The sequence below is a fragment of the Streptomyces sp. NBC_01497 genome, assembly GCF_036250695.1.
Lineage (GTDB): Bacteria > Actinomycetota > Actinomycetes > Streptomycetales > Streptomycetaceae > Streptomyces.
Genome location: NZ_CP109427.1, coordinates 519,044 through 576,714 on the forward strand (window position 1 = coordinate 519,044; position 57,671 = coordinate 576,714).

At 70.9% G+C, this 57,671-nt stretch carries 40 protein-coding genes (2 of these 40 running past the window's edge); 14 read left to right on the forward strand and 26 right to left on the reverse strand.

Going from position 1 to position 57,671, the window contains the following annotated elements; translation table 11 throughout:
• The 4 genes in view from OG310_RS02320 to OG310_RS02335 are tightly spaced (at most 28 nt apart) and all read right to left on the reverse strand, a layout consistent with a single transcriptional unit that may run on beyond the window.
• Positions 1-3,023, reverse strand: partial view of an alpha-mannosidase gene (locus tag OG310_RS02320; protein ID WP_329454178.1) — the 5' portion only. 220 nt of this gene lie to the left of the window's left edge; 3,023 of the gene's 3,243 nt are visible here — the first part of the coding sequence; its start codon is at positions 3,021-3,023; the stop codon falls past the left edge of the window.
• Positions 3,024-3,051: 28 nt separating this feature from the next.
• Positions 3,052-3,864, reverse strand: a complete 813-nt coding sequence (locus tag OG310_RS02325; RefSeq protein ID WP_329454179.1) for a carbohydrate ABC transporter permease — start codon at positions 3,862-3,864, stop codon at positions 3,052-3,054.
• Positions 3,861-4,817: a carbohydrate ABC transporter permease gene (locus OG310_RS02330; protein WP_329454180.1), complete on the reverse strand. Its 957-nt coding sequence runs from the start codon at positions 4,815-4,817 to the stop codon at positions 3,861-3,863. The genes OG310_RS02325 and OG310_RS02330 overlap by 4 nt, the downstream gene beginning before the upstream one ends.
• Complete coding sequence (locus tag OG310_RS02335; RefSeq protein WP_329454181.1) at positions 4,805-5,998, reverse strand: ABC transporter substrate-binding protein; 1,194 nt, start codon at positions 5,996-5,998, stop codon at positions 4,805-4,807. The genes OG310_RS02330 and OG310_RS02335 overlap by 13 nt, the downstream gene beginning before the upstream one ends.
• 829 nt (positions 5,999-6,827) lie before the next feature.
• Between OG310_RS02335 and OG310_RS02340 the strand changes: the two genes are divergently transcribed.
• Both OG310_RS02340 and OG310_RS02345 read left to right on the forward strand, forming a co-directional pair.
• Entirely contained in the window at positions 6,828-7,850 is a 1,023-nt protein-coding gene (locus OG310_RS02340; protein WP_329454182.1) for a LacI family DNA-binding transcriptional regulator, read from the forward strand.
• Between the two features lie 132 nt (positions 7,851-7,982).
• Entirely contained in the window at positions 7,983-8,915 is a 933-nt protein-coding gene (locus OG310_RS02345; protein ID WP_329454183.1) for an LLM class flavin-dependent oxidoreductase, read from the forward strand.
• Positions 8,916-9,168: 253 nt separating this feature from the next.
• On the opposite strand, the gene OG310_RS02350 is transcribed toward OG310_RS02345, so the two are convergent.
• The 3 genes from OG310_RS02350 to OG310_RS02360 all read right to left on the reverse strand — a co-directional run bounded on the left by OG310_RS02350 (position 9,169) and on the right by OG310_RS02360 (position 14,136).
• Entirely contained in the window at positions 9,169-9,525 is a 357-nt protein-coding gene (locus tag OG310_RS02350) for a DUF805 domain-containing protein (protein ID WP_329454184.1), read from the reverse strand.
• Positions 9,526-10,221: 696 nt separating this feature from the next.
• A complete protein-coding gene (locus tag OG310_RS02355; protein WP_329454185.1) occupies positions 10,222-13,392 on the reverse strand; it encodes a family 78 glycoside hydrolase catalytic domain in 3,171 nt (1,056 codons plus the stop codon).
• Between the two features lie 345 nt (positions 13,393-13,737).
• Entirely contained in the window at positions 13,738-14,136 is a 399-nt protein-coding gene (locus OG310_RS02360) for a VOC family protein (RefSeq protein ID WP_329454186.1), read from the reverse strand.
• Positions 14,137-14,227: 91 nt separating this feature from the next.
• On the opposite strand from OG310_RS02360, the gene OG310_RS02365 reads away from it, so the two are divergent.
• Entirely contained in the window at positions 14,228-15,244 is a 1,017-nt protein-coding gene (locus OG310_RS02365; protein WP_329454187.1) for a helix-turn-helix transcriptional regulator, read from the forward strand.
• A 292-nt stretch (positions 15,245-15,536) separates the two neighbouring features.
• Here OG310_RS02365 and OG310_RS02370 read toward each other — a convergent pair whose 3' ends face one another.
• The 4 genes from OG310_RS02370 to OG310_RS02385 all read right to left on the reverse strand — a co-directional run bounded on the left by OG310_RS02370 (position 15,537) and on the right by OG310_RS02385 (position 19,000).
• On the reverse strand, positions 15,537-15,863 hold the full coding sequence (locus OG310_RS02370) for a plasmid stabilization protein (RefSeq protein ID WP_329454188.1): 327 nt from the start codon (positions 15,861-15,863) through the stop codon (positions 15,537-15,539).
• Positions 15,864-16,080: 217 nt separating this feature from the next.
• A complete protein-coding gene (locus tag OG310_RS02375) occupies positions 16,081-17,052 on the reverse strand; it encodes a TIGR03557 family F420-dependent LLM class oxidoreductase (protein WP_329454189.1) in 972 nt (323 codons plus the stop codon).
• A gap of 388 nt (positions 17,053-17,440) precedes the next feature.
• Complete coding sequence (locus OG310_RS02380) at positions 17,441-17,878, reverse strand: DUF2267 domain-containing protein (RefSeq protein WP_329454190.1); 438 nt, start codon at positions 17,876-17,878, stop codon at positions 17,441-17,443.
• Positions 17,879-18,457: 579 nt separating this feature from the next.
• Entirely contained in the window at positions 18,458-19,000 is a 543-nt protein-coding gene (locus OG310_RS02385) for a cysteine hydrolase family protein (RefSeq protein WP_329454191.1), read from the reverse strand.
• A 389-nt stretch (positions 19,001-19,389) separates the two neighbouring features.
• Here OG310_RS02385 and OG310_RS02390 point away from each other — a divergent pair, with 389 nt between their 5' ends.
• Both OG310_RS02390 and dps read left to right on the forward strand, forming a co-directional pair.
• On the forward strand, positions 19,390-19,518 hold the full coding sequence (locus OG310_RS02390) for an LPFR motif small protein (protein WP_329454192.1): 129 nt from the start codon (positions 19,390-19,392) through the stop codon (positions 19,516-19,518).
• 310 nt (positions 19,519-19,828) lie between these two features.
• A complete protein-coding gene (gene dps, locus OG310_RS02395) occupies positions 19,829-20,383 on the forward strand; it encodes a DNA starvation/stationary phase protection protein Dps (protein ID WP_329459993.1) in 555 nt (184 codons plus the stop codon).
• Between the two features lie 125 nt (positions 20,384-20,508).
• Here dps and OG310_RS02400 read toward each other — a convergent pair whose 3' ends face one another.
• Positions 20,509-21,453, reverse strand: coding sequence for a hypothetical protein (locus OG310_RS02400; RefSeq protein ID WP_329454193.1), 945 nt, complete (start codon positions 21,451-21,453; stop codon positions 20,509-20,511).
• Positions 21,454-21,527: 74 nt separating this feature from the next.
• Positions 21,528-21,974, reverse strand: a complete 447-nt coding sequence (locus OG310_RS02405) for a peptidase inhibitor family I36 protein (protein WP_329454194.1) — start codon at positions 21,972-21,974, stop codon at positions 21,528-21,530.
• Positions 21,975-22,388: 414 nt separating this feature from the next.
• Here OG310_RS02405 and OG310_RS02410 point away from each other — a divergent pair, with 414 nt between their 5' ends.
• Together OG310_RS02410 and OG310_RS02415 are read left to right on the forward strand one after the other, a co-directional pair.
• Positions 22,389-22,946, forward strand: coding sequence for a GNAT family N-acetyltransferase (locus tag OG310_RS02410; protein ID WP_329454195.1), 558 nt, complete (start codon positions 22,389-22,391; stop codon positions 22,944-22,946).
• 185 nt (positions 22,947-23,131) lie between these two features.
• The gene (locus OG310_RS02415; protein ID WP_329454196.1) at positions 23,132-24,001 is read left to right on the forward strand and encodes a PaaX family transcriptional regulator; all 870 of its coding nucleotides are present in this window, start codon (positions 23,132-23,134) and stop codon (positions 23,999-24,001) included.
• Between the two features lie 133 nt (positions 24,002-24,134).
• On the opposite strand, the gene OG310_RS02420 is transcribed toward OG310_RS02415, so the two are convergent.
• The 4 genes from OG310_RS02420 to OG310_RS02435 all read right to left on the reverse strand — a co-directional run bounded on the left by OG310_RS02420 (position 24,135) and on the right by OG310_RS02435 (position 26,715).
• Positions 24,135-24,311: a hypothetical protein gene (locus OG310_RS02420; protein WP_329454197.1), complete on the reverse strand. Its 177-nt coding sequence runs from the start codon at positions 24,309-24,311 to the stop codon at positions 24,135-24,137.
• Positions 24,312-24,519: 208 nt separating this feature from the next.
• Complete coding sequence (locus OG310_RS02425) at positions 24,520-25,353, reverse strand: aldo/keto reductase (protein ID WP_329454198.1); 834 nt, start codon at positions 25,351-25,353, stop codon at positions 24,520-24,522.
• A gap of 655 nt (positions 25,354-26,008) precedes the next feature.
• Positions 26,009-26,230, reverse strand: coding sequence for a helix-turn-helix domain-containing protein (locus tag OG310_RS02430; RefSeq protein WP_329454199.1), 222 nt, complete (start codon positions 26,228-26,230; stop codon positions 26,009-26,011).
• Positions 26,230-26,715 (reverse strand): DUF2975 domain-containing protein, encoded by a 486-nt coding sequence (locus OG310_RS02435; RefSeq protein WP_329454200.1) that lies wholly within the window; start codon positions 26,713-26,715, stop codon positions 26,230-26,232. Before OG310_RS02435 ends, OG310_RS02430 begins: the two co-directional genes overlap by 1 nt.
• A gap of 903 nt (positions 26,716-27,618) precedes the next feature.
• Between OG310_RS02435 and OG310_RS02440 the strand changes: the two genes are divergently transcribed.
• From OG310_RS02440 to OG310_RS02465, 6 genes are all read left to right on the forward strand, one after another.
• The gene (locus OG310_RS02440; protein WP_329459994.1) at positions 27,619-28,446 is read left to right on the forward strand and encodes a sterol desaturase family protein; all 828 of its coding nucleotides are present in this window, start codon (positions 27,619-27,621) and stop codon (positions 28,444-28,446) included.
• A gap of 76 nt (positions 28,447-28,522) precedes the next feature.
• On the forward strand, positions 28,523-37,978 hold the full coding sequence (locus tag OG310_RS02445) for a non-ribosomal peptide synthetase/type I polyketide synthase (protein WP_329454201.1): 9,456 nt from the start codon (positions 28,523-28,525) through the stop codon (positions 37,976-37,978).
• Positions 37,968-39,647, forward strand: a complete 1,680-nt coding sequence (locus OG310_RS02450) for a phytoene desaturase family protein (RefSeq protein WP_329454202.1) — start codon at positions 37,968-37,970, stop codon at positions 39,645-39,647. The genes OG310_RS02445 and OG310_RS02450 overlap by 11 nt, the downstream gene beginning before the upstream one ends.
• Before the next feature lie 50 nt (positions 39,648-39,697).
• Positions 39,698-41,395: a phytoene desaturase family protein gene (locus tag OG310_RS02455; protein WP_329459995.1), complete on the forward strand. Its 1,698-nt coding sequence runs from the start codon at positions 39,698-39,700 to the stop codon at positions 41,393-41,395.
• The gene (locus OG310_RS02460) at positions 41,392-42,447 is read left to right on the forward strand and encodes an MDR family NADP-dependent oxidoreductase (protein ID WP_329454203.1); all 1,056 of its coding nucleotides are present in this window, start codon (positions 41,392-41,394) and stop codon (positions 42,445-42,447) included. The genes OG310_RS02455 and OG310_RS02460 overlap by 4 nt, the downstream gene beginning before the upstream one ends.
• Positions 42,448-42,775: 328 nt before the next feature.
• A complete protein-coding gene (locus OG310_RS02465) occupies positions 42,776-43,999 on the forward strand; it encodes a cytochrome P450 (RefSeq protein ID WP_329454204.1) in 1,224 nt (407 codons plus the stop codon).
• Between the two features lie 87 nt (positions 44,000-44,086).
• On the opposite strand, the gene OG310_RS02470 is transcribed toward OG310_RS02465, so the two are convergent.
• From OG310_RS02470 to OG310_RS02500, 7 genes are all read right to left on the reverse strand, one after another.
• Positions 44,087-44,998, reverse strand: coding sequence for a S1 family peptidase (locus tag OG310_RS02470; protein ID WP_329454205.1), 912 nt, complete (start codon positions 44,996-44,998; stop codon positions 44,087-44,089).
• A 371-nt stretch (positions 44,999-45,369) separates the two neighbouring features.
• A complete protein-coding gene (locus tag OG310_RS02475; protein ID WP_329454206.1) occupies positions 45,370-48,171 on the reverse strand; it encodes a discoidin domain-containing protein in 2,802 nt (933 codons plus the stop codon).
• A 344-nt stretch (positions 48,172-48,515) separates the two neighbouring features.
• On the reverse strand, positions 48,516-49,421 hold the full coding sequence (locus tag OG310_RS02480; protein ID WP_329459996.1) for a carbohydrate ABC transporter permease: 906 nt from the start codon (positions 49,419-49,421) through the stop codon (positions 48,516-48,518).
• Between the two features lie 2 nt (positions 49,422-49,423).
• Entirely contained in the window at positions 49,424-50,356 is a 933-nt protein-coding gene (locus OG310_RS02485; RefSeq protein WP_329454207.1) for a carbohydrate ABC transporter permease, read from the reverse strand.
• Entirely contained in the window at positions 50,353-51,756 is a 1,404-nt protein-coding gene (locus OG310_RS02490; protein ID WP_329454208.1) for an ABC transporter substrate-binding protein, read from the reverse strand. The genes OG310_RS02485 and OG310_RS02490 overlap by 4 nt, the downstream gene beginning before the upstream one ends.
• Before the next feature lie 88 nt (positions 51,757-51,844).
• Positions 51,845-52,942 (reverse strand): enolase C-terminal domain-like protein, encoded by a 1,098-nt coding sequence (locus OG310_RS02495; RefSeq protein WP_329454209.1) that lies wholly within the window; start codon positions 52,940-52,942, stop codon positions 51,845-51,847.
• A gap of 395 nt (positions 52,943-53,337) precedes the next feature.
• On the reverse strand, positions 53,338-54,180 hold the full coding sequence (locus OG310_RS02500; RefSeq protein WP_329454210.1) for a FadR/GntR family transcriptional regulator: 843 nt from the start codon (positions 54,178-54,180) through the stop codon (positions 53,338-53,340).
• A 661-nt stretch (positions 54,181-54,841) separates the two neighbouring features.
• Here OG310_RS02500 and OG310_RS02505 point away from each other — a divergent pair.
• Complete coding sequence (locus tag OG310_RS02505) at positions 54,842-55,684, forward strand: TIGR03621 family F420-dependent LLM class oxidoreductase (RefSeq protein WP_329454211.1); 843 nt, start codon at positions 54,842-54,844, stop codon at positions 55,682-55,684.
• Positions 55,685-55,818: 134 nt separating this feature from the next.
• Here OG310_RS02505 and OG310_RS02510 read toward each other — a convergent pair whose 3' ends face one another.
• Positions 55,819-56,022 (reverse strand): hypothetical protein, encoded by a 204-nt coding sequence (locus tag OG310_RS02510; protein WP_329454212.1) that lies wholly within the window; start codon positions 56,020-56,022, stop codon positions 55,819-55,821.
• A gap of 426 nt (positions 56,023-56,448) precedes the next feature.
• A protein-coding gene (locus tag OG310_RS02515) for a cation:dicarboxylate symporter family transporter (RefSeq protein WP_329454213.1) crosses the window boundary here: on the reverse strand, positions 56,449-57,671 show its 3' portion. 94 nt of this gene lie beyond the right edge of the window; only the last 1,223 of its 1,317 coding nucleotides appear in the window; its start codon lies beyond the right edge, outside the window; it ends in the stop codon at positions 56,449-56,451.

A 57,671-nucleotide genomic window follows, 5' to 3' on the forward strand; every position in this document is an offset into this window, starting at 1 on the left:
AACGACTGCAGACGCACGAGGATGTCCGCGGACGCGGCCCCGTTCCCTCCCCCGCCCGACGCGGCGGGCACGACCGGCGCCGCATCGATGAGCCGTACGCTCGGATCGTCGACGGACAGCAGCGCGCGTTCGGCCGGATCGCCCGCGGCGGTTGGTTCGCCGTGCGCCGCGACGCCCACCAGCGGATGGTCGACCTCGTGGGCGGTGCGCAGGCCGAGCGCCTCCGCTTCGATGCTCTCGCCACTCCTGCGGACGCCGACGGCATAGCGGAAGGTCGTGTCGAAGGCCTGCTGGGACGGGAAGTTGGTGTCCCACAGGTTGTTGTGGACCCAGGAGTAGAGAGTGCCCGGCCGGCGGGGTGCCGTGGAGTCGGGGAAGGGCGCGTACGGCAGGGGGATGGTCTCGGGCTCGACCAGTGGGGCATCGCGGGTCACCCAGGCGACCGGGCCCTCGGCGTCGTCGAGGGTGACGAAGGAACGCACCGCGCGCATGTGCTGGGGAGCGCCGGGAACGTGCGCGAGTCCGCTCCCGGTGAGCGCGCCGGTGATCTCGTACCGGACCGAGGGGGCTTCGAGGGCGAACGGGAAGGCCAGGTAGGCGCTCTCCTTCGTCATGGTGGCGGGCTTGTCGAAGCGGTTGTCGAAGACCACGTGCGCGTCGTCGCGCCCCAGGCTGACGGTGGTCCGCGCGAGACTCACACCGTCCGCCGCGTACTCGTAGGTGAGGCTCCGGCCGAGGGCGTCGTCGCGGCGTTCGAGCAGGACGGCCGGCCTGGCGAGGGAACGGGAACCCAGGAGTTCCAGCTCGTCCGTCGCGGTCGTCTTGTTGGCCTGGTGGTTGAAGCCGCCCGCGGTGGTGTACGTGTCGTAGACATAGCCGTTGAAGCCCACCACGGCTTCCTGGTCGACGAGTTCACGCCCGGTGGCCTTCTCGGTGATCGACGCCACGCACGCACGCCCGAGGTCCACGCGCACCCGGAGGTGGTCGTTCTCCAGGACCAGGTCCTCGGCCCTCGGCAGCGGCGGCCGCCGGTCGCTTCCCGCGTCCTGTTTCCGGTCGGTGGGCGGTACCTCCGCCGTGCCCTGCTCCCCCGCTGTGAGGTCGAGCCTGACGAGCCCGAGCGGCGGGACGTCGGGCACCTCGACGTGCAGCAGACGCCCCGCGTCCCGGTGTACGGGGTTGGTCTGCGCCTCCGCGACGCTCGGCAGCGGCTTGCCTGTGCGGCCGTCGGTGACCGACACCGCCCGGTCCAGGGGGATGCGGCTCTCGCGCACGAACAGGGTGACGGCCGAAGTGCGCCGTGCCGACGTGGTGTTGACGGCCCAGTAGGTCGCGTCGGCACCGGGGGTGACGGGCAGCGCCGCGCCGAGTGCGGACGACGCGTGGTCGAGGAAGGTGTCCGCGTCGTTGTCGCCGTGCAGGGCGTATCCGTACTTCCAGTGCCACTGCTGCTCGCCGGAGCCCATGCCCGAGTCGCCGTGGGTCCACGGGTCGCCCGCGCCCCAGGTGTGTTCGTTGAAGAGCGAGACCGACCGGTACACGTCCGCAGCGCCGTGCCGGGCGTTCTCGGCGTGGGCGAGTGCGGCGGGTCCGGAGTCGCTCAGCGCCGCCATGCCGTAGAGGGTGGCGGCGTCCGTCACGGTGGACTGCGCGCGGCGGACCATGGCCTGCGGCCGGGCCCCTGAGCCGACGCCCTCCACCCACCAGTCGCCCCAGTCGCCCTCGAAGACGGGCACCGCGTCGCCGAGTCGCTGCTCGGCGTCGGTGAAGAAGTCGGTGTTGGTGGAGAGCCGCAGGGTCGGGGAGGCCCAGGTCTCGTTCCAGCGGCGTACGGTCTCGGCCAGGATCAGCCGCGGCGGCGCGTTGTCCCCGAAGTGGCCCTGGACCCGCAGGTGCAGGATGTCCCACGGGTACGGTTCGCGATGGCCCGCGGTCGGTCCCGGCGAGCCCACGAGCTCGGGCGGTATGGGGTACGGGTTGGTGGCCAGGGCGGTCAGGTAGGCGGGCAGCAGGTCGTCCACCATCGCGTAGGAGGTGTCGAAGCCCAGCACCGGGCCCTCCATGTAGGCGAGGCCGTGCGGGCTGTCCGTCATCCAGGTGAGGAGTTCGTTGCCCGACGGGGCGCGCCAGCGGAACAGGCGCGGCAGTTGGGCGCCGCCGTTCATGTTGGGGACGGAGCGCCCGGCCCAGTTGTGCGCCACGGACAGGTAGCGCACGCCGAGCCCCGCCAGCGCGTCGGGAAGACCCGCGACGGTGCCCGGCACGTCGGTCTGCATCGCGCTGAGGAAGTCGATGCCGTGGGCCTCCTTGACGGAACGGGCGAGCCGCAGGAGTTCGTGGAGCTCGTCCGTCGAGCAGGTGTCGGTGTGCAGGTTGTAGGGCATGGCCGTCAGCTCGATCTGCCCGGCCTTGACGCGCCGTACGAACTCCTCGACGCGCCGGGCCGGCCGTGCGGCCGCCCACTGCTCGAAGGACCACAGTGACTCCACCGCCCACCGGAACTTGGCGTTGTCGGGCCAGTCGTCGGTGGCACGGGTCAGGTCGAGGCAGGAGTCGAGGAACGCGACGTGCTCCCCGAGTACCGTGCCCTGCGGGTCGGTGTAGCCGATGTCCAGGTGCGAGTGGTGCACGAGGTGGATCGTCCACTCGCGCGGCGGTTCGAGGGTGAAGGCGAGTACGGCGGAGGCACCATGGCCGGTGGCGGTGATGCGCAGGTCCCGCGGCTCGGACTCCAACGGCAGCAGCAGCCGCCATCCGCCGGGGGCACTCACGGTCTGAACGGGCAGCGGGCCGTGGCCCGCCGCCTCGGCGGTGAAGGTCCAGCCGCCGGGATCCGCACCGTCGATCAGGATCCGTACGCAGCGTTGTGCGCCGGCCGGTGTGCGTCGCACGAGGTGTTCCGGCAGGGCACGGAACCTGGTGCTGCCGGCCTGGGCCGTGGCCGCCACCGCGAGGCCGACCATGCTCGTCCGGGCCTTTTCGGTCGACCACCGGCGGTCACGTACGAGGGCACGCGTCGTCATGTGCTGTCTCTCCCAAGGTGGTTCGGGGTCAGGATGTCAGGCGCAGGCTGTTGACGAAGAAGCGCTGGAAGACGAAGAAGAGGACCACGGTGGGCACCGACGCCACGAGGGCCCCGGCGAGTACGGCGGGTGGCCCCACCGTGGAGTAGTTCCCGCTCAGGTCCGCCAGCGTGGCCATCACCGGCCGCACGTTGGGGCTCAGCGAGAGGGTGATGCCGAAGAGGAGGTCGTTCCAGATCCAGGTGAACTGGAAGATGAACGCGGCGAGGAGCGCGTTCCTCGCCAGGGGCAGATGGATGGAGAGGAACATCCGCAGCCAGTTGACACCGTCGAGCTGGGCGGCCTCGGAGATCTCCCGTGGCACGGTCATCATGAAGTTGCGGTTGACGAAGAAGGCGAACGGCACGGTCAGCGCCACATACACCAGCACCATGCCGTACTGGGTGTCGTAGAGCCCGGTGCGGGCGAACCCCGTGAACTGCGGCGACAGGAAGGTCTGCAGCGGCAGCACGGTGCCGATGAAGATCGCCCAGAACCAGATCGCGGGGCGCCGGACCGGCATGACCGTGACCGCGAAGGAGGCGAGTGCCGCGATGACGACGGCGATAGCCGCCCCGGTGACGGCGTACACGAGTGTGTTGAGCAGGCCCCGGCCCACGGCGGCGCTGCTGAACGCGGCGCGGACGTTGCCGAGGAAACCGAAGGAGGCGAACCACCAGCGCGGGGACCCGGTGTACTGGCCCGAGGGCGTGAAGGCGTTCACGACCACCAGCCATGTCGGCACCAGCCACAGCACGGACACCAGGGCGACGAGGACGTGCCGTACCGCTCGGCCGGTCATGCGGCACCACCCCGCTGCGGCTGGACCTGGCGGCGCAGGTACAGCCAGGACGCGGCGACGACGACCGCCGTCAGGACGACGGAGACGGCGGCGCCGTACCCGTAGCGGTCCAGGGTGAAGGTCTCGCGGTACATCGTCAGGGCGAGTGTCTCGGACGCCGTGCCGGGGCCGCCCTGTGTCAGCAGCCAGACGATGTCGAACGTCTTGAGACTGTTGACGATGGACATGCCCACGACCACCACCGTCATGGGCCGCAACTGGGGCACGATCACCCGCAGGAACAACTGCACGCCCTGCGCGCCGTCGATCCGCGCGGCCTCCAGGGTCTCGACCGGGATGGTCTGCAGCCCGATGAGGAACAGGATCAGCGAGGCGCCGGTGGACTGCCAGGTGGTCACGACGATCATCACGATCGTGTTGAGCGGCCAGTGCAGCAGCCAGTCGTGCTGCCAGCCTCCGAGCCCCACCGCGTGCAGGCTCTGGTTGACGGCTCCGTCGCTCTTGAGCAGGAACGTCCACAGCAGGGCCGTCGCCGATCCGGACAGCGCGTACGGGATGACCACGGCCGTACGGGCCACGGCCCCCCAGCGCACCGAGTGGGTCAGCACCGCGAGCACCAGCCCGAGGAGCACGGGCAGGACCAGGGTGCCCGCCACCCACATGAGCGTGTTGAGCAAGGACCGGCCGAAGTCCGGATCCGTCACGAGCGCGCCGTAGTTGGCGAGTCCGACGAAGCGTGCGCTGATGCCGTTGTCGTCGAACAGGCTCCGGTAGGCGGTGACGGCGAACGGCACCACCAGCAGCACTGCGACGAGCGCCAGGGCGGGCGAGAGGAACGCGCCCACCCACACGGCGCGCCGGACGCCGCCGGTCCGGGGTGTGCCGGCCGGGGCTCCGGGCCCGCGCCGTGCTGTACGGGGAACCGCCTCGGCCTCGGTCGTCAGGACTTCCACGCCTTCCACTCCTTCTCGGCTCGTCGCTGCATGCTCTGAAGCGTCTGGGTGGCCCGGGCGGCCGTGGGCTGGATCATGAAGGCGCTGAGATCCTGCACATTGCCCTCGATCAGCACCGGCGGGGACGCCTCCCAGTAGCGGACTGCCTGGGCCGGCCGTTCCGCACGCACCTGGGCGGCGACCTGGCGCACCGCGCCCACATCCGGCAGTACCGCGGGGTCGGCGGACGTGTCGCGCAGGAAACCGGTCCACGCCTTCTGCACGGCCGGATCGAGCCAGGCCCGGGCGGCCTCGACGGCGGCCCCGCGCTTGTGTGCGTTCGCCGAGACCGCCAGGACGCCGCTCTCGACGAGTACCGACCGGTCGCCGCCGGGCGGCGGAGGCAGCAGGAAGGCCCCCAGGTCCGCGTCCTTGACCCCGGCGTCGAGGAAGGCTCCCGTGTCCCAAGTGCCGTAGAGGAACATGGCGGTACGGCCCTTCGTGAAGCTGCCGGGCAGGTCGGCCGCCGACACGTCGGGTGAGGAGAACGCCCCGCGCCGGTACAGATCGCTCCACAGCGCCATCGCCTGCCGGCATTCCGCGTCGGTGTAGGACCGCTTGCCCGCGGTGAGGTCCAGGTAGAAGCGGTGGTCCAGGCCGTTGACGAGTTGCTGGAACCAGATCGACGACTCCCAGGTCGTCGCACCGCCCGACGCGATCGGTGTGATGCCGCGCGCATGCGTGAGGTCGACGATGTGCAGGAACTCCTGCCACGTCGCCGGGACACCGACACCGAGCCGGGCGAACAGCGGCTTGCTGTAGAAGACGGCGTAGTACGACTTGTACAGCGGGACGCCGTACTGTCTGCCGTCGCTCGTGAACGACTCCCGCAGAGCGGGGTCCTCGCACCAGCCGCGGCGCTCCGCCTCGTCCCAGGCACCCGAGACGTCCGCGAGGAGCCCGGCGCGGGCGATGTCGCGCAGGCGGTACCCGTTCCACCACTTGATGAGATCGGCCGAGGAGTCGGTCTGCGCGGACATCCGGACGATCTGCTGGTAGTTGCTGACGTTCGGCACGGCCCGGGGTGCCAGCCGGTACCCGGCCCTGCGGAGCAACTGCCGGCCGGCGTCCTGGAACCCGGGCGCCCAACTGGGGTTGTCGTTGAACAGCGAGAGCACGTCGGACGGCGCCGGTCTTGACATCGTTCCCCGGGCGCAGGCGTTGAGCGCGAGACCGGCGGCCCCGGTGAGTGACGCGGCCAGCGCGGTGCGCCGACTCACAGTTCTCCGCATGCTGGTCAACCCCATCGGACTCCCTCGTCCCGGAATCACCGACCTGGTAAGTTATCGGTAACGTACAGGTGTCCTTGGGTTTTGAGAACAGGTTGCGTTGACGTTATCTCTGCGAGGTCGATGGCATGCGCGAGGACCCAGGGACCGTGGCGGGAGTCCCGCGAGACGATCCGACGCCCGGTCATCGAGCGTCCACCGACCCCGTCATCACCGGGTGCCTGAACACGGCGCGTACCAGCTTCCAGGCCACCCGGACCCGTGCCGTCGACGCACCAGCGGTCGACATATCCGGGGCCGTGCCCCGGGACACCGCCGGACGGCACATCCACGCGGCGGTTCCCGCTCCGCGCGCCCGGATCCCCGTCACGAACGTTACCGATAGCGTTGACGCAGCGATCGATGGCGGCGGCCCCGGGGACCTTCTGCCGCCGGCCCACCGCTCGACTCCGGACCGCCACCTCTGCGATCAACTCCGGGCGCCGACCCGGGCACTGGGCCCGAGGAGCATCGGGGCCCGCTCCCGCACGCGTCCGAACACACCACCACGGCACGGGCTGCCTGTACGGACCCTCGCGCACGCGGCGGAGGCGCCCGTGGCCACGCACGCCGCCGGCGGTCCCCGCGCACGCGCGGCAGGTGGCGGCCACTTCGTACACTGGGGCAAGAATCCCGCGGTCGCCGCGTACCGCGTACACAATCAGGGGCCGGTCCTGGCCCGTTGGGCGAAGGCGCAGGTGGTATGAGCACGCAATCCGACTCCGCGTCGTCCCTGACGATGCGGGACGTGGCCGAACGCCTCGGCGTCAGCACCATGACGGTCTCCCGGGCCCTGCGCGGACAGCCCGGGATCGGCGAGGCGACCCGCAGACGGGTCCTCGCCGAGGTCGCCGCGCTCGGCTACCGCCCGAACAAGCTCGCCAGGGGGTTGCGTTCCGGCGGCCCCAACGAACTGATCGGCCTTGTCGTCACCAACCTCGCGAACCCCTTCTACTCCCAACTCGCCGTGGGCGTGGAAGAGGTGTGCGTCCGCTACGGGGCGCGCGTCATGCTCGGCAGCACCAGCGAGGACCCGGACGTCGAACGCGACGTCGTGAGGGACCTGTTGGACCGCGGTGTGGACGGCTTAGTGGTCGTCCCCGCCAGCCACGACCACAGTCATCTCGGCGGGCCCCGGCTCCGCGAGACACCCGTCGTGCTCGCGGCCAGTCCGCCGATGGACATCGACGTGGACTGCGTGCTCGTCGACGACGTCGGCGGGACCCGCGCCGCGTGCCGCCGGCTCGTGAGCCGGGGCCACCGGCGCATCGGTTTCCTCGGGCTGCCGCCGTCCCTGTGGACGGGCTCGGAGCGCTTCCGCGGCTATGCCCTGGCGCTGGAGGAGGCGGGCATCGCGGTGGACGAACGCTACGTCAGCCGGCACCGGGGCGACAGCGCTCTCGCGGAGCAGGCCGCACGCGCCATGCTCGCGCTGCCTGATCCCCCGACCGCGCTGATCACGGCCAACAACCGCAACACCGTGGGCGCGCTGCGTGCCCTGCGTGACCGGCCGGAGGGCGGGAACCCGGTGGCCCTCGCGGGGTTCGACGACATCGAACTCGCCGACATGCTGCACCTGCCGCTGACCGTGGTGTCGTACGACGCGGCGGAGGTCGGGAGGGCCGCGGCCACGCTGCTGTTCGAACGTCAGCGCAGCACGACGCCACTCCAGCCGCGACGCGTCACCATCGCGACGAAGCTCATCGACCACCCGATGCCCCGGTAGGCCCGCTTCGCCGCCGGCGCGTGCGACCCCGCAGGGCTCCGGCGCCTGGCGCGGCGGGCGGGTGTGCGCGGACGGTTTCGCCGTCCGCGCACAGCCCCCACGGGCGGGGGCCGCCGGCCGTAGGCTCCCGGCATGCAGCCACCGCGCCTCTCCGTACAAGCCCAGCCACGCGACGCCGTTTCCTGGACCGCCCTGGCCCGACGCCTCGAAGCCGGCGGGTACGACGCGCTGCTCGCGGCCGATCACCCGGGCACCACCGTCTCCCCCTTCGTCGCGCTGGCAGCCGCCGCGCCGGTCACCGAGACCATCGGTCTGGGCTCGTACGTCTCCCAGGCGGGCGTACGGGAGCCACTGCTGCTCGCGTCGGACGTCGCCGGCCTGGACCTCCTCTCCGGCGGACGGGCGCGGCTGGCATTGGGCGCGGGACACACCCCCGTCGAGTGGGACATGCTGGGGGCGCGACGGCCCGACGTCGCGGGGCGCGTCCGGCGTTTCCAGGCCGTGGCAGAGGCCTGCCAGGCGCTTCTCGCAGGCGAGACCGTCACCGTCGAGAGCCCTGAAGTACGAGCCCACCAGGCCCGGCTCACCGCCCCGCGCCCCGTCCAGGAGCGGGTGCCCTTCACCTTCGGGGGCGGCAACACCGCCTTGCTTCGCTGGGCCGGGGCACACGCCGACGTCGTGGGGCTGAGCGGGCTCGGACGCACCCTGCCCGACGGGCACCTGCACGAGGTGCGCTGGAGCGGCGAGGACATCGACCGACAGGTCGACCTCGTCGAGCAGGGGGCCTCGGGCCGGGCCGGGGCCCCGGCCCGCGAAGCACTCGTTCAACTGGTGGACATCACCGACGACGCCGAAGGTGCGGCCCACGAGATCGCCGGCCGGCTCCACTGCGACGTGGCCGACGTCCTCTCCTCCCCCTACGCGTGGATCGGCACGGTGGAGGAGATCGAAGCCGCGATGGCCGAGCACGAGCGGCGCTGGGGAATCACCCGCTACGTCATCCGCGAGGCACACCTGGACGCGGCCGACGAGATACTCACGCACCTGTCCCACGCCGCCGGCTGAGACGGCGTCCCGGGGCGGGACGGCCCGGCCGGGCGCGGGCCCCTGGGCCTGTCCGGTCCTTGTGCCGGCCACGACGGGAGTGACGCCGGTGGCCGGCGCCCCGGGGCCCGATGGGGACCATCGGTGTGACGAACCCCGGTGCGCGGGCGGGCAGTGGGGCCTCGCCGGGCGGCGGCCGGGCCCGGCAGCGCGAAGGCCGTCCGGACGCTGGTCCGGACGGCCTTCGCGGCGGTGCCCCTGGGGCCCGGTGACGTCAGACCTGCGCCTGAAGCCCCTTCGGGTTCTCGCCGTACTTGTTCGGTCCCGGAGTGCCCTCGGTGGCCGTGAACACCAGCATCACGATGAAACCGACGAGGGGAATGAGCTGGATCAGGACCCACCAGCCGGTGCGCTCGGTGTCGTGCAGGCGGCGAATCATGACGGCAAGGGTCGGCAGCAGGGTGGCGACCAGATAGATCAGCTCCAGTGCCTTGGTCCCGATGATGGCGTCCACGATGCCCAGCACGATGGAGACGATCACGCTGAACAGCGTGAACATCCAGTACTCCTTGCGGCGCGCCCGCCCGTTGAACACCGCGTACTTCTTGAGGACTTCGACGTACCAGTTCATGACATCCCCCCAGGGACCGACGTGATCTGCCCAGATGGTTCGGGACAGCCGCAGAACAGTCACACGTGGAAGGGAACACGTCAATACGGATCGATCATGCTGCTCACACGAGGTGCGACGGTGATCCGGCGCCATGCGCCCCGACCACCAACCGGCCATTTCAGGACAGCTGCGGAGATTGTCCCAGCGGACTCCCGCAACGGGTCGGGATTCTTCCGCTCCCGACGCCCCGCCGTCACCGAATTGAAGGCCATTCGTCTCCGAGGTCGCCCCGTTCCGGGATGGAAAAGATTGTGAATCGTTACCCAAATCTGGAGGAAACGGCCCCCGTCAGAGGCATCGAACACCTTCCGCGGCTGGTTCAGCGCCCTCGGGAAGCGGGTGGGGTCCGCGACGCAACCCTTGCGCAGGAGCCGGGCGGAGAAGTCGGGGGCTGATCATCGGCATGCCGCACGGGGAGCCGGTGTGCCGTATGGCGCACGCCTCTCATTCTGCGAACTGCCCCTGGACGGGGCGGCGCAGGCGCACCGCGACGTCGACGACCGCGTCGCGGGCTGGATGACGTTCATCCAGGAACCCTGCCCCGTGGCAGCCGTCCGTTCCCGGCCGTTTGTGGGGGTCGCCTTGGAACCGGCGCGACGTCCGCCGCGTGACACGGGGCGCGCCGCGCCGGTTCCAAGGCGAGGGGGACCACCGTCAACCGGCTGAGTGGAACACGTAGTCACCCGAGCCGACACGGAAGGCGGCATAACCGTCGCGCATGCCGTCGAACGTGGCGTCGGGGGCCGCCTGGACCGCCCTTTCCTCGTGTGCGGGGACCAGGATCTCGGCTGTCGCGCCCACCGGTACGCCGACGCTGAGTGTGAACCGCCCCCGCTTGAGCGTCCAGGCCGAACTCACCCGGCCGAGCGGGGATGCGACATGGGCCGAGGCCTTGGTGAGGCCGCCCACCGGATGCGGCTGGATCTTGATCTTCGTGTAGCCGGGGGCAGCCGGCTCGATCCCGGCGACACCCTGGTAGAGCCAGTCGTCGACCGTGCCCAGGAAGGCGTGGTCGTGGGAACGCGAGGTGTCCTGCCACTCCTCCCACATCGTGCTCGCACCGAGCGACTGGAACCAGTAACCCCAGCCGGGGTATGTGGGATTGGTGGCGACCTGGTAGGCGAGGTCCGCGTTGCCGGAGTCCGTGAGCACCGGCAGGATGATCTTCGTGCCCAGCGCACCCGTGTCGAGGTGGTTCCCCCGGGTCTCGATGTCGTGGGTGAGGTTCGCGAGCACGGCGGGCCGGTCCGCCTCGGGGACGATGCCGAGGCTCAGAGGCAGCAGGTTCGAGGTCTGGCGGTAACCGGCCGACTTGTCGTCGTAATAGGCCTTCGCCGACTTGTCGTAGAAGTTCGCGTTGATGGCGTCCGCCGTCGTGGCCACCAGGGTGTCGAAGTGTGCGGCGTCGCTGTCGTGGCCGAGCGCCCGCGCGATGCCGGCCATGGCCGTGGCCGTCTTGTTGATGTAGGCGGTTCCGACGAGCCGGGTGCCCTCCGGTGGGAACGAGGCGCCGGGGGCGACCCAGTCGCCATAGCTGAAGCCCGTGTAGATGCCGCCCGTCTTCGCGATGGTCTGCTCGTAGTGGTCGAGCCACTTCTTCATCGCGTCGTAGTTGTCCGCGAGCGGCCGGGAGTCGCCGTAGTACCAGTAGATGTCCCAGTTGATCAGCACGAAGCTCGCGGACCAGACCGGGTCGGTCACACCCTTGGCCCCCACCGTGCCCGGCACGGTGTGGCCGATCGTCCCGTCCGGGTTCTGGTCGTCGCGGTGGGCCCGCATCCAGTTCTCGTAGAAGTTCTCCATGTCGAAGTTGGCGATCGCGGAGTCGGCGGTGAGGTGCGCGTCGGCGTCGTAGGGCCGCTTCTCGTACATGGGGGTGTCGGTCGGGACGGAGTGCAGGTTGTTCAGCGTGGTGTTCGCCTGGGCGCTCTGGTAGCTGTTGAGCAGCGCACTGGAACTGGTGAAGTCGCCGGTGGCGGCGACCGCCGTGTGGACCCGCTCCGCCTTCACCGAGGCCGCCGTGACCCCGGCCGGCGCGATGATCTGGACGTACTGGAAGCCGTCATAGCTGTAGCTGGGCCGGTAGCTCTCCGGACCACCGCCCTTGAGCGTGTACGCGTACGACTGCAGGCCCGCGTTGTCGACCGTCCCGTCCGGGAGCAGCTTCTCCCCGTAAGTGATCGTCACCACCGCTCCGGCGGGCCCGCGCAGCGCGACGTCCGCCCAACCGGCGGTGGGAGTGCCGTAGTCGTAGACCTTCACGCCGTCCTTCGGCGTGGTGACCTTCTTCACCGGCAGGATGCCGGTCACCTTGATGGGCGGGAACGCCTCCGCACGGAGTGTTCCCGCGGGCGGGGCGACGGCGAGCACCGGCTCCCAGCTCGCGTCGTCGAACCCGGGCCGGTTCCACCCGGGCTGCTCCAGCCGTGCGTCGTACGTTTCCCCGTACATGACGGACTCGGTGCGGGTCGGGCCGTCCGCCGCTGTCCAGTTGCCGTCGCTGGCCACCTGCTGCGTGCTGCCGTCCGTGTACGTGATGTCGAGTTCGAGTTTCAGCTTCGGCTCGCTGTGCCAGGGGGAGGCGTCCCACTCGTCAGGTTTCGTCATAGCGTAGTACCCGCGCCCGAGGCTCACGCCCAGTGCGTTCTTTCCGGCCCGCAGCGCCTTGGTGACGTCGTAGGTCGCGTACAGGTCCGTCTTGTCGTAGACCGTGAAGGCGGGGTCGAGTTCGTGGTCTCCGATCCGCTTCCCGTTGAGGTAGAGCTTGTAGTAACCGAGGCCCGCGATGTACGCGCGGGCCGACCTGATCCGTTTCCCGGCGGTGAAGTCCCTGCGCAGCAGCGGCTCGGGCGGACTCGGGACGTTGACGGAGCTGTACCAGGGCGCGTCACCGTAGTGGGCGGCCTCCAGTGCCGCGGGCCAGGCCGAGTCGTCGAAGTCCGGCTGCTCCCAGCCCGTCGCGGCCGTGTCGGCCGCTCTCCAGCCGTGGTCGGTGACCACGTCGACCGGGTCGCCGCCCGATCCCTGGATGTGCAGCCTGCCGACGACCCCCGCGGGGCCCGCGAGGGCGTTGACCGCCTTGAGCGCGATCACGTTGTGACCGGGACGCAGGTCGGCCGAGATGTCGACGAGAGTCGCCGTGCTCCAGGAGTCGCTCACGTCCGGCGAGGCGGCGGCCTCCTTGCCGTTCACATACAGGGTGAAGCTGTCGTCGGCGCTCAGTTCGAACTGCGCGCTGCTGATCCGGTCACCGGCCGGCAGATCGACACCGCGCCGGAAGTACCGGGTCGCCGCGGCGGGCGCCGAGTCGGCCGGGTCACCCTCGGGATACCAGATCCAGTCGGCCCCGGTGAGCGTCGTGGCAGCGGGCGTCGACGGCGACCCGATCCATGTCCCGTGGAACTGGTCCTGGCTCATGAACGCCGTCTCGAACCAGGCGGATCGACTCCACGGGGACACCTGGTGGGCGCCGTCCCACATACGTACACGCCAGAAGTAACGGGTTCGCGCGTGCAGGGCCCGCCCCGCGTAGTCGATGTCGTACGACCGCGACGAGCGCACCTCACCGCTGTCCCACACGTCCGCCGGCCCGTCGCGCGTGCTCGACACCTCGATCTCGTACGCCGACTGCCGGGCGCCGTGCGTCCGCGCGCTCAGGGTCCAGCCGAGCCGCGGTGAACTCTCGTCGATCCCCAGCGGGTCGGCCTGGTGCTCGACCGTCAGTCCTTCCACCCGGACACTGCCGGCCCGGGCGGCGCTGTCGGCCCCGACCGGCGTCACCCCGAGGGCCAGCAGAGCCAGCACCCCCGTCATCACGCGCAGCATCACTGCGCCTCCTCTGCTTCGGCGGGCTCTCGCAGTCCCGCGGCGCAGTGGACGCGCACGGAGTCCTGAGCCCGGGTCCGTCAAGCCCCACGGCGGGTCACGTCCATGAGAAAATCGTTTCAACCGTGCGAGGCCTGAACCTAGAGACCGCGATACCGGCGGTCAAGAGGTCCGGCATGACAAGAGCGCGTCAGCGGATTGAAACGTCTTTGAAACCCTGACAGACCAGGCGGCGAACAGGACGCGGGACCTGAGGTACCGGCTCGGAGCGCACGCTCGCCCCCTTCCCGCGGGACCCGGGCGAGGACCCTGGGGGCGGGCTCGGTGTCACCGCCCCCGCCACCCTCAGCGCGCGAACTTCGCCACGGCGGCGGCGGTGACGGGCGTGAACAGGTTGACGAGGTTTCCGTCCGGATCCCGGAACAACAGCGACCGGTTGCCCCACGGCATCGTGGTGGGCTCGTTGACGAACTCCTCGACGCAGCCGGGCAGGTTCCGGTACACGCTGTCCACGTCGTCGACAAGGAATTCGAGGATCACACTGCGGTTCTCGGCGGGGGCCGCTGAGCCGGGGGCGAACAACGGGACGGTCCGGGTGCTGCCGATGGCCAGTGTGACCAAGCCGATGCCCAGCTCGGCGAAGTCCTCGTTGGACCAGTTCGCCCGCACTCCGGTGACCTGCTCGTAGAAGGCGACGAGGCGGGCCACGTCGCCCGTGATGACGCGGATGGATACGAAGTTCATGGGTTCTCTCCTGGTCGGTGCCTGCTTTCGACCACACGCTACGACCTGTACAGGACAGAATCCGCCCGGTATACGCGAGATACTCGAAGACATGTCCCGTCCTGTCGCGCGCGTGCTCAGCCTGCTGGAACTCCTGCAGTCCGGCGGAATCCGAACCGTGGCCGAACTCGCCGACCGGCTCGCTGTCGACGAGCGCACGGTACGGCGGTACGTCGATCACCTCATCGACCTCGACGTGCCCGTCGAGTCGGTGCGCGGCCGCTACGGCGGGTACCGGCTCGCCCCCGGTTACCGCATGCCGCCGCTCATGCTGAGCGACGACGAGGCCCTCGTCGTGCTGCTCGGCCTGCTCGCCGGGCAGCGCGCGGGCCTGATGACATCCACGGGCACGGCGAGCGAGACGGCCGCGGCCAAGATCCGCCGGGTCCTGCCCGAACGACTCGGGCGCAGGCTCGACGCCGTGCTCGACTCCCTCGCCTTCACGACACCGCCCGGCGCGTCGGCCGCTCCCGAGACCGCGGTCCTGCTCTCGATCGCCGACGCGGTCCGCCACCACCGGCCGGTGTCGATCCGGTACACCGCCTCCGACGGCCGGCGCAGCGAACGTACGGTGCACCCTTACGGACTCGTCGCCCACACGGGCCGGTGGTACGTGAGCGGTGCGGACCTCTCGGCCGGCGAGGACCGGACGTTCCGGCTCGATCGCATCGCCGGCGCACGGACCCTGCCCGGGTCGTTCGACCCGCCCGTCGGGTTCGACCCGGCGGAGCGACTGCTGCAGTCGCTCGCCACGGCCTCGTACCGCTACGAAGTGGTCGTGCGGGTCCAGGGCACCGCCGAGCAGATCCGCGCCCGGCTTCCCGCCGCCCTCGCGATCGTGGAGGAGTCACCGCCGGTGGCGATCGGCCCCGGTCAGGAGGCCGAGCGCTGGTCCCGCGTCGAGGTGCGGGCGGAGCGACTCGACTGGCTGCCGCCTCTGCTCGCGTCGCTCGACCGCCCGTTCGTGATCGAACGGCCGGACGAACTCCGGCGCATGGTCGAGGAGTTCGCCGACCGGCTCGCGCACTCCGCCCGCCGCAGGCCGTCCAACGACGACCGGGACACGTAAGGCCCCGCCCCCGCCGTCCGGTGTCGGGCCGCCCGCTCACGCAGGATGGGGACGGGGCCCGGAGTGCCGGTGGCGGTTCGGCGATGCCGGCACAAGAGCCGAGTCGCGGAACCCGGCCGAGCCGGAACCCGGCCGAGCCGCTGAGGCCGCTCGACCGTCGAAGGCTGCTCCGACTGCGGCTCCCGGTACCCCCGCGCTACCTTTCCGCCACCCGCTCGCTGACGGCGCGAGGTTCCCCGGCCGCCCGCCCCCGCACCGGCCCCGACCCCGGACAGGCGGGGTCCCCTTCGTCTCAGCGCCCCACTGCCTTGCGCAGCTGCTCCTTGTTCATCGACGAACGGCCGTCGACGTTCTTCCTCCGGGCCTCTTCGTAGAGCTGGTCCCTGGTGGGGCCGCCCGGCCCGCTGTGCGAGCGCTGGCCACCCCGCTCGGAGGCGGACTTCGGATCGCGGGTGGACGTCCTGCTCGCCGTCTTCGCCTCTCCGGACCGGGCACGCTCCTTGTTGACCGTGCGCGCGGCGATCTCCTTCGCCCGGCCCTCGGGGGTGCCGCGCTTCTCGGCGCCCTCCTTGACGTGCTCGTACTGCCGCTCACGCTTGCGGTTCGATCCTGCGGGCATCGCCTTGACCTCCGTCGTTGCTCTGCTGTACGAGATTCCGACACCGGGGTGGGCGCGCGGCGCGCCCCGGGGCCGACGGCGCGCCGGAGAACGGCTCCGCGTCGCCCCTGCCAGTCTCTGCCACGACGGCGCCCCGGGCATTTTCGACGGGGCGTCCGGGGCCCCGGCGGGACGGACCTGCCGCCCCGGTCGCCGGCGGATCGCCGCCTCCGGCGCGTCAGCGGGTCGCGGCACGTGCGCGCAGGCCCGGCAGCACCTCGGTGCGGTAGAAATCGAAGAACTGCTTCTGGTCGGGGCCGATCTGGTTGACGTAGACCTCGTCGAACCCCGCGTCCCCGTACGCCCCGACCGAGTCCACATGGTCGTCGACCGCGTCGCCGCAGACCACGGCCTGGCGGACCATGTCCTCGGTGACCAGGGTGGACGCCTGCTGGAAATGCTCGGGAGTTGGCAGCAACTGTGCGAGTTCACCCGGAAGTTGATCGTTTGGCCACAGGCGGTGCACCGTTTTGGCCGCACGGGCGCGATCGATGTCCCAGCAGACCTTGAGCCCGCCGATCACCGGCTTGGTGCCTCCGCCCGCCCGCCGGAACTGCTCGACCAGCGACGCGTCGGGCGACATCGTCACGAACCCGTCCCCGATCCGGCCCGCGAGCGCCGCCGCGCGAGGACCGAAGCCCGACACGTACAGGGGCGGCGGTTCGTCGGGCCGTGTGTACAGGCGCGCGTTCTGGACGGTGTAGTGCTCGCCGTGGTGCGTGGTCTGTTCGCCGGAGAACAGCTTCCTGATGACCTCCACGGCCTCTTCCAGCATGTCCATCCGCTCCGGCGCCTCGGGCCACGCGTCACCGAGGATGTGTTCGTTGAGCGCCTCCCCCGTGCCGATCCCGAACCGGAAGCGCCCCCCGGTGAGAACCGCCGCGGTAGCCGCCGCCTGGGCGTTGATAGCGGGATGCATCCGCACTGTGGGGCAGGTCACGAGCGTGGTGACAGGCAGCGACGTCACCTGCGACAACGCGCCGATCATCGACCATACGAAGGAGCTCTGGCCTTGTTCGTCGTTCCAGGGGTGGAAGTGGTCGGAGATGGCGAGCGCCTCGAACCCCGCCGCTTCGGCCATGCGGGCCTGATCGATCAGTTCGTGCGGACCGAACTCCTCCGACGACAGGAAGTATCCATAGGCGGTCATGCGTGGACTCCTTCGGTTGGGGCGACCGGCGCTCCCTGGACGGCGGCACCTGCGCGGACGACGCGTCGGCGCAGGCGAGGACCCCTCGGTTCCGCCGCCCGCCGTCCCGGAGGGAAGGGGGCCGCCGGACGGCCCGGCCCACGCCGGTAGCACTCCGAGTGCCCTGGCCGTCCGGGGGCATGCCCGCCCCACCCCGTAGGTCGAAACGGCCGGGGCGGCCGGGACCCGCGTGGTCCGAGTCCCCGGTGACGTGCCGCCGCCGAGCGGGAAGGCGTTAGGCGTTCACCAGGGACCGGCGCGCACCCGGTACGCGCCGTGTCGTCGTCGGAGCCGCGCTCCCAGCAGCAGGCCGGGCGGACGAGGGTTCCTGACAAGCACCGGGCCGGGATCAGTCCAGGGGGTCGTCGATCCGAGCCGCGGGCAGCAGTTGTCCGATGTCCCGGGGAAGGGCGTCCGCAACCTTGTCCATGAGCTCGGGCGCCACGGCGGCATCAAGCACCTCGAAGACGGTGCTCACGTACCGGGTCGCGGTGTCGTCGGACACGCGCCCGCGCCAGGCAACACGACCGCTGAACGTCGGCAGGTCGAACCGCTCGGCCGCGGGACCGCCCTTGTGACGCTTGCCTCCCCCGCGGCGCGGCACCTGCGGGCCCTCGATCTCCGCCACGAGGTCGGCGGGGAGCTGTGCGAAGAGGTGGTCGGCGGTTCCGTCCGGCAGCCGTTCGGCGAGCGTGCGGAGAACGGCGCTCGTGGCGCGCGCGGCCGAACCCCGGTTCGGAAGTGCCGCGACCGCCTGGACCTGTCCGATGAATGCGTCGTACCGCATACCCGTCCCGTCCTCTCTTCCTCCACCGGACCGCTCCGCGTCTGCCCGGCCGCCGCATCTGCCGCCCGCGGGGGAGGCAGGGGTGACCGCCACTCGCGCAGTGACCTCCGGCGGCGGGAATCCTTCGCCCGAGCCGTCGCCCCTGGTGTCGCCCAAACCTGGCCGAACTCCGGAGGCGGATCGAGGGGAACATCGTGGGGGGTCAGGATGGCGGCTCCGACGGCCTGCCCACGTGCCTCGCCCTCCGGTGCGGACCGGTCGCAGGCGCTCCAAGGCGCAATGCCGTGTGCTGAACGGGTAACCGCCGCTCATGCCTCGAAACGCTCGGTGTCCTCGTAGGTGCATCTGATCCGGCGCCCACCGGCGGGGCGGCGGCCCTCGCGGGGTGGCCGGGGGCCGTCGCGGGGCGGCCGGGGGCCGTCGCGGGGCGGCAGGGCCCTCGCGGGCGGCCGGGCAGGCACCGGTCCCTGCCATCGGCGGCGCGGTGGCCACGCGCTCCACGAAGCCGCGCCAGGACACCGCGGTCAGCCCTGGCGCGTCGCTTGCCGGCACCGCACAGGGTCAGCGTGCCGGACACAGTCAGGGGGACAACGCGACCCTGTCGGCGGTCGTGATCTCGGCCGCCATGTTCCGTTCCATCATGCGCAACGCCGCATCGGCCAGGTCCCGGTGGATATGTGCCACCGCGTCCCGCGGCACGACGACGCCGAGACGGCGGATGTGGGCATCGAGCGCCGAGTACAGCACACACTGCTCGGTCACCTGGCCGCTCAGCACGACCCGGTCCACTCCGAGCTGGGTCAGCAGATACGCGAGCGGCGTCTCGTAGAAGATCGAATGCCGGGCCTTGACCACGAACAGCGAGCGTTCGTCGGGAGCGAGGGGCTCGACCAGGTCCGCGTGCCCGCCGGACAGCGCCTCTTCGAGGATCTCGCCGTGGTGCGAACGCCACTCCCCGAAGTTGTCATTGACGTAGATGACAGGGATGTCCTGCGTCCTCGCCCGGTCGATGAGCCGGGTCACCGCCGGCACGGTCTCCTGAGCGGAGGGCAGCAGCAGGTCCGCGTCGGCATGCTCGTAGGTGTTGATCATGTCGATGACGATCACTGCTGTCTTTCCCATACGCCCCATGGTGCCCAGTGTTCCCGCCCCCGGCACACCGGGCGTCCGTCCCGTCGCGCTGTGGCCCCCGGCCGGCCGACGGGACCCCGGTCCGTGCGCCCTCCCTGGGGCGCCTCCTCACGCTCCCGCTCCGCAACGCCTCAATGCCCCGGGCTCTCCCCCGCTGGTGACGCTTGCGGCCCCGTACCCCGCGGCGGCGTCCCCTGATTGCGCCCTGCGGGAGCCCTGAGCCCGCAGGATCCCACCGGGACGGACCGGTGTGCGCGATCGTTGTCCCTTGTTCCGGAGTACGAACGGTGATCAGGGGTAGTCGACCCCACCGGGCAAGAAGGGGGCTATAACCCCTTCGCCCGATTCGTATCGTTCATACCGTTCAAGGAGGCCACACCGTGTTCACAGCAATCGCGGACGTTTTCCGCACGGTGGGCAGCGCCGTGGCAACCGTGGTGACCCTGCCCTTCCGTCTCGTCGCTCGTCTCTTCGGTGGCGCCGCGGATTCCGCGCACGGGCGCCACTGAGCCGGTCCGCTCCGTGCCCGGTTCGGATCATCTCCGTACCGGGCACGCGCCCGATCCGCGCAGAGCAGCGGCGATATCCGCGTGCCGGGGGCCACGTCGGCACGGAGGTGGCCCGTGCCCCGCCGACAGTGGCATCGGCACCGCGTCAGGGGGCCGGGCCCCGGTTTTGCCGAGGGCGCCGCGTTGAGCAGCCGAGCAGCCGTTCCCCGGCTCCGGGCGGTGGCGGAAGGTGACACCGACCGTGTCATGAACCGCGACACGCCGGGTACGCGGTGTGACGACAGAGCACGTCTACGACAGGAGCGATCCCGTGGCCCAGAACCAGACCCCCCGCTACACCGTCCCCGGCATCAGCGTCGAACAGGCGGGCGAGATCATCAGCACGCTGCAGACACGTCTGCACGCGCTCAACGACCTCCATCTCACTCTGAAGCACGTCCACTGGAATGTGGTGGGACCCCACTTCATCGCCGTGCACGAGATGCTCGACCCCCAGGTCGACCAGGTGCGCGACATGGCCGACGACGTGGCCGAGCGGATGGCCGCCCTCGGCGGGGTCGCGCAGGGCACGCCCGGCGCGCTCGTCGCCGGACGCACGTGGGAGGACTACAGCGTGGGCAGGGCCGACGCCATCGCCCACCTCGGTGCTCTGGACCTCGTCTACACGGGCGTCGTCGAGGATGTCAGGAAGGCCATTGAGGAAGTCGGCCGCATCGACACCGCCACGGAGGATCTCCTCATCGGGCAGCTGCGCGCCCTGGAACAGTTCCAGTGGTTCGTGCGCGCACACCTTGAGACATCGGGCGGAACGCTGAGCACCGCCGGTGCGCGGACCGAGGAAGCCGCGGCGCGGCAGGCCGGCTGAGCGGCGCGGCACGCGGGTGCCGCTGCCTCCGTCCGAACCGGGCGAACCGTCGGAGCCGCCCGGTCTCCGCCGGGGCCACGGTTTGCGCCGGGCCGCGGTTTCCCGCCGGCCGCACATCGCCCGACCTACGAGCGCGTGGACCGGGCCCGGCGCGCCGCCGCGAGCTGGGCCGCCATCGCGCTTCGCACCGTGGCCAGACGCGCGCGATTCAGCTGTACCGCGTCCTGCTGGTAGCCGTAGTCGACCGCGAACCAGACGCCGACGACGTTGGTGTCGTGGCGGCACTCCTGGTCGGCCACGGCTACCCGCAGCTCCGCGCCGGTCGGGCCGGCCGCCGTCGACCAGCGGGGGTCGCCGAGCGCCGCGAGCGGGTCCGCGTAGGTCAGTCCCTTGCCCTTCATGCAGGTCGACCAGGCCGTGAACACAGCACGTGTCCGCGGGTCCCGCTGTCCCTTGGTCAGTGTGTCGAACTTGAGGGACACCACGAAGTCCGGGTTGCCGGCGGTGCCCGTGACGCTGCCGGTCAGAAGCCGGTTCGCCTCCCCGACACACCCGTGGTCGGGGACCGCGCGACCGTTGATCTTCTGCCCGCCGGGGCCGTACTTGCTGTCCGGGTCCGACGTGCCGGTCAGGGCGGTGGTCTCACCGGCCGTCCGCGGGGCGGGCGATGATCCGCCCTCCGGGGCCGCGGTTTCCGGGTGATAGCCCCAGGTCTTGGCGTGCGCCATGGTCTGGAAGCCGAAGTAGCCGTCCATGCGCGTGGTGGGAGCGTCGGCGCCGATGCCGGTGGGATCGGCACCCTCGACAGGCGGAGCGTAGTCGTAGCGGAATCGTCGCATGCACCGGGAGACCAGGGTCGAGTAGCCCTCGCTGATCGTCTTCGTCTGCTGCGGATCGAGGAGGTACGGATCCAGGGGCATGGGCCGGTGGTTGGCATCGGTCAGCACCGGGACCCCCCGTGAGGACGCCGTCGTGGGGGTGATGGGCGAGGGCGACGCGGAGGAGCAGGCCGACAGCAGGAGGACGGCGCACCCGAGGGCGGGCAGGGCGGCCGGGCGGCGCATGGTCATGTGTCCTGTCTCTCGGGGTGGCCGTGCGAGAACGAGCCGGGGGAAGGTGGAACGGACCCTCCCCCGGCCGCGCGTCACAGGAACTTGCCGGACGCGTTGTTGTTCTTCAGCGAGGCGTTCAGGTTCGCACCGCCCTCGGCGGGGATGTCCTGGCACGCCACCGCACAGCTGTAGCCGCTGTTGTAGTAGACGCGGTAGGTCTGGTCGCTCCGGTTGTCCACGTACGCCGCGTTGTTCTTCACGACGACGCCGGCGCCGCTGCTTCCGTTCTTGCCCGCGGAGAAGTACCAGATGTTGTAGTCGGAGATGTTCGCCGCGGTGGCGAAGACCGCCCCGTACCCGTTCGACGAGGAGTTGTAGTAGAGGCACGCGAAGCCGCTGCTGCAGTCCCTGGCGGGCGCGGCGGCCGGTGCGGCCGACGCGACCGGCGCGGCGGCCAGTCCCATTCCGACAAGTCCTGCGGCGGCGACGCCGACCGCGGCCGCTCTGGTGATGCGCATGGTGTCAGGTCCGTCCTTCATGTGTGAGGTCGTGCGGATGGGCCGCGCGGGCCGGAGCCACGGGGGCGGACTCGCGCGGTACAGCAACTCCCCTGTGAAGTACGAGCAGTTGATGTCATCCCACCAGGCTCCGGTAACGAGCCGAGTGCGGAATGTTCAACGCCGGGCCAAGACGATGGCTGTCCGCGCACGACGCCTCACATATGACGAGGCGTCATCTCACCTGTTGCGGCTGACGTGTTCGGTCAACTCCCTTGCGGCAGGACGCGTTCACTCATGGGGGCCGCCGGGCCGGCATGCCGTCGGCGCCGACGGCGTAGCGGGCCACGACGGCCTCGGCTCCCTTCTGCCCCCGGACCGGTACGCCGGCATCGGGGCGCACCCACGGCGGTTCGGCGCCCGGTGATCCCTGCCGAGAAGTGCGAGGATCACGCGGTGGATGATCTGTACCTCCGCCTCGCGGACGAATCCGACCTCACCGCACTCGTTCGTCTGCGCGACGACGCGGCCCGATGGATGCTCGCCCGGGGCATCACCGGCCAGTGGCACCCCGGTGAGCTGGACGAGGACCACTTCCACGACGTCATGGCCAGGGGCGGCGAGGTCTGGCTCGGCGAGGCCGGCGGGCGCGTGGCCGGTGCCTGGGAGCTGTGGTGGGAGGACGGCGAGGCGTGGGGGCCGCAGCCACCGGTCGCGGGCTACGTGCACCGACTGATGGTGGACCGCCACAGCGCCCCGCCGGGGACCGGGCGCCTGCTGCTCCGCGCCGCGGAACGCCGTGTGGCGGCCTCGGGGCGGGTGTTCGTACGGCTGGACTGCCTCGCGGGCAACGCCCGCCTGAACGCGTACTACGCGGCGGACGGCTACCGCGTCGTCGGCCACAAGGCGAGCAAGCCGCAGCCGGGCGGCGCGCCCAAGTCGTTCACCCTGTTCGAGAAGCCTCTGCGCGCGGACCGGGCCGGACACGACACGGCGTCAGCGACACGTCCCTGAAGACCGGACGCCACCAGCACACGGACTCACGCCCCCGTCCACGCGAGAGGGCCCGGCTCGCCACCGCCCGTGACCGGTCCGGCGGCGGGCCGGAGACCCGGGCCCGGTGGGAGCCGCGGACAGGTGACGCGAGGGCGTGGGCCGGTGAGGGCGGGCGCGGAGACGGTGAGGGATACTGTCCGGCTGTGACGACCGCACACAACCGACCCGACACCGATGCCCTGACCAGCACCGCCCAGCCCCGGCAGCTCATCGTGACCGTGTACGGCCTGTACGCGCGCATGGACGGCGGCTGGCTGTCGGTCGCCTCGATCATCGATCTCCTCGGGGACCTGGGGGTCGACAGCGCGGCAGTCCGTTCCTCGATCTCGCGCCTGAAACGCCGCGGTGTCCTGCAGGCCGAACGCCGTGACGCGGCAGGCTACGCGCTGTCGGCGGAAGGGCTCGCCATTCTGCGCGAGGGGGATCAGCGGATCTTCCGGCGCGAGCGGGCCTCGGTCGGCGACGGCTGGCTCCTCGCGGTGTTCTCCGTACCGGAGAACGAGCGCAGCAAGCGCCATCTCCTGCGCTCCCGGCTCGGCCGCCTCGGCTTCGGGACGGCCGCACCGGGCGTGTGGATCGCCCCCGCCCACCTCCGCGACACCACGATCGAGACCCTGCGGGGCCTGGGACTCGACGGCTACGCGGACCTGTTCCGCGCCGACCACCTGGCCTTCGGGAACGTACGGGAGAAGGTGCGGCAGTGGTGGGACCTGGACGAACTCGAAGCCCTTTACGCGACCTTCCTCACGGAGCACACACCGGCGCTGCGGCGCTGGAACGGGTACCGGGGTGTCCCTGACGGGCACACCGCCTTCGTCGACTACGTGCGCCTGCTGACGGACTGGCGCCATCTGCCCTACCTCGACCCCGGGCTGCCCGAGGAACTCCTGCCCGAGGGCTGGCACGGCATCCGCGCGGCCGACCTGTTCTTCACCCTCAGGGAACGCCTGGAGAAAGCCGCGCGGGAGTTCGTGGAACACACCGTCAGGGCCCAGCACGAGCGCAGCCGCTGACCGTCCTGCCCTTGCTTCGGGCAGGCCGCACCGGCCGATCGTGCGGGCCGACCCTGGTCACGGAGTCACCGGCGTGTTCGGGCCGGCCCTCGGGCGCTTCTTCCTGCCGACGTCCCCTGCCGCGGGCACCGGCTCAGGTGTTGATGGCACTCGTGATGGCGGCATTGGTGTTGCCGCGCGCCGCGCGGTCGCCGGCGCGCTTAGCCTGCTCCGGTGTGGCGCCCGCGGCGGCCGCGTTCAGCGTGGCCTCCGTACGGCGCTGCTCGACCTGCTCCGCCCGCTTGCGCTTGAGTTTTCCGATGAACGACATGGTCCTCACGTTTCCGCGATGACGGCAGGCAAACGGTCCGCGGAGCACGGAGAGGGAGAGACCAGGACTGCGGGAGTCCTCCCAGGAAGGCGACCGGGAGCCCCCGGCGAAGGCGACCGTCGACTCCCGGCTGATCGGCGCTCGCGGGCGTCGGGACTACTTCCGGGCGGGACGTTCCCTTCGCTGCCCGGTGGACCCACGGGCGGAGTCACAGGACGTCGAGGGGCTGCTTGCGGGTCGGAGGCGGGAACGCGCGGTCCAGCGCGTCGAAGTCCTCCGCCGTCAGGCGCAGGTCGAGCGCGGCGCGGTTCTCCTCGACGTGCGCGACGGTGGACGCCTTGGGGATGGCGATGACGTCGTCGTGCCGCAGCACCCAGGCGAGCGCCACCTGGGCGGTGCTCTTCCCGTGCGCGGTCGCGACGGCGGCGAGCGCCCGGTGCCCCAGCAACCGGCCCTGCTCCACGGGCGAGTAGGCCATGACCGGGACGGCCAGTTCCCGGCACCGAGGGATCAGGTCGTATTCCGGGCCGCGCCGCGTGAGGTTGTAGAGCACCTGGTCGGTCGCGGGGAGAGCCCCGTCCGGCAGCTCGGCGAGGTCGTCGGTGTCCAGGTTGCTCACACCCCACGACCCGATGCTGCCTTCCGACACGAGGCGTTCGAAGGCCTCGACCGTCTCGCGGAGCGGTACGCTTCCCCGCCAGTGCAGCAGGTAGAGATCGATCCGGTCGGTGCCCAGCCGGCGCAGGCTGGCGTGGCAGGCGTCGACGGTGCCCCTCGTGTCCGCGTGGGACGGCAGCACCTTGCTCACGAGGAACACGTCGTCCCGGCGGCCCCGGACCGCTTCGCCGACCAGTTCCTCCGCGGCACCGCTTCCGTACATCTCCGCCGTGTCGATCAGCGTCATCCCGAGGTCGAGGCCCCGCCGCAGGGCCCGGACCTCCTCCGCGCGCCGCGCCGGATCGTCCCCCATGTGCCAGGTGCCCTGCCCCAGGGCGGGCACCCGCGCTCCGGAGGGCAACGTCACGGTCCGGACCTCTGCCATGGTCTCTTCCTCTGCTTCGACTCCGACGGCCACCGCCCTCCCCGACGCGGGCCACGGCCGAGGCGCCATCATGATCGCAGGACACCGCGCCGGCCGCCGGCTCGACGCGGCCCGAACCGCTGCACTCATCGAAGGTCACGGTGGGTCGCGCACCACGAGGCGGGCCACGGGCCACCCGACCACCTCCGTCGACGACCTGGGCGGAGGGCGCCGTGGCGCGGCCCTTTTCCGCGCCGCCGCAGTGCCCAGGACCGGCGCAAGAGCACCGTGCGGTTGACGGCGAAGGGCCGGGACTGCCTGCGCCGCGCGGAGCACACCCGTCAGGAGACGAGCGCCGGTTCCTCGCACCCCTTTCCGACTCGGACGTGGAGTGCCTGGCCCCTACACTGCGGACGCTTGCCGTCACACCGAACACCGACGGCTGGCCTCAGGACACACGCGGGCCGCCGCAGCCCTGCGCTCACCCCCGCCGGCCTCGCCGGCCGACGTCCGGGCACGTACGGCCGCCCGGAAGCGGCCGGCTCCGAAGGGCCCTACGGCACGTCAGCCGACGCACGGCCAACGGGCTCGGGACGGTCGATGCGACCCGCGTCCATGAGGTCCAGCCGCCCGGCAACGTCCCCCGGCGCCCGGTGATGTCTCCGCCTCGGGCGCGTCACCCCTCCGCTTCGTCCTCGGGCTCCCAGCGCAGCAGATCGCCCGGCTGGCACCTGAGCACCTCGCAGAGCGCGGCGAGCGTCGCGAAACGCACCGCCTTGGCGCGGCCGTTCTTGAGTACCGCCAGGTTGGCGGGCGTGATCCCCACGCGGTCCGCGAGCTCGCCCACGGACATCTTCCGCCTGGCCAGCATCACGTCGATGTCGACGGCGATCGGCATCAGATCACCCCGTCCAACTCGGCCTGCATCTGCGCTGCTTCGACATCGCGCAGGACGGCCTGGGCGAGCAGCATCCGCAGCACGAGCACGATGAGCGCGACCCCCAGGATGGCCAGGCCGATCCCGCCCATGATGACGGTGACGCCCGGGTCGGCCCGCTGGCCCGGCGCATTGATGGCCGTGACCGCGAACCACAGGAGGGCAGCGCCCACGATCGCGCCGATCACGGCGTCCACGTACCGGAAGGCGGCGTGGGAGAACACGGTTCCGCGTCGCACCATCGTGACCAGCCGCCACACGCTGACCACGGCGACCTGGACGGCCACCATGCCCAGGATCGCGATCACGCGCATCGGCGTCAGCGGGAGCGTCCCGCCCTGCGGGCCGGTGGCCAGCACCCAGACCATCAACACCTGTACGAGCACGGTGCCGGTGAACACCACAACGATCACGGCGCGCAGCGCACCCACTGTCAGCTTTCCCACGATTCGTCCTTCCATCGACTTGCGATGGGAATCTATCGAATATCGATAGATCAAGCAAAGGCTGGAGGGCGGAGCGTGGAGGGCGGCTCCGCACTGTGGCGGGACACCGCCGCCCCTTCACGGGACGCGACGTTCACGCGAACCCCCCGGTCCCATCGAGGCCGTCCCCGCCCGATCGCCGAACGGACGGCACCCGACAACGCCGAAGCACGGGAGGGTCCTTCGGGCCACGCGACAACAAGCCGCCGCCCGGTCGCCACCGCACCCGTCCAGGGCCCCGGCACCCGAGCCCGTCGCGGCCCACGAGGCGCCTCGTAGCCGGGCGCGACCCACCGGAGCCTCGGCGAACACACCGTCACACACCGGGGCGTACGCGCTGGGCGCAGGAAACGGGCGCGCACGGGTCCGGAGCGGAGAAAAGCAAGTGCGAAAAGAATACTAAGTAACTCACACCGGCGACAGCCGGCTCCTTTTTCATTCCGCCCCGGGCGGATTTCCTGTTCAATGAAGGAGACATTCGGTACGGCGCTCCGGGGGAATGCTCATCCAGTGGTCGGGCGAGGGTTGAAGCCGCCGAAAGAGGAAAAGTATCAGTCAAGCCGGCGCAGGTGCTCGGGGGAAATTGCGGTTCGCCCCGTCAGGCCTGTGCGTTGCACCCGGCATCCTCATTATCACGGCGCATGTCGCCCATCCCGTACGCCTCTTGTGGCTTCCGTGCCCGAATCCACGGACCTGCCACGGCCGATGCCGAAGGCGGCGGGACCGATATCACTTCTTACGGAGGTGTTGCGGGTGCACAAAGACGAACGGCACATCGAATGCGTCAATCATCCGGCGCACCTTCGCGCGGGGAAGACATTCCCTGAAAGGTGCCGGGCGGTCCTTCGCACTGTCTCCTATCCGCTGCTCCTCGCGGCCACCGTACTGACGGCCGCAGGTTCGCTGACGGGCCACTGGGACCCCGGCCGGGTCAGCCCGCTCTTCCTGCTGGGCACCGTGCTCTACCTGTCCGCCCTCGAACGGCTCATCCCCCATCAGCGGGAGTGGCATCCCGACGGCGCGGAATGGCGGTGGTACGGCGTCTACTTCCTGCTCACCATGGCAGGCGGCGCGCTGGCCCAGTTCCTGGTGACCCGGTCGGTCAGGACGCTGTCGCCCGCCCACCCCGCTCTACCGCTCTGGGCCGAGATCCCGCTCGCCCTGCTGGGGGGTTCGCTGGCGAGCTACCTGGTGCACCGGCTGGAGCACGCCAGCCCGTTGTTGTGGCGGCTGCACGGTGTGCACCACGTGCCGCGGAAGGTCAACGTCGCCAACAACGGCGTCAACCACGTCCTCGACATCGTCCTCGCTCAGGGGGCCGTCCAACTCACCCTGGCACTGGCGGGGTTCTCCAGCAGATCCGTACTCGCCACCGGACTCTTCGTCGTGGCGCAGGGGTACTTCGTCCACGCCAACATCGACGTGCGGATCGGCCCTCTCAACCACGTCCTGGCCAGCCCCGAACAGCACCGGATGCACCACAGCACGGAGTTGTCCGAGGCGGGCCACTACGGATCCGATCTCTCCTGCTGGGACCACCTCTTCGGAAGCTTCACCTGGCGGCCCGGCCGTCAACCGGCCGGAATCGGGCTCGGCGACACCTCGTCGTTCCCCGGGACCGGCGAGATCCTCGCGAGTCTCCTGCATCCGCTGCGCCGCCGCATGCGAAGGCCCGGCGGCGAGACCGCCTGAACCGGGCCCACGGGGCTCCGCACCGCTGACTGCGCGCTGCCTTCGAGCGGCGCTTCCACTGGAGGAGTGTGCGAACGTGGCTGTCGCGAACAACGACGCTTCGAGGGGCAAAGTCGCGATCATCGGCATCGGCTGCCGCATGCCCGGCGGAGCATCGGACCACCGGGCCTTCTGGCGGAACCTGTTGGACGGCAAGGACTGTCTCACGCCCACGCCGGCGGACCGCTACGACGTCGGCACGCTGCGCAGCCGCCACCGGGACAAGCCCGGTCGCCTGGCCGGCGGCAGGGGCGGATACATCGACGGTTTCGACGAGTTCGAACCCGCCTTCTTCGGCATCAGTCCGCGCGAGGCCGACCACATGGACCCGCAACAGCGCAAACTGCTCGAAGTGGCGTGGGAGACACTGGAGGACGGCGGTCTGCGGCCCGCCGAGCTGGCCGGCAGCAACACCGCTGTCTACGTCGGCGCGTTCACGCTGGACTACAAGATCCTGCAGTTCGCCGATCTGAGTTTCGAGACGCTCGCCGCGCACACCGCGACCGGCACCATGATGACGATGGTGTCGAACCGGATCTCGCACTCGTTCGACTTCCGCGGACCCAGCCTCTCGATCGACACCGCGTGCAGTTCCTCCCTGGTGGCCGTCCACCTGGCGTGCCAGAGCTTGAAGGGGGGCGAGAGCGATCTCGCCCTCGCGGGCGGCGTGCTGCTGCACATGGCCCCGCAGTACACCGTCGCGGAGACGAAGGGCGGCTTCCTGTCGCCGGGAGGCCGCTCCCGTACGTTCGACGCGGCGGCGGACGGCTACGTACGCGCCGAGGGGGTCGGCCTGGTCGCGCTCAAGCGGCTGGAGGACGCCCTCGCCGACGGGGACCCGGTCCATGCCGTGATCCTCGGCAGCGGGGTGAACCAGGACGGCCGGACCAACGGCATCACCGTCCCCAACGGGGAGGCCCAGGTCTCGCTCGTGCGCCGGGTGTGCGCCGAGGCCGGTGTGAGTCCCGGTGACCTCCAGTACATGGAGGCCCACGGCACCTCGACGCCGGTCGGCGACCCGATCGAGGCCGACGCGCTGGCCCGCGCGCTCGCCGTCGGGCGCGCCCCGGGGGCGCCGTGCTACGTCGGCTCGGTGAAGACCAACATCGGGCACACCGAGGCGGCGGCCGGCATCGCCGGGCTGATCAAGACCGCGCTGGCGCTCGAACACCGCACGATCCCCCCGCACATCAACCTCACGGAGATCAACCCCGCGATCGACCTCGGCAGTGCCCCGTACGAGATCCCCACCCGCGTCACCGCCTGGCCGGACGTCGAGGGACCGGCGCGGGCCGGGGTGAACTCCTTCGGCTTCGGCGGCACCAACGCCCATGTCGTCCTGGAGGAGGCCCCCGCCGCCCGGGCCGCTGCCCCGCACACCGGGCACACCGGCCGTGTCGGCCGCACCGAGGCCGCCGAGCGCACCGAGCGGGAGTGGAGCGTCCTTCCGCTGTCGGCACGGCACCCGGACGCGCTCGCGGAGATGGCGGCGGGCATCCGCCGCGAACTCGCCGGGGACAACGGTCCCGCGGTCGGCCTCGCCGATCTCGGACACACGCTCGCGCACCGGCGCCAGCACCTGGAATCGCGGCTGTCGGTCGTCTACTCCTCCCGGGCGTCGCTGGAGGAGGCTCTGGCGGCGTACGTGCGGGGCGAGCCCCATCCGAGGGCGGTCCGGGGAAAGCAACGGGACGCGCACGAGCGGCGCCTGGTCTGGGTCTTCACCGGCATGGGTCCGCAGTGGTGGGGGATGGGCCGGGGCCTGCTGGCGAGCGAGCCGGTGTTCCGGGACGTGCTCACGGCGTGCGACCGGGAGATCAGGAGCATCGCCGGCTGGTCGCTCATGGACGAGATGGCGGCCGGGCCGGACACCTCGCGGATGTCCGAGACCTGGCTCGCGCAGCCGGCCAACTTCGCCCTGCAGATCGCCCTGGCGGCGCTGTGGCGTTCGTACGGTGTCCGCCCGGACGCCGTCGTGGGCCACAGCACCGGGGAGGTCGCCGCCTTCCACGAAGCGGGTGTCTACTCGCTGCGGGACGCGGTCCGCATCGTCGTGCACCGCAGCCGCCTGCAGCACACGCTGGCCGGACGCGGCACCATGCTCGCCGTCGGACTGCCCGAGGAAGAGGCGGGGAGACGGGTGGTGCCCCACGGCGGCAAGGTCTCCGTGGCCGCCGTCAACAGCCCGCTGTCGACCACCCTGGCCGGGGACGCGACAGCCCTCACCGAGCTGGCCGGGGAACTGCGGGCGGAGGGGGTCTTCGCCACGTTCCTCGCGGTGCAGGTCCCCTACCACAGCGCCGCGATGGAGAGCATCAAGGACGAACTGCTGACCTCACTCGCCCCTCTCGCGCCGCGTCCCGCACGGCTGCCGGTACGGCTGACAGCACAGGAGGGCGTGGCCGACGGCGCCGACCTGGGCGCCGGGTACTGGTGGAAGAACGTGCGTGACACGGTGCGCTTCCGTGCCGCCGTGGACGCCCTCGCCGACGAGGGCCACCGTCTGTTCCTGGAGATCGGACCGCACCCCGTGCTCGGACACGCGATCCGCGAATGCCTGCAGAACGCGGGGCACACGGGTGTCGCGCTGCCGTCGGTGCGCCGCGCCGAGGACGAGCCGGAGCGCTTCGCCGTCTCCCTGGCCACGCTGCACACCCTCGGCGCCGGGGTCGCGTGGGACGTGCTGCAGCCCGTCGGCGCCACGGTCCCGCTGCCGCGTTATCCGTGGCGGCGCGACCGGTACTGGACGGAGCCCCGGGGCGTCGAGCAGGTCCGCCTCGGCCGGCTCGACCACCCGTTGCTCGGCCGGCGCACGGATCACGCGGAGCCGTCCTGGCAGGCCCGGCTCGACACCGAGACACTGCCGTACCTCGCCGACCACGGCGTGCAGGGCACGGTGGTCTTCCCCGCGGCCGGCTACCTGGAGATGGCGGCCCAGGCCGTGCGGGCGCTGACCGGGGGCACGGACGCCGTACTGGCCGCCGTCGACCTGCGCAAGGCGCTCTTCCTGGCCGAGGACGCGTCCCGCACCGTCGAGTTGTCCGTCTCCCTGGAGAACGGGGACTTCACCATCGCCTCCGTACCCGAGGGCCCCGACACGGAGCGGGCCGTGCACGCGAGCGGGGTGATCCGCACCGGGCAGCGGCGCTCCCCCGGGCCGGCGCTGGACACCGACGCCGTACGGGGCCGCAGCCGGCGGCACCTGCGCGGCGCGGAGTGCTACGCGGGTCTGGCCGCCCTGGGTTACCACTACGGGCCCGCCTTCCAGGCCATCGAGGAGGTCTGGATCGGCGCCGACGAGGTCCTGGCACGGGTGCGGCCGCCCGCGGCGATCGGCGACGACGCGGCCCGCCACCACATCCATCCCGTGCTCCTCGACGCCTGCTTCCAGTCCCTGCTGACGCCGGGGATCCCCGCCGAGGACGCGCCGCCGCCGACCACCGGCATCCGGCTTCCGCTGTCGCTCGACGAGATGAGCGTCGCGCCGGTCGGCGATCGGCCGTTGTGGGTGCACGGCACGGTGTCCAGGAACGACGGGGACGAACTGGTCGGTGACCTGTCCCTGTACGCCGAGGACGAAACGGCGCTCGGCTGGTTGCGCGGCTTCCGCGCGGCCGACGTGGAGAAGGCCTCGACGGCCGTCTCGCGGAGCACGATCGACGGCTGGCTCGCCGAACCCGCGTGGATCGACCGCCCCTGGCAGGAGGCCGGGGACGGCGCGGACGGGACGCTCGCCGGTGAACGCCAGGACTGGCTGGTCCTCACCGACCGCGACGGCGTCGGGGACGCCTTCGCCGAACTCGCGACGGCGCGCGGGGACCGCTGCCGCACGGTGCGGGCGGGCACCGTCTACGGCCGTGAGGGCGGCGAGTTCACCGTGATGCCCGGTTCCGCCGCCCAGCTGGAGCGGCTGTTCGCCGACCTCGACCAGGACGGCACGCCGTTTCGCGGGACGGTCGTCCACCTGTGGAACCTCGACCTGCCGCGCTTCGCCGACTGTCGGCGAAACGACCTCACGGGGGCCGCGGGCGCCGGGGCGTACTCCCTCGTCGCGCTCGCCGGGATCCTCCTCGACCGACCCTCCGGTGGGAGGCTGCACGTCGTCACCCGGGGTGCCCAGCCCGTGTCGCCGGGAGAGGCGGTAGAGCCGCCGGCGGCCCCGGCCTGGGGAGTCGCCCGCGTGCTCCGGCACCAGGAACTGGCGGGCCACCGGGGCAAACTGGTCGACCTCGATCCCGCGCGGGAACCCGGCCCGGCCGGGAACCGGACGGACGCCGAGGCCCTGCTCCGTGAGTTCCTCATCGAGGACGAGGAGGAGATCGGCCTGCGCGGCGGCCGTCGCGCGACGAGCCGCCTCGTACCCGCCGGGGGACTGACCCGGCCGCTGCCGCTGCGGCTGCGCCCGGACGGGAGCTACCTGGTCACCGGAGCGTTCGGGGCGCTGGGCCGGCTGCTGTGCCGGACACTCGTCAAGCGCGGTGCCCGCCGGCTCGTGCTGATGGGCCGCACCCCCGTGCCCCCGCGCGAGGAATGGCCGGCCGTCGATCCCGCGACGGCGCAGGGCCGGGCCGTCGCCCTGCTGAGGGAACTGGAGGCCCTCGGCGCGCAAGCGGTTCCCGTGCCCCTCGACGTCACCGACGAGGACGCCCTGTCCGCCTGGGTCGAGGAGCACCGGCGCTGTGGCGCGCCTCCCGTCCGGGGTGTGTTCCATCTGGCAGGCCAGGTGCGGGACACCCGGGTCCCCGACATGGACCGGCGGACGTTCGACGCGGTGTACGACCCCAAGGCCGTCGGGGCGTACCTGCTGGACAGGTATCTGCGGGACGAGCCGTTGGAGCACTTCGTGCTCTTCGCGTCGATCGCTTCCCTCCTGACGACGGCGGGCCAGACCAACTACGCGGCGGGCAACGCCTTTCTGGACGCCCTCGCCCATCGGCGCCGGGCGGGCGGTCTGCCCGCGCTGAGTCTGGACTGGGGCCCGTGGGCCACGGGGATGATCGAGGAACTCGGCCTCGTGGAGCACTACTTGCACAGCCGCGGCATGAGTTCGCTGCCCCCGGACGTCGGCATGAACGTCCTGGAGCGGGTCATCGGCCAGGACCGGGCCCAGCTCCTCGTCGCCACGGTCGTCGACTGGCCCGCCTTCCTCGCCTGGTACGACTCCCCGCCCCCGCTGGTCGGCGAACTCGCCTCGGCTGCGCGGGAGCCGGTCGCCGCGTCCGGCGGCGGCTTCCTGGGCGCCTTCCGGGCCGCCGGTGAGGCCGAGCGGCGTGTTCTGGTGGCCGAGCGGTTCGCCGCGCTCGCCGCCGGTGTCCTGCGCACGGCGGCCGACGGGATCGACCCGTCGACCGGGCTCGGCGCGCTGGGCCTCGACTCGCTGCTCGCGATGGAGCTGCGGGCCAGGGTGCAGGCGGAGTTGGGCATCGCCCTGCCGGTGGTCGCCCTGCTCAGCGGCATACCCGCCGGGGAACTCGCCGCTCAGCTGTACGACGCGCTGACCGACCGGGTGGCCGCCGAGTCCGCCGAGTCCGCCGACGACGGCAAGGCGGCGGCGACGGAGTCAGTGGCGGAGTCCGCGGTGGAGGTGTTCACCGACGAGCGGGACCACCCCCTGACCCAGAACCAGAAGGCACTCTGGTTCCTCAAGCAGCTCAACCCCGACGGGTTCGCGTACAACATCGGCGGCGCGGTTCAGGTACGGGCGGAACTCGACCCGGACCTGATGTTCGAGGCCGTACGCCGGCTCATCGAGCGCCATCCCGTACTGCGCGCGTCCTTCCCCCTGATCGACGGCCGGCCGGTGCAACGGATCATGTCCGGCACGGAACCCGACCTCGCCCTGTTCGACGTCCGGGGCCAGGAGTGGGAGGACATCCGGCGGACGATCGTCCGGGAGTACCGGCGTCCGTACGATCTTCAGCGGGACGCGCTGGTCCGCTTCCGCCTCTTCCGGCGCGAGCGGGACCGCTGGATCATCATGAAGGCCGTCCACCACATCGTCTCGGACGCCGTCTCGACGTTCACCTTCATCGAAGAACTGCTCTCCGTGTACGAGGCGTTGAAACAGGGACGGGAGCCCTCCCTGTCGCCGGTGCCGGCGCGCTACCTGGACTTCCTGAACCAGCAGAACCGCTTCCTGGCAGGCCCCGAGGCCCGCCGGATGCTCGCGTACTGGCGCTCCCATCTGCCCGTCGAGGTGCCCCTGCTGGACCTGCCGGCCGACAAGCCCCGGCCCGCCGTGCAGACGCACAACGGCGCCTCCGAGTTCTTCGTGCTCGACGCCGCTCTCAGCGCCCGGGTCCATGGTCTGGCGCGGGAGCACGGCGTGACACCGTTCATGGTCCTCCTGAGCGCCTACTACCTCCTGCTGCACCGCTACTCCGGGCAGGACCACATCGTCGTCGGTTCCCCGGTGACCGGTCGGACGCAGCAGGAATTCGCCTCCGTCTACGGCTACTTCGTCAACCCGCTCCCGCTGCACGCGGACCTGTCGGCGGGGCCCACCGTCGCACAACTGCTGGATCAGGTCCGCACGACCGTCCTGAACGGCCTCGACAACCAGGAGTACCCGTTCGTCCTACTCGTGGAGCAGCTGGGACTCCAGCACGACCCGAGCCGCTCCGCGGTGTTCCAGGCGATGTTCATCCTGCTCACCCACAAGGTGGCCACCGAGCAGTACGGCTACCGACTGGAGTACATCGAACTACCCGAGGAGGAAGGCCAGTTCGACATCACCCTGTCGGCGTACGAGGACGAGGCCGAGGGCCGGTTCCACTGCGTCCTCAAGTACAACACCGGCCTCTTCCTGCCGGAGACCGCGCGCCGCATGGCCGGCCACTTCGTCCACCTGCTCGACGGCATGACCCGGGCGCCGTCGCACCTGCCCACCCCGCGCCTGGCGATGCTCGGAGAGAGCGAGCGGGAGCGGCTGGTGACCGAGTGGAGTGGCGCCACGGCACTGCCCGACCGCGCCGAGCGGACACCGGACCCGCACCGGGCCGTCCACGAACTGATCGCCGAGGTGGCCGCGGCGCACCCCGGGGACGTCGCGGTCTCGCTCCCCTCGCCGCGCGGCGGGGCGAAGCGGCTGACGTACGGGGCCCTGGAGCGCCGGGCCGCCTCCCGGGCCCGCCGGCTGCGCGAGCTGGGTGTCACGGCGGGCTCGGTCGTCGGGCTCTGCATGGACAAGTCCCCGGAGCTGATCGTCACACTGCTCGCGGTCCTCAAGGCGGGAGGCGCCTACCTGCCGGTCCATCCGGATCAGCCCGCCGACCGCGTCGCGCACGTCCTGCGCGCCTCCGGGGCCGCACTGATCGTCGTCGACGACGTCCGCGTCCCGTGGGCGGCGGGGCTCCCGGCCACCGTGGTGACGCCGGGGGCCCTGCGTGCGCACGAGAGCGACGGGCCGGATCCGGGGGGCGCGGCCGACCCGGACTCCCCCGCGTACGTCGTCACCACCTCGGGCTCCACCGGCCGCCCCAAGGCCGTGCGCGTCAGCCACCGCGCCCTCGCCTCCGCGTACGGGGCCTGGCTGCGGGCGTACCGGCTGCGGGACGGCGTACGGGTGCACCTGCAGATGGCGGAACCCTCGTTCGACGTGTTCACCGGGGACCTGGTGCGTGCCCTGTGCTCGGGCGGCACTCTGGTGCTGGCCGACCGCGACCTGGTCTTCGACACGGCGCGCCTGCACCGCACGATGCGGGCGGAACGGGTCGACTGTGCGGAGTTCGTCCCCGCTGTCGTCCGTGGCCTGATGGACCACTGCGAACGCGACGGTGTCCGGCTCGACTTCCTGCGCCTGCTGGTGGTGGGTTCCGATGCCTGGAAGGTCGCGGAGTACCGGCGGCTGCGCGATCTGTGCGGCCCGGACACCCGCGTGATCAACTCGTACGGCCTCACCGAGGCGACCGTCGACAGTGCCTTCTTCGAAGGAGCCGTCGACGACCTGGAGCCCGGTCTGATGGTGCCGATCGGCCGGCCGCTGCCGAACAGCACGCTCCACGTCCTCGACCCGTACGGCGAACCGGTCCCGCCCGGCGTGCCGGGTGAGCTGTGGATCGGAGGGGAGGGGGTCGCGCTCGGGTACGCCGGGGACCCGGAGCGTACGGCGCGCCGCTTCGTGACCCGTACCCTCAGCCGGCGGCCGGGGGCCTCGCCGGTCCGGCTGTACCGGACGGGCGACCTGGCGCGCTGGGACGGGCAGCGCCGGGTGCACCTGCTCGGGCGCGGCGACAACCAGGTCAAGCTGCGCGGCCACCGCATCGAGATCGGGGAGATCGAGGCGCATCTGGCGGGGTGGCCGGGGCTCGCCCGGGCAGTGGTGGCGGTCCGCCCGGACGCGGCCGGGGAGGCGACGTTGTGCGCCTACTGCGTGGCGGAGCCCGGTGCGACGCTGGACCGGCGTGCGCTGCGCCGCCACCTCGCGGACGTGCTGCCCTCCCACATGGTGCCCTCGCACGTCGCCGAGCTGGCCGAACTGCCGCTCACCGCCCACGGAAAGGTGGACGTCGGGGCGCTCCCACCGCCGGGGGGCGACGACCGGCAGCAGGCGTACGAAGCCCCGGTGACCCTCTACCAGGTCGCCCTGGCCCGGCACTGGGAGGCACTGCTCGGCAGGGAACGGGCCGGTCTCGGTGACGACTTCTTCGAGTCCGGCGGGAGTTCCATCAAGCTCATCGAGCTGCTCCACCACCTGCGGGCCGAGTTCGGCGCCGCCGTCCCCGTCAGCCGCCTGTACCGGAGCACGACGCTGCACGGCATGGCCGCCGCCGTGGAGGAGGTCGTCACCGGCACGGCAGCCGAGGAGCTTCCCTGTCTGAGCTTCAACTCGCAACGGGGAGCGCCCCTCTTCTGCTTCCCGCCGGCCGGCGGCCACGGTCTCGTCTACCGCCTGTTCGCGGCGGAGTTGCCGGAGTACCGGGTCGTCGCCTTCAACTACCTGCCCGGCGAGGACAAGGTGACCCGCTACGCGGACCTCGTGGAGTCCGTCGTGCCCGAGGGTCCCTGCCACCTGCTCGGGTACTCGCTCGGCGGCAACCTCGCCTTCGAAGTGGCCAAGGAACTCGAAGGCCGTGGGCGGCGGGTCGGTCATGTCGTGGTGCTCGACGCGCGGCGCGTCCTCGAACCGTACGAGCCAGGCAAGGAGAGCATCGAGACGTTCGAGGCGGAGCTCGGTCTCCACCTGTACAAGCACACGGGGTCGCGGATCGTCACCGCCACCGTGCTCGAACACGCGGCGGAGTACCTGGGTTTCTGCGGCAGAACCCCCAACACCGGGACGGTGAGCGCCCCTGTGGGTGTCGTGAGCGACGAGGACAAGGCCGACCTGTACGCCGCGGGCGCCCCGGGCTCCTGGTACGGCAGCTCCACTCACGCGACCCGTGTGCTGCGCGGATCGGGGTCCCACGCCGACATGCTCGACCCCAAGCACCTCCCCCACAACGCCGCCCTCGTGCGCGCCCTCCTGACGGGGGAGGCCGGCCATGCGGGATGAGGACGAGGCGGACTGGGGCAGCAGGGAGCGGGCACCGGGCAGCGCACCCCGCGTCATCGTGGTCGGAGCGGGGGTGGCGGGCCTGTCCACGGGCTGTTACGCGCAGATGAGCGGGCTGCGGTCCCGGGTCTTCGAGAAGCACGTCCTTCCCGGCGGCTGCTGCACGGCCTGGTCGCGCGACGGATACCTCTTCGACTACTGCATCGAGTGGCTGATCGGAACCGCCCCCGGCAACGACGCCAACCGCCTGTGGGGCGAGCTGGGCGCGCTGGACGGCAAGACGATCACGAACTTCGACCTGTTCAACAAGGTGGTGGACGAGGACGGCCGGTCGGTGACGTTCTACAACGACCCGGCGCGCCTGGAGGAGCACCTGACGCGGATCTCGCCGGCGGACACGCGGCTGATCCGCTCCTTCTGCCGCGACCTGCGGCGGTTCACGGACATCGAGCTGTACCCGTTCCTGACCGCGCCCGCCCTGCGGACCGTACGGGAGAGGGCGGCGACTGCTCGCACGGTACTGCCGGTGTTCCGTCTCCTGTGGCGGACCGCGGCGACGCCGATGCACCGGTTCGCCGACCGGTTCGAGGACCCGCTGCTGCGCAGGGCGTTCCGGAACATCTTCTTCCAGGATCCGGACGGCTTCCCGCTGCTCCCGTACCTGTTCAACATGGCGAGCGCGTACCACGGCAACGCGGGTTTCCCGCAGGGTGGTTCGCTGGGGCTCGCCCGGTCGATCGAGGAGCGGTACACCGGGCTCGGCGGCACGGTCACCTACCGCGCCCGCACCGAGAAGGTACTGGTCGAAGGAGACCGGGCCGTAGGGATCGAACTCCGCGATGGCAGAAGGTACTTCGCCGACCACGTGGTGTCGGCCTGCGACGGCCGCACGACCGTCTACGAACTGCTGGCCGGCCGGTACACGGGGGCGCGGATCGACAAGCTCTACACCGGCCTGCTGCACCGCCCGGGAACCCTGTTCCCCGCCGTGGTATCGGCGTTCGTCGGTATCCGGGGAGATCTGCCGGAGCAGGAAGCCCACAGCACCACGTATCTCCTCCCGGCGGCGGCCGGTGCGCTGCCCGGCGCGCTGCAGAACAGCCTGGTCGTCCAGTTGCGCAGCCGCTACTCGGACGGTTTCGCCCCGCCCGGGAAGTCGGTCGTCCACTGCACCTACTTCAGCGACTACGCCTACTGGAGGACCCTGCGCCGCACCGACCGCAGAGCCTACTGGGAGCGCAAACGGGAGGTGGCGGCGTTCGTGCGGCGCTTCTTGGAGGAGCGCTGGCCCGGCACGGCCCCCCGGATCGAGCTGGTGGACGTGGCCTCGCCCGCGACGACCAGGCGCTACACCGGCAACCACAACGGATCGATCCTCGCGTGGAAGGCCTTCTCGGAAGCCGACGACGTGACGGCGGACCTCGTCGGCAAGGACCGGATGAGGCTGCCAGGACTCGCCGGCTTCTCCATGGCGGGGCAGTGGGTGGGCATGGGCGGCCTGATCCGGGCCGCGTCCACCGGCCGCTTCGCCGTCCAGTACCTGTGCGAGGAGTTGCGGGTCCCGTTCCGGGCGTGGGAGAGCACCGGTACCGAGCCGTGGCACACCGGCAAACTGGGGCGGCTGCCGCAGCTCGACCGCTGGTCCGTCGGGGGGAGCAACGGCGCGTGAGGACACAGGAGAAGGGGTTCGTGACGCGTCCTGCGCGCGGCAGGGAAACAATGATCATCATCGGTGCGGGGCTCGGCGGTCTCTCCACCGGCTGCTACGCGCAGATGAACGGCTACCGCACCCGGGTGCTGGAGATGCACGAGGTCCCCGGGGGCTGCTGTACCGCCTGGGGGCGCGGCGAGTTCACCCTGGACGCGTGCGTGAGCTGGATGCTCGGCAGCGGCCCCGGCAACGAGATGCACCAGATCTGGCTGGAGCTGGGTGCGCTGCAGGGCAAGGAGGTACGCCACTTCGACGTCTTCAACATCGTGCGCGGACGGGACGGCAGAGCGGTCTACTTCTACTCCGACCCGGACCGGCTGCAGGCCCATCTGAGCGAGCTCTCCCCTGCCGACGCACGGCAGATCAGGGGTTTCTGCCGTCAGTTGAGGGCCTTCCGCAAGGCGCTGGCTGTCTATCCGTTCCTCAAACCGGTCGGCCTGATGGGGCGGATGGAGCGCTGGCGCATGCTCGCGTCGTTCCTCCCGTACGTGAGTGCCGTCCGCACGTCCCTCTCGGTGCTCATGTCCGACTACTCGGCGCGGTTCGAGGACCCGTTGCTGCGGGAGGCCTTCAACTTCGTCCTGTACGAGAGGCATCCGGCGTTCCCCGTGCTGCCGACGCAATTCCAGCTCGCGTCGCACGCCAACCTCTCAGCGGGCGTGCCCGAGGGGGGATCGCTCGGCCTCGCGCAGTCGATCGAGCGGCGCTACCGCAGGCTCGGCGGCCGGGTGACGTACAACACCATGGTCGAGGAGGTGCTCGTCGAGAACGACCGGGCGGTCGGCGTGCGCCTCGGCGACGGGCGCGAACTGCGGGCCGACATCGTCGTGTCGGCCTGCGACGGACCCACCACGATGATGAAGCTCCTGGGGGGCCGTTACCTGGGCGACGCCTACCGGCGGCTGTACACGAGGACCATCAACGAACCCGGCATGGTCTTCCCCGGCTACTTCACCCTCTTCCTCGGTCTCGACCGGCCGTTCCCCCAGGGCGACCCCTGCACGACCTACCTGCTGACGGACGCGCAGGCGGCCGAGCTGACCGGCATCCGCCACCCGAGCATCAACGTCCAGTTCCGCAGCCTCCACTACCCCGAGCTCTCCCCCAGGGGGACCGCCGTCGTCTACGCCACGTACTTCTGCGACATCGCGCCCTGGCGCGCCCTGGACGAGGGCCCCGAACGGGTCACGAGGACCCGCGGCGGCCAGGAGCTCCACACCCTTCCCGTGCGGCACGGGCCCGGCTACTACGCGGCGAAACGCAGGGCGCGCACCGCGCTCGTACGCTTCCTCGACGAGCGATACCCGGGCATCGAGCAGGCGATCGCGGTCCGCGACGTGTCCAGTCCCCTCACCCACGTGCGCTACACGGGCAACCACGACGGGACGGTCCTCGGGTGGCAGCCGTTCGTGGAGAGCGGCGAGACCTTGGAGGATCTGGTGCGCCGGCACGGCCCCGGGCTGCCGGGCCTCGCGAACTTCTACCTGTCGGGCGTCTGGGCGACCACGGGCGGCCTGATCCGTGCGGCGGCGGCGGGCCGGCACGTCATGCAGTTCGTCTGCCGCGACGACGGCAGGGAGTTCACCGCCTCCGTCGACGACTCCGCGCCACCGCCTACCCACCTCGTCATTCCGGTCGAGCGGCGCCCCGACATCCCCGCCACCCCCGGCCGAAACCCCGCAGGCGTGGAAAGGCAGCCGCGATGAAGGTCAAGAAGTGGGTGGTCCGCGAACACATCGAGGGCACTCCCGATGTCGACCGGGTCTACGAGAAGGTGGTCGAGGACATCGACGTCGACCTCACACCCGACGGGATGCTGCTGAGGACGCTCTACGTCTCGGTCGACCCCTACCTCCAGGGCATCGCCCTCGACACCCCGCTCGGGCTGCACATGGGCGCCGACTCCATCATGGAGGTGCTGGAGGCAGGACCGCTCGCGGCCCACCGGCCGGGCGACCTCGTACAGGGCTTCGGCGGCTGGCAGTCGCACGTGGTCAGTACGGGCGCTCCGACGCTCTGGCAGACGGGCACCTTCCCCATGGTCTTCCCCGCCTTCCGGCGTCTCGATCCGCGCTGGTACGACGACGCGCTGCCCCTGGCGACGGCGCTCAGCTCCATGGGCGGGCCCGGCATGACGGCCTGGGGCACGCTCACCATGTTCCTCACGGCCGGCCCGGGCGACACGCTCGTCATCAGCGGCGCGTCGGGCGCCGTGGGGTCGCTGGTCGGACAGTTGGCCCGGATCGCCGGAGCCCGAGTGGTCGGAACGACGTCGAGTCCGCGCAAGGCGGAGTACCTGACACGGCTGGGGTTCGACGCGGTGGTCCTCTACCGGCAGGGCGACAGCACCGCGAGCGTCCGGGACGCCCTCACCGCGGCGGCCCCCGGCGGCGTCGACCGCTACTTCGACAACCTGGGCGGCGCGGTGACCGACGCGGTGTTCTCCATGCTCAACGTCGGCAGCCAGGTGGCCGTGTGCTGGCAGTGGGCGACCCAGGTCGGACGGGACGCGGTCGGGCCCCGGCTGCTGCCGTACATCATGTTCCCGCGCACGACCGTGCGCGGGATCTTCTCCCTGGAGTGGTTCACCGACGCGAACTGGCGGGCCCTGCACACCGAGGTGGGGGGCCGGGTCAGGCGGGGCGAGCTCGTCTGCGACCACACCCTCCACCACGGCTTCGACAGCATCCCCACCGCCTACGGGAGCCTCTATCACGACCGGGCGGCCAACCTGGGCAAGGTCCTGGTCGAGCTGTGAGGGCGGACGGCGCCCCGGCGGCCACGCGTCGCACCGGGGCGCCGTCCCCGGCTTGTGCCGGAGCGCCGAGGACGAGGGCGATCCGCGGCTTTCGCCGGAGCCGCGAAGACAGTGGCGCCGTTCGTCGCGACCGGGACACCGAAGAACGTGACGTGCGTGCGGCCCGGTCGGGTCGGGTCGGGTCGGTCGGGACGGGACGGGACGGGACGCTGACCGTGGCGCCCTCCGAAGAAGCGGTGTGCTCACGTCGAACGCCCTCGGCGCCGTCCGTGGCCCGTACCCCCCATGCCGAGCAGATACAGCGAGCAGGTTCAGCCAGGAGGTTCGCATGCCCCCCGCCTTCACCGACGACAGCGTCCCCGCACCCCTGTTGCCCGCGCTCCACCGGATGGAGTTCGCGGCGCCGGGTCCGCCCCGGCCGGCCGCACTGCCCGACGGCTCCCCGGCCTGGCTGGTGAGCCGCTACCCCGATGTGCGGCAGGTCCTCCAAGACAGTCGGTTCGGACGCGCCCAGTTGTACGCGCCGGACGGGCCGGGCCTCTCGGCGGCGCCCGGCCTGGTCAACGACCCGGACCTGATGTTCAACCAGGACGGCCCCGGCCATCTGCGCCTGCGCCGCACCATGCGCCGTGCGTTCACCCCGAGGGCTGTCGCCCGCTGGCGGCCCTGGATCGCGTCCATCGTGGAGCAGTTGCTGGACGGGCCGGGACTGCGTACGGGACCGGTCGACATCGTCGCGGAGTTCACGCTCCCGCTGCCGGTGGCCGTGATCAGCCGGCTGATGGGGCTCGACGCGGCGGCGCGGGAGCGGATGCGGCACTGGAGCGAGCACGCCTTCTCGGACGGTTCCCATGAGGGGGACGTCGTGGGCGCCGCGCTGGCCGAGTTCTCGGCGTTCGGCGCGGAACTGCTGGCAGCCCGGCGGCGCGAGCCCGGGGACGATCTGGTCAGCGGTCTGGTCCTGGCGGCGGACGCGGAGGGCGGCATCCCCGAGGCCCAACTGGTCTCGCTGGTCTGCGGGCTGGTGGTGGGCGGCCACGACAGCACGATGACGATGCTCGGAAACTCGCTCCTGTACCTGCTCGGTGAGAGACCCGGGGACTGGCCGCGCCTCGCCTTGGACGAGGAGTCGGCGGGCACGGCGGCCGACCGCCTCATCCACCTGATCCCCCTGGGGGACGACCGCGGAAGCATCCGTCGCGCCTGCGAGGACGTCGCGGTGGGCGGGGTCCTCGTCCCGGCCGGCGCGGTGGTCGTCGCGGACTGCGGTATGGCCAACCGCGACCCCGCGGTCTTCCCCGCCGCCACGTTGGACGACCTGTTCGCGCCGCTGGAGGCCCCCACGCTGTCCTTCGGGGCCGGACCGCACTACTGCCTGGGCGCGTGGCTGGCCAGGCTGGAACTCCAGTTGGCCCTCGGCCGGCTGGCGGCCCGCTTCCCGGGACTGCGCCTCGCGGAGCCGCCGGACGCCGTCCGCTGGCGCCTGGGCACCACCTCCCGCAGCCCGGAACGCCTGCTCGTCACCTGGCAGGGAGACGGGGCCGGGCGGTGACCGTCGTCCCCGGCCGGGCGCGAGACGACCGGCCGGGGACGACGGGGTGGCGCGCTCCCGCAGGGGGCGGGCCACCCCGGTGTCAGGTCAGCGTGACCCCGACGGCTTCGGCAGCGCGCATCCCGCCGCCGCGAGGTTCAGTGTGTTGCCCGTCGTGAAGCAAGCCGGGATGCCGTAGGTCTCCTCGGCGTAGCCGGTGCCCTTGTGGAGGGTGACGACGCCCTGTTGGTCGACCTCGCAGGGGTTGTCGAGGGTGCAGCGTTCTCCGCTCTCGTTCGTGGTGTTGTTGATCGCCGTGATCTGTCCCGTCGTCGTGTCGATGACCGGGGAGCCCGACGTGCCGCCGATGACCTGGCAGGCCGGGGTGTAGCGCACGGAGTCCTTCCAGGTCCACTGGTCCTCCTTCAGCCGGTACGCGAACCCGTCGACGGCGCAGGAGTAGACCTGTTTCCAGTACCCGGAGACCACGTTGATCGCGTGGCCCTGCACGGGGTGGGTGGCGGAGAGGGTCAGCGGGGCGATCCCGGTGGACTGCTGGATCTGGGCGTAGTTCTTGGTCAGTTGGTAGATCGTCACGTCGGTGTCGGTCATCGTCGCGTAGACGACCTTGCTCGCCTTGAGTGTTCCCGCACTGCCGGCGGAGGCGTTGAGCAGCGTGAAACTGCGGGTGGAGGACTGGTTGGTGATGACCTGGCCCGCGCTGGGAAAGCCCGTCTCGATGCAGTGGCCGTTCGTCATGACCAACGCGGGGTCGGACGAGCGGGAGTTCGGCATCCGGACCAGGGAGCCCGAACAGTTGCTCAGCGCCACGGTACCGGCGAAGGAGGCGGCCGCCGCGGGGCCCGCCGGCGTGGTTGCGGGTGCGGTGGCCGCCGCGGGGACGGTGGAGGCGACCGGTCCGCCCCCGGCCGGGGCCGCGGCCGCCGCGCTCGTGGCGCCCGCCAGGACGGCTGCGCCGAGGGCGGAGGTGGTCAGGATGGCGAGGAGAGGCGTGCGCATGGTGGTCCTCTCGGATCGGCCCGGGAACCGAGCGGCGCCCGGACGGCGAAGGGTCAACGTATTGTCGGTGTACCGACAAGAAGCTCGCTACCCCTCCGTTCTTCACTGACGCTTTCCACGCTGTTGACAGCCTCTCTCTACCCCCACCCGGCATCGGTCGCACCGGCGCGGTGGGGGCGTGCGGGCCCGACGGGAGCACGCCGCCGCGAGACGCGCAACCTCCGCACGGTGGAGCGGGCGCAGCGGGCGAGCGGCGCCGCATCGGCCCGGCCCCGGCCCGGCAGCGAAGGCATCCCGCCCGGTGCCACGGCCCGCGACGCACAGGAGGGGCGGCGGACCCCTGTACTGTCCGCCGCCCCTCCCGCTGTCCTCTACCGCGCCGTCAGCGCGGGAACCCCCACTTCGCCGACGGCCATCTGACCACCGGTCTGGCCCCCGTTGTCGGGCAGGTCCGCCGTGACGCGCACATACCGCGCCGTCACCGGCCTGTCGAGTTGGACACCGGTCAGTCCGGCCGCCGTGTCGGCGTGGCGGGCCACGGTGTACCAGGTCGAGCCGTCGACGGAGACGTCGACGTGGAAGTCCGTGGCGAACTTCCCCTCAGGCTGCTGGAGAGTGACCAGGTCGACCGACCGCGGCCGCGACAGGTCGACCTGCTGGCTCCAGCGGTACTGCCCGGTCGCCTGCGACCAGGTGCCCGGGTCCCCGTCGGTGGCGTACGAGGGCAGCGAGCCCGGCTGCATGTCCGCCTGGGTCCCGTCGATGAACAGGGCCTGGGTGGGGGCACCGAGAGCGAGGTCGGCGGCTCCGGGCACCGGCGCGTAGGCACCGACCTCCCCGATCGCCATCTGGTCGCCCCGCTGGCCCCCGCCGTCGGGCTTGTCGGCGACGACGCGCAGGTAGCGAGCGGTGACCGGAGTGGAGAACTGCACCGGAGTGGTGCCCCAGCCGCTCCCGGAGACGGTGCCGACGGTCGTGAAGTCCCTTCCGTTCGTGGAGGCGTCGATGTGGAAGTCGGTGGCGAAGTGCTGCTGCGGCATCCCCACCGTCACGGAACCGAGCGACTGCGCCTTCTTCAGGTCGACCACGAGCTGCCAGCGGAACTGACCGCTCGCCTGGACCCAGGTGCCGGGGTCCCCGTCCGTGGCCGCGGCCAGTCGGGTCCCCGGCTGCAGGTCGGCCGTGCTGCCGTCCAGGAACTGTGCCTGGACGGGCTTGCCCAGGGCGAGGTTGTCCGCGGCCGCTCCCGCCGGCGCCGCAGTCAGGTGCGCGTACCGCCCTTCGAGCCCGGCGTCGGCGATGAGCGCCGCCGGCACACCGGATCCGTCGGAGCCGACCTGGGTGTTGTCGAGGGTGAGGTTGTCGGGATTGCCGCAGGCCCAGTCCGGTGTGGTGTTCTCGACGTAGTTGCCGGTGAAGGAGAAGTTCCCGTACGGGAGGCTGTCCTCCTTGCACCCGCCCATGGAGAAGACGCCGTTGCCGAACATCGCGTTGCCCTTGAGGGTGACGTTCTGGCTGCCGCCGTCGGTATAGATGGCGTGACCGCCGCCCGCGCTGTTGCCGTCGCGGACCACGTTGCCGCTGACCAGCAGGCCGTCGGCGATCGAGTCGCCCTGCTGTCCGAGGACGTAGATGCCGCCGCCGTCGGAGCGCAGTTGCATGTGGTCGAAGACCAGGTTGTCGAGGATCTTGTTCCCGCTGGTCTTCGTGTCGGTGTGTCCCCAGCCCCAGTTGGAGCTGATGCCGCTGTACGGGACGTCGTTGACCTGGTTGTGCTCGATCACGTCGTCCCGGGTGTAGCCCTGGAAGATGCCCACCCCACCCGTGTAGTCGACCGCGACGTTGTGCACCCAGTTGTCCGCGACGGTGTTGCGGGCCGGCAGCAGCGAGACGTCCGCGGGAGCCGCGTCGGTGCCGTTGCCGATCTCGACGCCGTTCCCGGAGATGTCGGTGAACACGTTGCCCTGAAGCGTCGAGTCGTCGACGTCGCGGCCGAGTTGCAGACCGGCCGCCCCCAGGTGCTGGAAGGTGCCGTCCGTGATGGCCAGACCCTTGGTGTGGTCGAAGACCACGTTGCCGGGCGTCATCGTCCAGTTGCCGTACGGGCAGGTGCCGGGGTCCGTGGTGGAGTAGCGGTCACAGGATCCCTGCTTCTCCCAGGCGTCGTCGCCCGTCAGATGCATATTGGCCTGGACCTCGGAGAAGCCGTCGAGCCCGTTGGGATCGGTCCAGCCGCCGTACTCGAAGGATATGCCGCTGAACGCGAGCCCCGTCAGGGGGCGGGCTTCGGTTCCCGTTCCGGAGACCAGGGTCTGCAGCCGCGGGAGCTCCACGTCGGCCGCGCCGAGGTCCTGACCCTCACGGGGCTTGTAGTAGATGGTGTGGGCCGACTTGTCGAGGTACCACTCGCCGGGGTCGTTCAGCAGTTCCTTGGCGTTCTCGACGTAGGTGGGCAGGTCGGCGTTGACGCCGTAGCGCTTCCTGGTCGAGTTGTCGAAGCAGGGCTGGTCCATGGTGACCGCCGTGCCCGAGACGGAGGCCACACCGCAGTAGATCTCGGTCCAGCCCACGTCGTAGACGAACTGGGTGTCGGAGATGTTCTTCCAGGCGTCCAGAGCCGTGTTGGAGGTGGTGTAGCCGGTGGCGGTACGGGTGAACTGCGTCGGGGCGGCCCCCCGGGCGCGAACGCCGCGGACTCCGTCCACGTACAGCTGCCGGGTGTCCGTGCCGGCCGGCACCGTGGCCTGCCACACGCCGTCGGCGTCCTTCTTCCATCCCTGGACGCGTTCACCGCCGCTGAGCACCGGGTGCGCGCCGGGCGCCGCCGCGTAGGTGACGGTGTGGCCGTCGCGCTCGCCGTCACCCTTCGCGGCGTCGAAGGCGAGCGTCCGGTCGAGCCGGTAGGTACCGCCCGCGAGGACCACCCGGATGTCGCTCCGTTGCGTACGGGTCGCGGCCCGCACCTCGCTCTGCGCGGTCGTCAGCGCGCAGGGCCGGCCGGGCGAGCAGGTGTCGCCGTGTCCGTCGGGTGCGACGGAGTACGTGAGGGGGCCGGCGGCACCGGCCGCCGGGGCCGCGACCGCCCCACCCGTGGAGAGGAAACCTGAGAGCAGGGCCACGGTCGCGCCGATGCTCGCGCAGAGGCCGAGGCGCCATGGTCGGTGTTCGGACATGTGTGCACTCCCGAGACGTCGTCGATTCGAGATGGAGGGGAGATTTCCTGGTACCGGGGACGGGCATCGGGCGGACACCCGTCCCGGTGTGACGTGTGACGTGTGACGTGTGACGTGTGCTGCGTGCTGCGTGCTGCGTGCTGCGTGCTGCGGCCGCCTCCCCGGCCGGGAGGGTTGTCATGGGCAGCCGGGAGCTCCGCGTCGGCACGGTGTGTCCGGCGGGCGCGGTGTGCCCGGAGTGTGAGGGTGAAGGTGGGGATGGGGCCGGAGCGGGAAGGTCGCCCGTGCCGCGTCGCGCGCGACCGGTCGGCCCTTGTGCGCTCAGGCGCGATCCGGCCGCCGGGTCACTCCTTCGTGGCTCCGGCGAGCATCCCCGAGACGAGGGTCCGCTGCGAGAAGAGGAAGAGGACCAGGACGGGCAGGACGGCGATCACGATCGCCAGGGCGAGTTCCGGAATGGTGATGTCCAGGCCCGCACCCGCCACGGGATTGAAGGAGGGGGTCGACGTGAGCAACTGGTTCAGGCCGACCTGGAGCGGGAACTCGTTGCTGTTGGGCAGGACGAGATAGGGCAGGAAGAAGTTGTTCCAGTTGCCGACGAAGCTGAAGAACGCGACGAGTCCGATCACCGGCTTGGCGAGCGGGAGCGCGATGCGCGTCAACAGCTGCCACTCGTTGCAGCCGTCCATCCGCGCGGCGGACAGCAGGTCGCGCGGCAGGCTCGTGGCGAAGTAGATGTACACGAGGTACACACCGAACGGGTAGAACGAGAAGGGCAGGATCACCGACCACACGGTGCCGATCAGGTGGAACTTGTTGAGTTCCAGGAAGACCGGCAGGACAAGGGTCGCCGACGGCATGATCATGGTCACCAGCGTGATCATGAGGAGGGTCTTGCGGCCCCGGAACCTCGTCAGCGCGAGAGCGTAACCCGCGGGCACGCTGGCGGCCAGGGTCAGCACCAGCGAACCGCCCGCGTAGATGGCGGAGTTGCGCAGCCAGGTCAGCATCGCGCCGTTCTGGAAGGCGAACAGGTGCCGCCATGCCGCCCCGAACTGGCCGAACGACCCGAACGACAGCGGTGCGTCATGGACGATCTGGTCCGCGGTCTTCGACGGCGCGAGCAGCACCCAGATCACCGGGAGCACGAAGAACACCAGGAGAACGGCCAGCAGGACGCCTACGACCAGGAGGGACACCGCGCGACGTGGGGCACGGCCGGATGTGGGCCGTCGCGCGGCCACGTGCATTGTCATTTCTCATCCAACCTGAACATGCTGGAACGCGAGACGAGGAGGCCGGCGGCGATGAGGCCGACGGCCAGCAGGAACACCGAGATGGCGGCCGCGCCGTTGAAGTCGCCCTGCTGGAAGGCGAAGACGTAGGCCAACTGGTTGGGCGACCAGGTAGGACTGACGCGCCCCAGGCTGGCCGTCTGGAGGAGTTGCGGTTCCACGAACAACTGTGTGCCGGAGGCGAACGCGAGGATCGTCATGTAGACGATCCACTGCCGGACCATCGGGATCTGCACCGACCACGCGATGCGCCACGGCCCCGCACCGTCCACCCGGGCGGCCTCGATCACCTCGTCCGGGATGTTGTTGAGCGCGCCGTACATCACCACGATCCAGCCGCCCGCGCCGGTCCAGAACGCGATCAGCAGGAAGATCACCGGAAGGTTGCCCGGGGACAGGACCGCCGCGAAGCTGTTCATGCCCAGGGCGCTCAGCAGCCACGACACGGGACTGACGTCGGGGTCCAGCATGAACAGCCACACCAGCACGCTCGCCACGCCGGCCAGGGCGCCCGGTATGTAGTAGAGGAAGCGCAGTACGGCCGAGGTGCGTGGTCCGACCCGGCTGCGCAGCAGCACCGCGGACAGGACCGTGAGGACGACCAGAACCACCAGCCAGAGCACGAGGTAGATCAGGATGTGCTCGAAGGCAGGCAGGAAGCGGTAGTCCTTCGCCACCTTGACGAACTGGTTGAGGCCCGTGAACTGGCCCATGCTGTTGGTGAACGCCAGGTAGAACGCGTAGCAGGTGGGGAAGACCCCGAACGCCAGCAGGAACAGGGTGTATCCCGCGACGAAGAGGTAGCCCGCCCGGCCCCCCGACCGACGCCGCGGCCCGGCGTCGGTGCGGGAGGCGGGCACGACGACGCGCTGGGTCTCCAGCAGCGTCATTTGCCGGCCACCTGGTAGCCGTTCGCCCGGGCCTCGTCACTGATGGCCTTCTGCCAGGCCGGCAGGGTCGAGGTGAGGCTGTGACCCGCGGTGAGGGCGGGCAGCACGATGCTCGACCAGGCGGTGGCGTCGGAGAACTTCGTGGTGGCCCAGCCGGTCCACACCGACTGCGCGGCCTGCTCGAACGGCGTGCTGACGTCGTCGGCGAAGTAGTCGCTGTTCGCCGGGTTCGCCAGCCACGCCTTCGCCGCCGGGGTGTAGGCCGGGTAGGTCGGAGCCGTCGCCTGGTTGTCGTTCGACGTCGTCAGCCAGGTGGCGAGGGCGGCCGACGCCTTCAGGTTGGCGCTGTGCGAGGAGACCATCCACACTCCGCCGCCGACGTTGCCGGTCGCGGGTGCGGTGTCACCGGGCCAGGTGAGCGGCGGTGCCGCGGCCACCTGCTTGGCGGGGGTCTTGAAGGCCGTCTTGAACAGGTACTGGCCGTACCAGGAGGGGCCGACCGCCATCAGGACCTTGCTGCCGCTGTTCTTGGCGAAGCCCTGGCTGAAGAAGCCCTGCTTGCTGACCGCCTTCGCCGAGATCAGGCCGTCGAGGAGGGAGGACATCCGGGTGCAGTGCGAGTCCCCCAGGTCGACACGGAGGGTGCCCGGCTTCGTCTGGTCGAACGCGGGGCACTGGCTGGACCAGAAGTACGACTCCTGGGAGTTGGTGTCACCGACCGATCCCACGAGGTAGCCGGGGTGCTCCTTGGCGACCTTCTTGCCGAGGGCCTCGTACTGGGGCCAGGTGGTGGGGACCGAATAACCCCATTTGTCCATCAGGGACTTGTTGTACCAGAGCACCACTTGCGCGATGTCGTTGCGCAGGCAGTAGGTGTGCCCGTCGTACTGGCATGGGGTGAGCGAGCCCTTGGCGAAGCCGTCCAGCGTCGCCTGGGGGACGAGGCCGTTCTCGTCGACGGGCGCGGCGAACGCCGTGGCGCCCGGCTTGGTCGGCTGCGAGGCCCAGGTGGTGTCGTTCGGGGTGCCGAAGACGACGTCGGGCCAGCCCTTGCCCACCCGGTCGAACAGCTGCACCTTCGTCTGGAGGTAGGTGGACCCGTCGGCCCCGCCGTCGTAGGTGACGACGTTCATCTTCACATCCGGATGCGCCTTCTCGTACTTCTGCACCGAGGGGAGGCGGGTGGAGTCGGTCCAGACGGTGATCTCGGAGCCGGCCTTCTGCGGCGGGGCCTTGAAGGTGGACGCCTGTGCCGTCGAGGCGTGGGACGAAGCACCGGGCGTCGGGTCGGCGCTGGCGCAACCCGCCAGTACGACCGTGACGGCGCACAGGGCCAGTGCCCCGAGCTTGGTCGTGCGCCGTCCGCGGTGCCGCTCGGTAGGAGATCCGGAAGACCTCATTGTCTTGCCTTTCTGCTGCGTGTACGTGGGTGCGCCGGGGAGGGCGCGGGAAGGGACCAGCCGGCGGACGCGCCGCCGTGGCGTGCCGTCAGCGGGCCTGTTCGACGAAGCGCTGGAGTTCGCTGCCGTAGCCGAAGTCCAGTGGCAGGGCGATCCCCGGTCCGGTGGGGGCGTGGACCAGACCCTGGTCGTCGACGTGCCGTTCACGGACGACCCGGGTCGAGGTGACCAGGGACTCGTAGTAGGTGGTGTTCGAGATGGCCATGCACAAGTGGTGGTTGGGGATGTCGGACCCGTGCACCTCCGCACGCACGCGGAACGCGTCGGCCAGGTGCGCGGTGCGCATGGCGCCCGTGATCCCCCCGCGGAGCGTGGTGCCCGCGCGCACACCGAAGGTGGCGGCCCCGGCCCTGATGAAGTCGGCCGAGTTCATGTGCGCGCCGTCCGACGTCTCGGCGACCAGGAGGGGTACGGACACGGATTCCGCGAGTTTCTGGTAGGCGCTGACACTGAACTCGCGCATCGGCTCCTCGTACCAGAGGTAGTCGGCCTCGGACAGTGCCCTGCCGAGGACGATGGCGTCGGGCAGGTCGAACCCGGCGGAGCCGTCGTACATCAGCGGGACGTCGGGCCCCACGTGGGCGCGCAGTGCCTGGCACAGCTTCGCGTCGCGCCGCGCGTCGCCCCAGGCGTGGAGCTTGATGCCCCGGTAGCCGAGCGCGAGGCACTGGTCCGCCACATCGAGGAACTCCTCGGTCGTGGCGAAGGTCGAGGTGGACGCGTAGGCGGGTATCTCCTCGCGGAAGCCCCCGAGGAGACGCCACACCGGCTGGTCGTGGACCCGTCCCGCGAGGTCCCACAGGGCGATGTCCATGAGGCCCAGCGTGGGGAGCGGGAGTTCGTGGATGCGGTCCAGCTCCCACACCCGGTGCCAGAGCCACTCCCGCTGGAACGGGTCCGCACCGATCAACTCGTCACGGAAGACCCGGTCCACGAGATCCTGGAGGGTCACGGCGGCTCCCGGTCGGGCGAACACCGCAACGCCTTCGGCTCCTTCGTCGGTTCCGATGCGCAGGACCGCGCCGTCGCCCTTCGGTGCGCTCCCGCTCAGCCCCTGCCGCCAGGAGAACGGCGGATCGGCCGGGGGAACGTCGATCCGGTGAACCTCGACATGAGTGATCTTCATCCTTGCTTTCTGTTCTGTGAAACGGGCGGGCGGCTTCAGGGCGACGCCCTGCGGACGTCAGGGAGCCCGCGGGCCCGGGTCTCGCGGATGCCGTGCCGCCGCGGGGCCGGGGCCCGTCGTGGGCCGGCGGCGATGCGGACGGAGGCGGGGCCGTGACCACGCGAGGGTGCACGGCTCAAGGGGAACGCCGGAAGAGCGGGAGAACGAAGCGACCGAAGAAACCATTCTTCGCATGCTTGTTCACACCGATGGCGGGTTCATGCTGCGGCGCGCCGAGCAGTCGGCGCGCCGCGGGCCTCACACCGCCGAACCTCAGCGGTGCCGGGCGGGGCGTCCCGTACGTTCACACCGGGGCGGCGAAGGGCGCACTCCCGATGGTGGTGCCACGGTCGGATCTACGAGGCTGACACCTCCGGCGGTGGTTCCTGGGCGACTCCGCCGTCCGCCCTGCGGGGCCCAGGAGCGGCGGCGGGCGGTGAGGTCAGGTTGAAGAGCCGGTCGCGGATCTTACGTTCGACCTGCTGACGCGTCGTGTCGATGTGCGCCTGCATCAGCTCTGCCGCCTTCTCCGCGTCGCCCGAGGCGATGGCGTCGGCGATGGCGAGGTGCTGCCGTCCCGCCGCCTCAAGCGACCCCGGCACATCACCGTGGAACAGGAGGATGTCGGTCTGGGACATCAGCCTGCGGATGGTGGTGACGCCAGAGCGCAGGAAGACGTTGTGCGCGGCGACACTCACGGAGTCGTGGAACAGTTCGTCGGTCGCGGCGAACCCCTGCACGTCGCCGGCGAGCCCCGCCGTGTGGGACTCCTCGGCGCTCTCGCAGATGGCCCGCACCTCGATCGGGGTGGCGAGGCCGGCAGCCTTGCGGGCCGTGTCGGACTCGATCAGATGCCGGTAGTCGATCAGCATCATCACGTGTTCCATGCTGGTCGGCTGGAAGTGCGCGAGCCGGTCGTCGTTCAGCGCGCCGGGCGAGGCCGCGACGAAGATCCCGGCCCCCCTGCGCACACTCAGCCGCCCGATCGCCGCGAGCACCTTGATCGCTTCGCGCGTCACGTTGCGGGTGGCTCCGAGGATCAGCGCGAGTCCCTGCTCGGTCGGGAGCCGGTCGCCCGGCATGAGGTCCTGCTCGGCGATGTACGTGAGCAGTTGCTCCGCGACCAGCTCGTATCCCGGCCGGTACGCGGTGGCCGGCTCCTTGGCCCCCTCGGACGGGGTAACGCTTTCGCCAGACACGGATCGCTCCCTCAGCTCGGATGAGTTGGATTCATTCGCGCCGTCACTATGGCACTCCAGCCGGGCCGGGGGAAGAGTCGTACCGAAATCAATTTCTTCCGCCCCGGTGGCGGGGCAGTTCACGGGGGACGCCATGGCCCGCCGAACGGTCAGGCAGGCTCCGCAGCACCCTCCGATGCGATGAAGCAGATTCATTTCGCTCGTCATTGATCTGGGTCATGCTGTCGCGGGCCCTTCTTCGAGCCGGTCAAGGTGGCATCACCGGTCACCCGGCATACGACGAACGACCCACGACGGACGCACGGACGCAGGGACGCAGGGACGCAGGGACGCAGGGACGCAGGGACAAAAGCACAGACGCACGAACGGACGGCCGACGGACGGCTGATGAGGAGAGGCGGCGGGCCCGCCCCTGACGGCGAAGCGTGCCGGAGCGCGAGCCACCCGGCGAGCGTGCCGCGGCGCGGGCATCGCGGAGGCCAGGAACGCCCATCCCGCGCGGACCGGCGAAGCGCCGCACGACACGGCTCCGTCAGCGTTCCGCCGGTTCAGCAGCCGTCAGTAGGGTGGGTTTTCCGGCGCGGTGTGAACACAACAGCCGCCGCCCACGTTGTATCTCTCGACCGCATCGGCTCACCGCTCCTCAGCACGAAGGGCTGTCATGACCCCACACCCGTTCCGCTTCGGCGTCAGTCTGTTCAACGTCGGCTCCCGGTCCGCCTGGCACGCTCGCGTGCGCGAGGTGGAGGACCTTGGCTACGACGTGCTTCAGGTGGCCGACCATCTGGGAGTGGCCGCGCCGTTCCCGGCGCTGGTGGCCGCGGCCGACGTGACGAGCATGCGCCTGGGCACGTTCGTGCTCAACGCGGGCATCCTCAGCCCCGCGTACCTGGCCCGGGACGTCGCCGACGTGCACCGCCTCACGGACGGCCGCCTGGAACTGGGCCTCGGCGCCGGTTACGTACCGGCCGAGTTCGAGGCCGTGGGCCTGCCCTTCGGCACCCCGGGCCAGCGCCTTCGGAAACTGGAGTCGCTCCTGACGGACACGCGTGCGCTGCTCGCCGCGCAGGACGACGACCCCCGGCCGCCGATCATGCTCGGGGGCGCCGGCGACCGCATGCTGAAGCTGGCGGCGCGTGAGGCCGACATCTTCAGCTTCTCCATCATGGCCGGGCTGACACCGGGCCTCGCCCCGGAAGAGGCGCTCGCCCGCCGCGTCCAGGTGCTGCGGGAAGCCGCCGGCGAGCGCTTCGGCGACATCGAGCTGAACCTGTTCGTCGCGGCGGTCGGCGGGAGCGTGGACCAGGTCGACCTCTCGATCATCCGGCAGGCCAGCGGCCTCGACGACGAGCAGCTCACCCAGCTGCCCGGTGTGCTGGTCGGCTCACCGCAAGAGATCGCGGACCGGCTCCGGCGCTACCGCGAGGAGTTCGGCCTCAGCTACGTCAGCGTCCTGGAGCCTCACATGGCCGCGTTCGCCGAGGTCATCCGGCACCTGCGCTGACGCGCGACCACCGCCGCCCCGCTCCCCTCCCCGCCGGGCTCGTGCGGGCCCGTGCGGAGCGGGCGGCCCGGCCCGGGCACCGAGGCGCCCGCGACCGGGACCGATTTCGCGTGTCCCGCGCAGCCGAGGCGGGGCTACGACGCTTGCTGACCCTGCCCCCTCCCCCGGGCCCGCAGGCCCCAGACGACCCCCGCGATGCCGAGCAGCGCGACGACGATGCCGAGCCAGGTGTACTGGCCGTGGCCCGACATCATCGAGCCCTTCATCACGCCCGTCCCCTGGCTGATCCACAGACCGCCGAGAAGAATCAGAACGACGCCCACAACCGTACGGATCACAATCCACTCCTCATGTGTCGACGACTGTCCGTACGGGGCGCGGGGCCCCCGCGTTCAACGGCGCGCTCTGTTCGACTTCCGCCATCGCCTGCGCGACCGATCCGATCTGCGCGATTCGCCAGCCGGATACGTCCGAAAGCCGTGCGGCCGTGCGGGGCGGCGGGGGCGGCGGCCGCCGCCGCGCGGGGCGTGACCTCTGTCCCGCCCCGCCATCCGTCCGTGGGCGGCCGGACTTCTCCCGTGGTGTCCCGTACCTCTCCCGGCGCACCGCGGTGCCGGGGCGGACGGGGCGGCTCGGACGAAACGGGTGCGCGTACGGCCACGCCCTGAGCCCGTGCGCACCGATGCGAAGGGGCCGGGCAATCCGCGAGCGCACGGAGGACGGAGGGAGGGCCGAGCGTCACCCGCTCGCCCCTCCCCCTTCCCTCACGCGGCCTGGTACCCCGCGTCGAGTTCGGCACGCAGCTGTACCCGGTCCACCGCTTTCTCCCATTTCCCGACGACCAGGGTGGCCACGCAGTTGCCCGCGATGTTGGTGAACACGAAGGCCGCGGAGAGAATGCTGTGGACACCGAGTATCAGGGCGATGCTGCTGACCGGGATGGTGTGGGTCGCGCTCAGGGTGAGCGCGAGCACGGCTATCGCCGATCCGGATACTCCCGCACCACCCTTCGAGGTGAGCAACAGGATCAACAGCAGGCCAAGTTGGGCGGTCAAGCTCAGATCCGTACCAGTGGCCTGGGCCAGAAACACACTGACTGCCGCGAAGTACAGACAGGTGCCGTCGTGGTTGAAGCTGTACGCCGTGGGCAGCACCAGGCCCACCACGGGTTCGTCCACCCCCAGCTTCTTCAACTTCACCGTGAGCTGCGGGAACACACTCTCCGACGAGCTGGTGCCCAGCACCAGGAACAACTCCGCGCGGATGTAGCGCAGCAGCTTCAGAAGGCTGACCCCCGCGTACCGGGAGACCGGCCACAGCACCAACACGAAGAACAGGAGGCAGATCAGGTAGAACACACCGACGAGCCGGCCCAGAGGGAGCAGGGTCCCGAGCCCGTAGCGGGACACCGTGAATGCGATGGAGCCGAAGGCGGCTATCGGCGCGATCCGCATCACCTTCCGGATGACCCAGAACAGTGCCTGCTGCACGTTGTCGACGATGTCGAGGGCGGGCTGCGCCTTGGCGCCCAGTGAGCCCAGTCCGCAGGCGAACAGCACGGAGAAGACCAGCACTTGCAGGATGTCGCCCTGGGCGAAAGCCTGCACGGCGGAGGTCGGGACCAGGCTGACCAGGAAGTCGTCGAAGCCCTCCGACTTGGCCGGCGCCGTGCTGGAGGGGTCGACGTGCAGCGACGACGGGTCGATGTGCATGCCGATGCCCGGCTTGAGCACGTTGACCACGACGAGGCCGATGACGAGGGCGATCGTGGTGATCACCTCGAAGTACACGAGGGACTTCACGGCGATGCGCCCGACCTTGCCGAGGTCGCGCACACTGGTGATCCCGTGCGTGACCGTGCAGAAGATGATCAGGCCGACGACCATCTGGATCAGGTGGATGAAGATGTCGCCGAGGAATTGGACATGGTGTCCGATCGAGGGGGCGAAGTCGCCCACGGCGACCCCCAGGGCGACCCCCACCAGCA

What these genes read in the sequence shown, in the direction of transcription:
- OG310_RS02325 (WP_329454179.1), bottom strand. Translation starts at nt 3,864, where the DNA reads ATGACCGGCCGAGCGGTACGGCACGTCCTCGTCGCCCTGGTGTCCGTG.
- OG310_RS02335 (WP_329454181.1), bottom strand. Translation starts at nt 5,998, where the DNA reads ATGTCAAGACCGGCGCCGTCCGACGTGCTCTCGCTGTTCAACGACAAC.
- OG310_RS02340 (WP_329454182.1), top strand. Translation starts at nt 6,828, where the DNA reads ATGAGCACGCAATCCGACTCCGCGTCGTCCCTGACGATGCGGGACGTG.
- OG310_RS02345 (WP_329454183.1), top strand. Translation starts at nt 7,983, where the DNA reads ATGCAGCCACCGCGCCTCTCCGTACAAGCCCAGCCACGCGACGCCGTT.
- OG310_RS02350 (WP_329454184.1), bottom strand. Translation starts at nt 9,525, where the DNA reads ATGAACTGGTACGTCGAAGTCCTCAAGAAGTACGCGGTGTTCAACGGG.
- OG310_RS02355 (WP_329454185.1), bottom strand. Translation starts at nt 13,392, where the DNA reads ATGCTGCGCGTGATGACGGGGGTGCTGGCTCTGCTGGCCCTCGGGGTG.
- OG310_RS02360 (WP_329454186.1), bottom strand. Translation starts at nt 14,136, where the DNA reads ATGAACTTCGTATCCATCCGCGTCATCACGGGCGACGTGGCCCGCCTC.
- OG310_RS02365 (WP_329454187.1), top strand. Translation starts at nt 14,228, where the DNA reads ATGTCCCGTCCTGTCGCGCGCGTGCTCAGCCTGCTGGAACTCCTGCAG.
- OG310_RS02370 (WP_329454188.1), bottom strand. Translation starts at nt 15,863, where the DNA reads ATGCCCGCAGGATCGAACCGCAAGCGTGAGCGGCAGTACGAGCACGTC.
- OG310_RS02375 (WP_329454189.1), bottom strand. Translation starts at nt 17,052, where the DNA reads ATGACCGCCTATGGATACTTCCTGTCGTCGGAGGAGTTCGGTCCGCAC.
- OG310_RS02380 (WP_329454190.1), bottom strand. Translation starts at nt 17,878, where the DNA reads ATGCGGTACGACGCATTCATCGGACAGGTCCAGGCGGTCGCGGCACTT.
- OG310_RS02385 (WP_329454191.1), bottom strand. Translation starts at nt 19,000, where the DNA reads ATGGGAAAGACAGCAGTGATCGTCATCGACATGATCAACACCTACGAG.
- OG310_RS02400 (WP_329454193.1), bottom strand. Translation starts at nt 21,453, where the DNA reads ATGACCATGCGCCGCCCGGCCGCCCTGCCCGCCCTCGGGTGCGCCGTC.
- OG310_RS02405 (WP_329454194.1), bottom strand. Translation starts at nt 21,974, where the DNA reads ATGAAGGACGGACCTGACACCATGCGCATCACCAGAGCGGCCGCGGTC.
- OG310_RS02420 (WP_329454197.1), bottom strand. Translation starts at nt 24,311, where the DNA reads ATGTCGTTCATCGGAAAACTCAAGCGCAAGCGGGCGGAGCAGGTCGAG.
- OG310_RS02425 (WP_329454198.1), bottom strand. Translation starts at nt 25,353, where the DNA reads ATGGCAGAGGTCCGGACCGTGACGTTGCCCTCCGGAGCGCGGGTGCCC.
- OG310_RS02430 (WP_329454199.1), bottom strand. Translation starts at nt 26,230, where the DNA reads ATGCCGATCGCCGTCGACATCGACGTGATGCTGGCCAGGCGGAAGATG.
- OG310_RS02450 (WP_329454202.1), top strand. Translation starts at nt 37,968, where the DNA reads ATGCGGGATGAGGACGAGGCGGACTGGGGCAGCAGGGAGCGGGCACCG.
- OG310_RS02455 (WP_329459995.1), top strand. Translation starts at nt 39,698, where the DNA reads ATGATCATCATCGGTGCGGGGCTCGGCGGTCTCTCCACCGGCTGCTAC.
- OG310_RS02460 (WP_329454203.1), top strand. Translation starts at nt 41,392, where the DNA reads ATGAAGGTCAAGAAGTGGGTGGTCCGCGAACACATCGAGGGCACTCCC.
- OG310_RS02465 (WP_329454204.1), top strand. Translation starts at nt 42,776, where the DNA reads ATGCCCCCCGCCTTCACCGACGACAGCGTCCCCGCACCCCTGTTGCCC.
- OG310_RS02470 (WP_329454205.1), bottom strand. Translation starts at nt 44,998, where the DNA reads ATGCGCACGCCTCTCCTCGCCATCCTGACCACCTCCGCCCTCGGCGCA.
- OG310_RS02475 (WP_329454206.1), bottom strand. Translation starts at nt 48,171, where the DNA reads ATGTCCGAACACCGACCATGGCGCCTCGGCCTCTGCGCGAGCATCGGC.
- OG310_RS02480 (WP_329459996.1), bottom strand. Translation starts at nt 49,421, where the DNA reads ATGCACGTGGCCGCGCGACGGCCCACATCCGGCCGTGCCCCACGTCGC.
- OG310_RS02485 (WP_329454207.1), bottom strand. Translation starts at nt 50,356, where the DNA reads ATGACGCTGCTGGAGACCCAGCGCGTCGTCGTGCCCGCCTCCCGCACC.
- OG310_RS02490 (WP_329454208.1), bottom strand. Translation starts at nt 51,756, where the DNA reads ATGAGGTCTTCCGGATCTCCTACCGAGCGGCACCGCGGACGGCGCACG.
- OG310_RS02495 (WP_329454209.1), bottom strand. Translation starts at nt 52,942, where the DNA reads ATGAAGATCACTCATGTCGAGGTTCACCGGATCGACGTTCCCCCGGCC.
- OG310_RS02505 (WP_329454211.1), top strand. Translation starts at nt 54,842, where the DNA reads ATGACCCCACACCCGTTCCGCTTCGGCGTCAGTCTGTTCAACGTCGGC.